We start from the raw sequence: 57671 nt of genomic DNA, 5'->3' as shown, positions 1-57671 counted from the left end.
AACCCCCAATGCACTCTCAGCCGATCAGATTGAACGGATTATGAATGCCATCTATGGCAATTACACCATGGCATCCAACGCAGAAGTTGCCATCGAATGTAATCCGGCGTATCTCACCATTGAATACATCGACCGGCTGCTGAAAATGGGATTCAACCGTATGAGTCTGGGAATTCAGGATTTCGATAAAAAGATTCTGCTTGCTGTCAACCGGGAACCATCAGCCATGCCCGTTAAAGACATCATTCGGATACTTAGAAACCACGGAGTTTCGGTAAATCTCGACTTCATCTACGGACTCCCTTATCAAACACCAGAATCGTTCAATGAGTCCATAAAACAGGCCATAGATGCCCGTCCCGACAGAATTGTAACTTTTTCGTATGCACATGTCCCCTGGGTAAAAAACCATCAGAAAACACTGGAAAAAAATGGCATTCCGGGGCCGGATGAGAAAATGCAAATGTTTAATAATGCCAGAGAGACACTCCTGGACGCAGGGTATATAGCTATCGGGATGGATCATTACGCCCTCCCGGAAGACCCCCTGAGCGTCGCCATCAAAAGCAAAACGCTGCACCGGAACTTCCAGGGATATTGCACCCGCGACACCACCGGACAGGTCTATGCCTTCGGGATGTCGGCTATCAGTCAGCTGCACAATGCCTACGTACAAAACACCAAAAATGTACCTGCATATATCGAAGCCATAAAAAAAGGAGAAGCTCCCGTAGAAAAAGGTTATCGGATGGATGATACCGATATTGCGGTGCGTGAGGTTATCAACGAAATTATGTGCAACAACCGGTTGAACTGGGAAGAAGTGGCCCGACGCATTGATAAAACCCCAGAAGAGCTAAAAAGGCTGACCGATTTTGATGCAGAAAGACTTGTACCCCTGGATGAAGACGGATTGTTAACCTTTGACAAAAACGAAATAACTGTCACAAATACAGGCCGTTTTCTTATCCGAAACATTGCCGCTATTTTTGATCCTAAACTTAATGCAGGGGAAAAACGTTTCTCTAAGACGATTTGAGAAAGGAAGGGCCCCCTAATCCCCCCAAGGGAGACGTAAGGATGGGTGAACGTTGAAGGTTAGGAGCTGGATACTGAGAATTCATCTTAAACTCAACCTCAGTCTTAACCTTAACCTCAGCCTCAATCTTTATTAACACCCAGCCCCCACGTGGGGCCTAAAACATCATCGCATTCTATGAAGAAAGCAACTATCATTGGTGCAGGACTCACCGGACTTACCACGGCTTATTATCTTAAAAAGGCCGGATGGAAAGTTACCATTCTGGAAAAAGATCTCAGAACCGGTGGAGCCATTCACACCCATCGTGAAGAAGGTTTTGTCTTTGAAAGTGGACCAAATACCGGCATGATTTCTCATCCGGAAGTTGCCGAACTGTTCGAAGAACTGGGAGACCAGGCAGAGGTGGAACCGGCCAATGAAGAAGCCAAACGGCGCCTGATCTGGAAAGAAGGGCGCTGGCACGATCTCCCCTCCTGCATGAAAGCAGGTATTAAAACACCCCTTTTCTCCTGGAGAGATAAACTCAGGTTACTGACTGAGCCTTTCAGAAAACCAGGGAAAAATCCGGATGAGACACTTGCCGAAATGGTCAAACGAAGAATGGGTAAATCATTCCTGGAATATGCAGTTGACCCATTCATTCTGGGAATATATGCAGGCGACCCATCACAACTCGTGACACGTTACGCACTCCCCAAACTCTACAACCTGGAGCATAATTACGGAAGCTTTATTAAAGGAACTTTCAAGAAACATGCAGAACTTGCCAGAGAAAAGAAAAGCAATCCGGAATTATACAATTACCATAAAAAAGCCAACAAAAAAATGTTCTCCATGGCCGGAGGACTTGATAATCTGGTCAATGCAATCACAGAGAAGTTTGATAAGGAGGAAATTCTTTTGGGATGTAACAATCTTAGTGTTTGTCCTGCCAATAACGTCTTCACTGCTAAATTTGAGCACCAGGGCGAGACAAAACTAATGGAGAGTGATGCCCTGATTACAACTACTGGCGCACATGAAGTCCCCAACCTCCTGCCATTCCTGCGCGATGATGAGAAACAAAAAATCACCAACCTTGTTTACGCTAAAGTGGTACAGGTGGCCATCGGTTACAAAGAGTGGCGCGGCATTCCTCTGAAAGCTTTTGGAGGTCTTGTTCCCTCCCGCGAACATCGCGATATCCTGGGTGTACTTTTTCTTTCCGCCTTTCTGAAAAACAGAGCCCCCAAAGGCGGGGCACTGCTATCGATTTTTCTGGGAGGAGTAAGAAACCCCGATATGGTTAACCTCACGGATGAAGAGATAGAAAAACTGGTGTTTCCTGAACTGCAGAAAATGATGATGGTTCCGGATAAAAAACCTGAGCTCCTCCGGATTTTCCGCCACACACACGCCATCCCACAATATGGTGTTTCAACCGGAGAACGGATAAAGGCTGTGGAAGGTATTCAAAATCATTTTCCCGGCCTCCTGCTGGGAGGAAATCTTCGCGACGGCATTGGAATGGCCGACCGGATTAAACAAGGAGTGACCATGGCCAAAGAACTGGATGAGATTTTTGAAAAAAAAGCTTCTTCTCAAAATTCTGAGATACAACAAGATTAGCCTCACATTGAAAAATTGTCTGTTTTTTTTACCCAAAAGGTTTTGTGATTTCAATAAAACACCTAATTTTGCAACCGCTTTGACAGAGAAACACACGGTTTCACAAGCTGAATAAGCAAATACGATGTTCGACTGGAGAGATGGCAGAGTGGTCGAATGCGGCGGTCTTGAAAACCGTTGTACCGCGAGGTACCGGGGGTTCGAATCCCTCTCTCTCCGCTGAGAAGAAAAGCAAAAAGAAGTAAAAGCCTGTAAGTCAACACTTACAGGCTTTTTTTTTGGTGCACAACGGTGCATAAAAGGGCAGAAAAACGCAATTTTTTGGTGGACTTACGGAGGACTTTATAAACCGGAATTTTAGTCCACCAGAAATTGCTCCAAATTGCCCCCAATCGCCCTGTATTACTGCGATTCAGAAACTTCAAAAATGAGCTCATAACGATAGTTTTACATCAAAATTAACTATTAAATTAACTGTTATGAGTGGACTAAAAAACGTCAAAATCCTGTTCTTTATTAAAAGAACAAAACTGCTGAAAAATGGAGAAGCTCCAATTTTTGTAAGAATCACTATCAACAAAGAGCGCACAGAGTTTGCAGCCAAAAAGAGTTTAAAGCCCAAATACTGGAGCGACGTCCAGGAAAAGGTAAAAAGGACTGCTCCCAATGCGGAAGAGATCAATGAGGCTTTAAACAAAACCAAAAAGCGCCTCCTCTCTATTATTGACTATCTGTCCTACGAAGAAGAGCCCGTCACTCCCCGATTGGTTCAGGAAAGATTCTTAGGCAAAAAGGAACAAAGACGCACCATCCTGAAGATTTTTAAGGAACACAATGACAATGCCAAAAAACTGGTGGGCATAGACTTTGCACCGGGTACCGTGGAAAGATACGAAACAAGCTACAAGCATACCCGGGATTTTATTCGCTGGCGCTACAAACAAGAAGACCTGGCGCTGGATGATCTCAACCAACAATTTGTAAAGGATTATGAGCTTTATTTTAAAACGGAGCGCAACTGCGGACACAACTCCACCACCAAATATCTGAAAAACTTCAAAAAGATTGTCAGAATTGCCCTGGCAAATGGTTGGATGAAGAAGGATCCGTTTGCTACCATTAAATTCAAGTTAAACCAGGTGGATGCCGTTTACTTAACCGATGAAGAACTGGAAGCAATCCGCAAAAAAGAGTTACATATTGAGCGCATTGACCAGGTGCGCGATATTTTTCTTTTTTGTTGCTACACCGGACTGGCCTTTTCGGATGTAAAAACACTCAAACCGGAACATCTGGCAACAGACAAGGACGGTTTTCTGTGGATTCACAAGAAACGGCAAAAAACCAATCAAATGAGCACCATTTTTGTAATTGATGCGGCCCGCCGGTTGCTTGAAAAATATCAGAACAAACCGGAATTACAGGACAAAGACATATTACTGCCGGTATTGAGCAACCAAAAGATGAACAGCTACCTGAAAGAAATTGCAGACCTCTGCGGCATCGAAAAAGCAATTTCCACCCATACCGCCAGGCACACCTTTGCGACAACTGTGGCATTGGAAAATGATATGCCACTGGAAGTGGTCTCCAAAACGCTGGGCCACTCCAACATCAAAATGACGCAACGGTATGCCCGAACTACGGAAAATCTGATTAAAAAGAATATGCAAAAAATTGCGGGGAGGTATTGATGATTGACTTTTGAATATGAAAAAGCGCAAATCTCAGTTCAAAACCAAGAATTTGCGCTTTTTCATACCCTATTACTTGTTAAGATTCTCGAAGGTTAACTTCAAGAAGGTATTAGTGACCTATTAAAGATTCATCATTTGTCCTACAGCAAAATCACTCAAGTTTTTTCTTCCCTATTTGAAAAAACATTTTCAAAATTTTTGGTAAAAACCACTAATAATCATCTTCATGCCCTGATATGCATTTGGTACAATTTCATTCAAATTAAAAATTGCGTCATTCCCTTCCGTAACCAAAAGCCTAATTCGCCTTATTTCTCCTGAATGAACCCTTTGATTATCGAAAATAATTCTAACATACCCATGGTGAGTATGATGCCGCCGAATATCCATTATTGAGTTCCACGCGTTTCGCTCGTCCTCATTCAAGAAAAGGGTTTGAATTAAATTAAACTCCTCCTTACACTCATTTTTTCTCTCTGGATAATTACTTTTAAACCAACGGCAAAAATAAGTCCATATAAGATTGGCGTTATTCAAAAAAATAAGAAAACATTTTTCATATTGGACTTTATTTAGAGCAAAAGGCATTTCTCTATTAATGGCTTCAGAACTCAACCTAGCAGCTGCCACCATCTCATCTAAAATATCATCTTTGGAAATTAGATCATTCATATTGATCAATAAGTATTTACAAAACAATTTATTAAAACATACAGATATACTATTATCAAAACAAGAATGGTTAATTATTATTGCCTTCACAAAGTAACAGCACTTAACGAACTCAATTACAAAAAAAAGCTAAGATAGCATTAGCGGTTCCAATAAGCCTTATAATCAAAAATCTCTGAATATTCAATAAATTCAAGTGTATTCAGATAATACTGATGGTTGTTATTCTTTTCGGATAATTCTTCAAAAACTGATTTTAAATCATTTAATCGTTTTGTTCTCCAATAAAGAGGCCAGTTCAATGCATATTCTTTTCTAGGTTCTAAGAAATCGGTTTTAAATTGGTTACTGTAAGGAAGAAAAAAATTCCTATGATCGCTTTGTTCCAAATAAGAATTACACACTGAAACTCCTATGCAATTCTGTTTATTTTCTAATCTAGCGGCATCAACTATAGGCAAACCCAAAAAAACACGGTCATTTTCATTAAAAACTGCTTCTCCCATCGCAATAGCCCCTCTTAAAGGCAAGTCAATTTCAATACTTTTGCATACAATCTCTGCGCAAGTAGAAAGAAAAGGCTCCAGAGGCACAGGTCTAAATTGATGTCCATATACAGGATTATTTTGATATTTCTCAATAGTTTTTAATGATTGACCTTGGGCAATTTTCCAGGCAAGGTTGGCCCACACTATAATTGTATCGCTGGCATGTGCTGCTTTTATTTCATAATGTATAGCAGGCCGACCTCCTTTCGTGTGAAGTGGGCCACTAATATTCAATACTTCATGTAGTATTTTGTTCTTTTTTGAATTAGCATTTACAAATTGAACAATCTCATCATACCTTCTTGAAATCTCAGTGAGACCAAATTTTCGTAATCGATATTCAAAACCCAAAACATCAAATAAACCAACAATGTATCCGAAAGGTGCTTTTATATCACTCATAAATATATCATGAAGTTTATTTAAAAATAAAATTTTATACGACTCAAAAAAGCAGATAATATTACAACAAACTCAAATTTAAAAACTTTCGACGATTTTTCAGTTTTAATAAAAAACTCAAGACCCTGACCTCAACAAAAATATTTTGAAGGATAAAAAATTAGTTATCAGAAAAGGCTGGCAGAAACAAAAAAACGGGCTGCCAGCATTCTGACAAACCCGTTTTAACCTTAACCCTAACCCAGCAACAAAAATAGCAAAAAATGAATAAGACCAAAACAATGCGAAAAATTCAAACAAGTATTAAAGGTTTCCGGAAGACCTACCACTAATTCCAGGAGATTCCAGTAGAACTTGGAAAAATCAACTACACAATTTGACAATGAAGCCGAAAAGCTTGAATACGCGCAGAAAAAACATTTTATCGTGTTCTTTCTGCGCGAATTTAAGCCATTAACATTTCGTTGCAGGCTCGTTGCAGGCTCGTTGCACGGTTACTGTGTGTTCATTATCAATTATTTATATCTGTTCCCTCAATACTAATTTTTAATGCTTTGTTGCGGGCTTGTTGATGGCACGACCAACATTTTGTTGGTGGCTTGTTGCAGGTTTGTTGGTGGCATTTGCCTATTTTTTTGCTAATGGCACAATTCAAACCGAAATAACCAAATTAGGGGGTCAATATGGTCCGGAGAAAAGAAATTCCCAATAATTTGCAGGACTTTCATTGCCATCAACAAATCGTTGCAGGCTCGTTGCACGGTTACTGTGCGTTCATTATTAATTATTTACATCTGTTTTTCAACACTACTTTCTTAAGCTTTGTTGCAGGCTTGTTGATGGCTCCGTCAACATTTTATTGGTGGCTTGTGCAGGCTCGATGGTGGCATTTGTACCATTCTTGACAAGTAGCAGATCTCCAAACGAAATATTCAGCACCTTTTTAAACGAAATATCCACATTAGGGGGTCAATATGCTCCGGAGAAAAAAACCGGAAATAAGAATTCATTGTTTGCTGTTGGCAAATAATTCTCTTGCTTTTTTTACATCAATAATAATTTTTCGGCCATTTTGTATTACCGCATCCTTTAAAATACCATTTTTATATTTCTGAGCCGTAGCATGGGATACATTAAACATATCTCTGATACCACCTAACCCATATGCATATTCCACTACTTCTTCACTCTTCTCTTCTTTAAGCTTAAGCTCGCTTTGTTCTATTTCTTGTCTTATTACCTCCTTCAATTGACCAACTGTAAGCATAACGATAGGTGTATTATCTGTAATTTCCATATTGATGTTTTTTATTTAAATAATCCAAAATTGATTTGCTTATTAACTCATTTTCGAATAGCTATTAACTGTTTTAGGATCAAGAACCATCAAACATGAATAAAGCCAATGAAATCGGAATGATTCAAAAAGCGCAGACTGAACAGTTTATCGTATTACTTCTGCTCTTTTTCCGGGCCATCAACATTTCGTTGCTCGTTCGTTGTAGGTTTATTGCACGGTTACTGCACGTTCATTATTAATTACTTACAACTATTTTTCGACACCATTTTTTTAAGCTATGTTGCAGGCTTATTGATGGCACGATCAATATTTTGTTGGTGGCTCGTTGCACGCTTTCTGATGGATGATTGTTTCATAACTAAATCTCTTTTCCTACATTAATTGCATTTTCATCAACAATTAAACGTTCAGGATATTCGTCTTTTTATTCCCACTCATTGAACTTCCAACGCATAGATTCTATAAGATGGAATTTTAGTTTTCATTAATGTTTTTGACGGTTTCTGGTTTTAACTACAAAATAATCATGGTGTTTGGTCAATTATTTTATTGTTTTTTAGTACTTAAGGTTTAATTTTAAAATTGGTTTAACCGCTAATTATTGGTTTGGGGTTTAAGGAGCCATGTGGTTAGAAAATTGTAGCGGTTATCAAAAAAATAGACACAATTGCCAAATGATAAATAAAGCAAATAAAACTGAGACTATTCTTGTTGACTTCTATAAAGTTGACGGTGGCTGGATCTACTTTAAAGTAAAGGTTGGAGAACAATTATTTGACGGGAGATTTTCAGAAGTTTATGATCCAATTATGGATTTTAAGAAATGGTTAGAAGCAATTGCAATAGGAGTGCAACAAACTTCTTTTGAATTTGATCCGGAAGGAAATGATATAAAATTTGATTATGAAAGAGTTTGCTGGAATAGAGAGGTCTTAACCATTTATGAACCAACTGAAGATGGGGAGGTGTTTATAAAAGCAAATGTAAATAGAAAGCAAGTTGTTAAAGAGTTTTATTTGGGGCTAGTTAATTTTTCAAAATCAGATAAATACAAACCTGCAGAATGGGAAGTTGAATATTTCAAAGAAAGACTTTGTGAGATTATGAAAATAAATGAAGATGAATTAATTAGGCAAATGCTTGAGTTGGATAGGAAAGAACTTAATAATTTTTTGTTTAATGTAAACCCAATCAATAAAATTTCATTTTCGGAAGCAAAAGATAAACATGAAGAATTTAAACTATTTGCAAAGTCTGTTATTGAAGGAGAGAAGTCAGTTGATGAATTTGGAAAAGTTGAAACTCCAATGGGGTGGAATATTCCAAAAGACTATGACTACTGGACTTCTGAAAAAAAGAAAGAGTTTATTATTGAGTGCTTAAATGAAGAAACAAATGGATATAGTGGAGTGAAATTGGCTGATTTTCACTCTAATTTAATAGGAAGGTATTTATATGAAGAATAAAGTTCAATCCGCAAATACTATATATACAAAATAGGCGCAATAACAGTTGTTATGCAGGGGGCGGATAATATTTGTTGATGGTTTATTGATGGCTAGTTGCGCGTTGATTATTAGCAATATGCGTTTGGGGGTTGTTGGTTTGTTGCAGGCACGATCAACAATTTGTTGCAGGCTCGTTGCAGGCTCGTTGGTGGCATTTGCCCTTTCTTTGCTAATGGCACAATTCAAACCGAAATAATTGGCACATTTTGAAACGAAATAACCACATCAGGGGGTCAATATGCTTCGGAGAAAATGCTCTCCCAATATTTTCAGAACATTGATAACCATTAACAAAATGTTGATGGCTTATTGCAGGCTTGTTGCACGGTTACTGTACGTTCATTACTAATTATTTACAACTTTTTTCAACATTACTTTTTTAAGCTTTGTTGCAGGTTTGTTGATGGAACGACCAACAATTTGTTGGTGGCTTGTTGCAGGCTCGTTGGTAGCAACTCCCCATTTCTTTGCTTATACCATAATTTAAACAGAGATTATTGGCACATTTTGAACCGAAATATCTGCATCAGGGGTCAATATGCTCCAGAAAAAAGCGATTCCCTATACTTGCAAGATTGTGGCTGTCACTTATAACGCACATTAAGTTGAATCTTATTTTTATACTTCTCTGTGTTGACTGTTTTTAAGTATTCAATTTCCACCAATTTATTGGCAATCGATAAGTGCAAATTATCTTTCGGCCATTTTGGGTGATGTTGCAATTTTGAAGCTTTCTTATAATTACTTCCCAAAGTAATTAATATGGTATCGATTTCCTCAAAATCGAAATCAAAGAAAAATTTATCCAACAACTTAAGAATTAGCTCCTGATTTTCACAATGCAACATCACTTTAATTAGCTTTTCTTTTTCTATTGATTTCTCTTTTGAAAGGTAAAAATTATTTCCAATCAAGTCAGCCAATCTTTCATTGTTAATGTTTTCCAAATGTACAAGTGAAATTAACTGTTTCTTTTGGGCTGAGGATATTTTTTTTGTCTCTAACAGCGCAATGTGTAATTGTAAAGAAAATTCAAAATCTTCATAATCATTAATAAAAGTATCAATGTTTTCTACAGCAAATATCGTCAGTACATCGTATAACTCTCTCTCAATGATTTGGTCATAATGCCCCTTATTGAATTCTATTTTCCCAAAATTTATTAGCACTAGAATCTTATTTCCTGAAATTTCATTAAGATTAATAGAAGAAAAAAAGCATCGAAAAGATTTTATATAGTTTTCATAAATGTTAATTGAAAGATCCTCACACTCGATAATACTTTTTTGAAAAGGTTTAATTAAATCATCCCCAAGTTTGGGATAGTTTTCCGATGACAATTCATTGGGGAATGGCAAAAAAAGTCCTACCACTTTATTGTTAAGCCACTTAATAAGAGTATTATTCAGGACACTTTCCTTTAAAGCAAAATAATAAATTGGGTTAGTCCAATTTATTTTAACGCAATCTACCTCGAATAACAAGCTCCATTTATCCTGATTTCCAAATTCTTTTAAATCGGCAATTTGAGTTGAGACTTTCCCGAGAACACTATATAATAGACTTGATTTTTCTTCATCTTCCCCATCGCCTAGTAATTCAATAAATTTGGCTACGGCAAACTCACTTTCTGCCTGAATAGACTCTAGACTGAGATACACATTCTCAATATATGCACTGAAATTCGAATATACATAATCAGTTAACGAATCTTCCTGTGTTTCAATAATACAAGTAAAGTTTTGGTTATTAAATGTTTGATCAAACTCCGAGGGAGATAAAGAGTACTTATGAAAAAGCATCAATTGCAACATCTCCTTGTTTAATTCATAATGGGTATTTTCGTAGATGTAATTGAAGACTTTATTCTCCTTATAGTTCTTAAAGTACTGTTTTTTTAACTTCAGGTTTAACGCCCTGATAAGTTTTATGACATTATCAATTTCAGCAGGAGTATTAAAAACATCTAAAAAGTCAGATTTTTCAGACAAATATTGTTTTAGTTGATAATCCCCCGATTCAGCATTTAATCTTTTCAAGTTATTCTCTGAAAGAAAAAGAAAAGATTTAATGAGGTTATCTTTCTTTTTGATGTCGTAATTATGATCTTCAATATAATTCCATAGAGATGGGTAGTACCTTTCAACGAGTAGTTCTATAAGATGCTGATATGCAATTTTTGTTTTTGCCCCATTAAGATTATTCATCAACGGCGCTATGTATTTCTCAAAAGCACCTTCAATTTGTAAAAACTGCTCCAGTAAAAGTTTTAACTTCTCATTGTTTTTGTAATCGGCCCCATTTAACAGATAAGCTATAATATCCCTATTTAGAGTAGCCTGATATTCGCATTCACTCTCATCAATTCTTGAAATTACCTCTGCCGGGTTGGTCAACTCCTTTGTGAAGTTGTCCTCTTCGTTAGCTTTGACATTTAGAAGGAATTCATTATCCCCAAAGCTCAATGCACCTGGATAAAAATAGGATATGTAAATTTGAAAGTTCTCTTCAAGGTAACCTTTTCGTAAAAGGAGCGCCAACAATTCCTCATTTTGAGTAAGTGCCCTTTCTTTGTCCGGATTAAAGATTATTTGCTTCCAGTGATTATCCTTGTATTGCTTTATTAGTTGGCTTAGCTTGCTGCGCCTTAATTTCTCAATTAATTTTTTAATGTTGATAATTTCTGAATTAATTTCATTTAGCCCCCCTTTTGCTTTTTGGATTACTAATTCCTGACGTTGATTAAAGGTTTTTTTTGAATTAACCTTTTTTGCTATATTCTCAAAGTCTAAAAATTTCTTAGGCCCATCTATATTACTATTAAAACTAATTGTTGGCCTATCTTCCAATAAAAAATTAAACTTTTCTTGACTTTGAACTATCTCCGCTATACTATAGTTACAAATGCGATGAATACCTGGATGGTTTTTAAATATTTCAAAAACATATTCTTTTCTAAGTGATTCTTCGTCAGTTGCATTTTCTTCTAATATGTATTGTTTTTTAATTTCTAAGGCTTCAATTCTTTCCAATTTAACCTTTAATAATGCCCCGAGAACTTCCTTTTTCCTTGTCTTGAAAACCTCAGAAAGGAACCCCTCCCCAGATTTTTCTGAGCAAAACTCTTGTGGAAAAAGATTCTTATAAACAACAAGACTAAACAGGTTGGTTTTATTTCGTTTTAGGTCATGATTTACAATAGTGTTATAAATATGAAACTCATTCAAAATGTTTTTTAATAACCTTAAATCGTGAATGTACAAACCGATCTCATTGAAATAGCTTTGTTTGATTCCATATTTTTCTATATCCTCCCATAAAAAATCTCCAGAGTTGGTGATGTTAATTACGGGAACAATAGGAAGGATGAAATCAAAGAATTTTGTTCGAATAAGACTGTCAAAAAAGACATCATCTTTAATAGCATAAACAAATTTTATAGACTTGCTAATTTGTGGTGCGTTGTTTAACAGGAAGTTAATCTCTCTTAGGCGCGTGAATAGGGTAATATTTTTAAAGCGATCAAGGTCTTCAATTATTACTATCTCTTTTGAGGTGGCTTCAAAAAAGTAAATTAGCTCATCTATGTATTTGTTAAGTGGATTTTTTTCAGACAACTCAATTTCAGCGGATTTAAATGCTATTTTCTTAAATTGCCTTTTCTGTTTTGAAGCAATTAGCTCCATGAAAAGGTAAAACAATCCTCGGAAGAAAATAAATAAGACTATTAAATTTATTCCGGTTATTATCCAGCTAGTATTTTGCCATAAATATCCTGGTCCATAAACTCCCAATACTTCTAAATTCTCATAAATTAGCTCAAAAATATTGGGAATGAAAAACAAGGATGACAACCAAAGTAATATTTCAAAAACCAGACTTTTTTGTAAAGAATGGGGCTGGTGTAAAATCCGTTTAAACCCCGAAAATGGTATTTCTTTTTGATGTAATTGATAGAACAGTTGTTGTAGAATATGTTCTTCTACCTTATTTTCAACTTCATCTGTTTTAAGAGGATCACGAAATTCACAAAAGTCTGCCAAAGAAACTCTTAAAAACTTCTGCTTTGCATCGGAATCCTCTTGATTAATGAATGAGTCTATTACGGTACTTTTTCCTGAACCATAAGAACCAGTAATTGCTATATTCTTTATCGAAGGATCATTCAGTTGATCTTTAAGTGCCTTGAAATAGACTGGAAAATCCTTTGTTGATAAGGGTGAAAGAGGATAATACTTGTGAGGTTTATTGTCTTTCATAGCTTAAGTGTTGCTGGTTAAAACCGTATTTGTAATATTAAGAGGGTTTGGCACATTATAATACTACATTTTTACTCCTTCACCTCCACTACCCCATTAATAAACGTTTCCACAAAACGCATGATGCGTTTGGTAATTCTTTCGGCAGTGGTGCCACGTTCCTTTAGCTTTGGCCTTTCATGCATGGCGGCAATAATTTCGTCGCGTAGTGGCTTTTTCTCCGTAAAAAGATATTCACCTATGATCTCCTGAATTTTATCGGAGTCAAGGTTTTCTTCTTTGCCCATTTGCTCAATGGCCTGCTGGCGCTCTTTATTCCAGAAAGCATAAAAAGCGTCAGGAATATCGTCCGTTTCTTCAATATGGGGCAGATTTTCCTGTATGAATCGTTCTATCAATTCACGTTTGCTACGGAGTTGGGTATCTCCGGCCACGGTATCAAGAATACTTTTCTTTTGTTTTTCGCGTTCCTCCGGATTAGCATTTTTAAGGTTACCCAGTAATTTCAGAATGTAAGTGACATTGATTTCATCGCGGTGAATGAGCTCCAGTTCAAAATCAATATCGTTAAGAATGGATACCTTCTCCTTTTGGTTTTGATTGCGGGCCTTTTCGTACAAATCCAGGTATTTGCTCTTGTAATCCTCGAAGGACTGCTCTTCCATGGAAATATCGTCGAAAGTGAACTCGGTAAAGGTATTGAGGACATTTTTCAGGCGCATCAACTCCCGGAAAGCCTTGATAAACTCCAGTTCTTTGTCTTCATCCGGTAGGTCATTTACGCTGTTAACGGTAGGCGCGATCTGCAACATTTGAATAAACGCCTCATTGAATTGCTTCACATACTCATTGTATGGTTTTATGATGATTTCGTCCTTTGCATCCTTATCTGAAAACAAAGTAATGGCATCATCGGTGGCTTGTTTCAGGTTACGAAAACACACGATGTTTCCCTGTGATTTCAGTTCGTTGAGAATGCGGTTGGTACGTGAAAAAGCCTGAATGAGTCCGTGATATTTCAGGTTTTTATCAACATAAAGGGTGCTGAGCGTTTTAGAATCAAAGCCGGTGAGGAACATATTCACGACCAGTAACACATCTACCTGGCGGTTTTTCACCTTTCGGGAGATGTCTTTATAATAACGGTAGAATGATTCACTGTCGCGAGTGGTAAAATTGGTCTGGTATTCCTTATTGTAATCACCAATAAACTCTTCCAGTGCATCGCGTGAGTGTTTAGTATCATACTCCATACGAGGTTCAGCAGCGGTGAGGAATTCTTCATCCTCTACAAAGCCCACGGCATCTTTGTCATCCTCGTTGGCCTGATAAGAAAAGATGGTGGCTATGCGCAGATTGTGTTGCCCCTCCTCCTTTTTCTGTTTAAAAATTCTGTAATAATCGATGAGTGTAGGCACGCCTGAAACACAAAGAATGGAGGTAAACTCCCGGCTATGCGTTTTGCGATTGTGATTTTCAATGATGTAGTCGGCCACATTATTAAGCCGCTGAGGTGCTGCCATTACTTCAGCTTCATCAATGGCCTCCACCTCAATATCCAGAATGTGGTCTTTCTTTTTAAAGGTGCGAATATATTCGATGGAAAATTTCAGCACATTCTGATCGCGGATGGCATCTGTAATAACGTATTTGTGCAGGCAGTCGCCAAACAACATGCCCGTGGTGCGTTTTCCGTACTCATTGGTTCCGGCATTTTTCTCAAAAATTGGCGTACCCGTAAACCCAAACATTTGCCCTTGGCGAAAGAAGTTTTTGATGGTTTCGTGGGTTTTACCGAACTGACTGCGGTGACACTCGTCGAAAATAAAAACAATACGTTCATCACGCAGTGGTTCCATTTTTTCCAGAAACCGGTTTTTACTGACGGCCGTGTTGAGTTTCTGAATGGTGGTAACCATTAATTTATTACTGCCACCAAACTGCGTTACCAGGGCATTGGTGTTGTTGGTGCCGTCAATGCTGTCCTCACAAAAACTATTGAACTCCTTTATGGTTTGATAATCCAGGTCTTTGCGGTCCACCACAAACACCACCTTGTGCACTTTGGGAAATGCAGTAAGAATCTGAGCCGTTTTGAACGAAGTAAGTGTTTTACCCGATCCGGTGGTGTGCCAGATGTACCCGAATTTCCGGGTGGTTTTCACCCTTTCGATAATGGCCTCCGTAGCATAATACTGATAAGGCCGGAGCACCATCAGTATCTTTTGTGATTCGTTAAGCACCACATAATTGGTAATCATTTTGGAGATGTGGCAGGGCTCAAGGAAAGCATCTGTAAAATTTGAAAGCTGGGAAACAGGCTGGTTTTTCTCATTGCTCCAGAAGAACGTTTGCTTAAAAGACCGGGCCTTAATGGGACCATTGGCGTAATATTTAGTATTGACACCGTTACTGATGACAAATATCTGAATAAACTGAAACAGTCCCTGCCCCGCCCCATAAGAATGACGCTCATACCGGTTGGTTTGATTGAATGCCTCTTTGAGCTCCAGCCCTCTTCGCTTCAATTCAATCTGAACCAGTGGCAGACCGTTAATCAGGATGGTCACATCGTACCGGTTCTTATATTTCCCCTCCATGGTGATTTGCTGCGTCACCTGAAACTCATTCTGACACCAGTGAATCTGGTTGATTAGCTCCACCGTTTTATTTTCGCCCTGGTCATCGGTGTAAGGCACCCGGTCGCGCAATATTTTGGCCCGTTCAAACACATTCCCCTTGTTGATGTAGTTGAGAACTTGTTTGAAATCGTTTTCGCTAAGGATAATTTCATTGTGAATCTCCAACTGCTTTTTGAAGTTGAGCAGAAGGTCGCCCTCATCTTTAATGAAGACCTTTTCGTAGCCGAGTTCTACCAGTTGTTTAACGAGGTTGTTTTCGAGTATTTGTTCGGGTTGTGCGTTCATCGTTAAAGAAAATTCTTTTTTAATTCATCTACAAAATGGACTATCTTATTTATTAATTCATCTATTTTATACCGTTCTTTCAATCTTAATTTCTGGTGCATTGCCCTGTCCACGTTATCTCTTAATGGAACTTTGCCAGTGAACAAATAATCTTCAATAATACTCTTTAACAATGACGCATTCAAATTTTCGTCGTTAGCAAATTTGTCAACCTGATTTAAAACACCCTCACTCCAGAATTCATCCATATTAATATTATTTGTTGGCTTTTGGGGAGGATTCTTCCGGATAATATTATTAAATTGCTCCTCATACTGTCTTCGTTTTTCTTCACTTATTTCGGGAGGATTTTTCAATAATTCTTGAAAATAATCTTCTAGACTTTTATTTGAATTTGAACTCTCTACCTCTTGATCCACTAAGTCAATTAACGGTTCACTATTCCTTTTATACTTTTGCCCTATATAATTACTTATGTGGCCCAAATCAGGATAAACTGAACCACCGTGAATATTCAATGAATCCAACTGTTCTAGCAATACTTTTTTCGTTGGAGCATCAATAACAATATAAAATGAAGGTAAGTCATGTAGTTTTCTGGAGATATCGCCCCCTTTACCGACAAAAATAAAATCACCACTTTGATTGCTAATTCGAGCATTTTTTGCAACACCTTTTATAAACCAAACCTTTTCTAAAAAATCTTCAGTACCGTTGGATTTTGAATTACCTATAGGATTGGAATAAAGTTCAGACAACCTATTTAACCTATCATCCTCAAAATTTAGAAATTCATTTTTATGTGGAGAAAAAGTGAAAACCACGCCGTCTTTTTCCATTTCTTGCTGATTATTACAAGCAAAAAAGATAGCTACTAAGGGGTTTCTAGTAATATCAAGCAACCTAGTGGGCATCCCAAAATGCTGCATTGTAATTAAGCGTTCATAAACAGAACGATCATTCAAAAATGCATCCGGCTTAATCGACAGGATCTCATAATACATTTCTGCTTCATGGTCTAAATATTTGGGCTCTCTTGTAATACTTGCGTTCAATTTCCAAGAGGCACAAGCCTGCCCTCGGTAGAACTTTCCTGCCTCTTTCCTTCCCATCAAATCTAAAAGTTGTCGTAATTCTTCCTTTTCTTCACCTCCCACTGTTGAAAAAACAAAATGAATTTTTTTTGCTTCTTTTTTGAGAATATAAAGCTCATTGATCTTTTTAATCAATCGATTATTATCATATCCCTTTTTTTCAAGTTCTTTTATTTTACCAATTAGTTTTTTACCGCTTTCAGTCTTTACTAAAGGAAAATAATCGATGAAGAAAGGATTTAATAGAGAGACATTTTGTGTTTTAAGATACTCTATATAAGTATAGATAAAGTTACCTCTCTGCTTTTTTTCTAAGCGAAGAAAATTTTTATTATTATCAGAATTTTTCCTTAGGATGTCCCAAAAAACAAATTCTCTAATAAAATCATATTTAACAACTTGTCCTGACTTTTCTTCACCAGTAAAAAGTTGGTTAATATTTTTTATATGAAGATTATAGCGTTGTGTATTTGTATTTACCTCAAAAACAAGATCTCCATCACCAAAATAGTCCCTACCAAGGTCATTTATTTGCTCTCTTTCAATTTGGGAAAGGCTAAAAAACTTAAAATTTAAGTTATATTCATTTTCAAAAAAATCTAAATTCCAATAGAAATAGAGACTTTTTTGCCCATCAACCTTAAAAATCTCTGTCAAATAATCATCAAATGCCTTTTCTATTTTTTGCTTTAACTGAACATAAAAGACCATACAACTTATTATTAAATAATTCTTTAACCTTCCTAGCCCTATTTTATATTTAGTGCTCTTTTTATTATTTCAACAAGTCTCTCCCGATCGTAAATTGTAAGCCGTCCGTAAGACATTATGCCACTAAGAAAGAAAAATTGGCCATGGGAATTTTTATACATTAAGATTCTTTTATCAAATTTTAGATCCAAGTATTTTTTTAAAATATTTGCCGATATTACATTATTAGTAATGACAACCTTTGGATTTAAATAATTTAAAATCTGAATAAAAACAGACAGATGCATCTGATGTAGTGGCTTAAGATCACCGTTTTTCTCATATAGTTCCTCCTTTACAACTTTAGCGGTTCGATAACTCATATGAAAAAGATCACAATGTTCAAATTTCATTTGAAGTTCATCGGCAATAGAATTTAGAGGCCCATAGTAAGATTTATATTGTCCTTCCCGAGTTTGTCCTTCGCCCCATATTGCTCTTTGTTCTAGCTTTATCTTCTCTTCAATATCCTTTTCTGAAATTTCATTAATTGCCATTTGCTCTTTGGTAATTCCAGAAGGATTCAGCCCCACAAATAAGATTTCTGCATTTTTGTTGAGCTGATGAATGAACGTAGGTTTATTTCCTCGAAGCTTATCGGGCAATTGGTACCACCATTCAAGTATTTGTTTATTTAAAGAGTCTTCCATTACACAAACATCTTTTGCAACAATCCCCGTTTCCATTCTTTCATTTTTTCAATTTCGCCGGTGGTATGTTCTATTTTTTTGTCCAGAGCGGTGAGGAATTGGGCTATCTTTTGTTGTTCGGGGAGAGATGGATAGGGAATAACAAGCCCTCCAAAATTTTCAAAAGTGATTTGTTTTCCATCCCTAATTCCAATGGTAGTTTTACTCAGGCGATTGATAAAGCGTTCTTTTTTTAAATAGAACTTAAAGAACCCTTTATCGATTGGTAATTTATTTTTCAAAACTGTATATGCAGGACTACATATACCATGAAAATCAGAATAGTCAATACCACCTTGAAAGGATCTCAAACTTATAATAAAATCCCCTGGCTCAACAATTTTATATGATTTTACACTTTTCGATGAGGCCTGGATCTTGATTCCACTTTCATTTCTTGGTATCATCCCTTTCTCTTGAGACGATGATAGGATTTGGAGTTCTCCATCATGATTTTTGTTAGTGTGATTATAAAATATCTCACGAGCTTTCTTCTCCTCCCACTCAGGAAAATCCTTCCCATTTTCATCCTTAAAATGGATTTCCCGGTTAAAGATCTTTTGCATGGCGCCTTTTTTGTAAAGCACCAGTTGTTCCTTTTTGCGGGTCAGGAGTTGGATGCGCTTGTCAACGGCGGTAAGGAATTGGGCGATTTTTTGTTGTTCGGGAAGGTAGGGGTATTTAACCTTCAACTTATACAAATCCCTACTATATATTGCTGCAACACTTGTTGTTCCTATTGCAAATCTTCGAAGTGATTTAATTGTTGAATGGGTATTGAACAGGTAATTAATAAACCTGTTAGTACTTTCTATTTCATCATTGAAAGTGATTCGTAACAAATTTGAATTATATAACGCAAGTGGTAATTCATCTTGCCAGATTGCTACTTTACCAACTAACTCTAAGGTATTTCTGGTATTAAACAAAAAATCGCCATTTTTTAAAATATCATTTTCATTGTATTCTTCATTTTCCGGAAGAAAGTATTTTTTATCAAGAATAATTTTCCCTCTTCCTATATTTCCCATTTTTATTAGGGGTAAACCTTTACTAATTTCTAGGTTCCTATAGTTTCCACCTAAGCGAGCATCTGATATAATATTTTTTATTGGTCTCTCTTCCCACTCCCCCTCAAATTCAGAGAATCTCAGTTGCGGTATATTGTTATGTTGTTTCATTTGTTTTCTGTTGGTTGTCCTAACCTTGACAATTGGGATTAATGAGAAATCACTTTCAATACTCCTTACTTTGCATAAAAAAAAGGAACTTCAATACCCAACTCCTTACAATAAGAAGCAATTTCTTCATCCACTTCTTTCATATCCTGATCAATTCCTTTCAGCTCATGAGCCACCTGATCCAGATCTACCGGTTCTTCCTCCTCGAAGGTATCCACATACCGGGGGATGTTAAGATTGTAATGGTTCTCTGAAATTTCATCCAATGAGGCTACATAGCTGAATTTGTCTATGGTTTGACGATTACGGTAAGTATCCACAATCATTTCCACATCCTCATCACGCAGGGTGTTTTGGTTGCCACTTTTGATGTAATGGTCCTCCCCGCTGGCATCAATGAACACAATATTATCGTCCACTTTTCGGCATTTCCTTAACACCAGTATGCAGGTAGGAATGGATGTTCCATAAAAAATATTTGGAGGGAGCCCGATGACAGCATCCAGATAATTGAGTTCCTTTATGAGGTACTGGCGAATAACACCTTCAGCTGCACCCCGAAACAACACACCATGCGGCAACACACAAGCCATTATGCCATTGTCGGCCAAATGATAAATCATGTGTTGTACAAAAGCATAATCGGCCTTGGTTTTAGGGGCCAGTTTCCCGTATTGACTGAAGCGTTCGTCGGTTTCGTTTAGAGGATTGTCTGCCCCCTTCCAATGAGCTGAGAACGGCGGATTGGCCACCACTGCCTCAAAACGCTGCTCAAGGTGTTGCGGATTTTCCAGGGAATCGTCCTGTTGAATGTCGAATTGCCGGAAATGCACATCGTGGAGTATCATGTTCATCCGGGCCAGATTGTAGGTGGTGCGGTTCAGCTCCTGACCGAAAAACTCACCCACAGTGGCTTCCTTGGCCACCCGCAAAAGCAAAGAACCGGAACCACAAGTTGGGTCATAAACCGATTTTATTTTGTCTTTGTCGGTGGTCACCACTTTGGCTAAAATTTTAGAAACCTGTTGAGGGGTATAAAATTCCCCGGCTGATTTTCCAGCTCCGGCAGCAAATTTGGAAATCAGATACTCGTAGGCATCGCCCAGCACATCCGATTCAATCTCTTCCAGTTTGAAATCTATTTTATTGAGATAATCCAGAATCTTTACGATGATTTCGTTTCGCGCTTTTACCGTACGGCCTATTTTGGTTGAATTCAAATCCAGGTCTTCAAACAGGGCATTGAAATCATCCTCCGATTCGGTTCCCATGGTACTTTGCTCCACATGGTTGAGAATGCGCTGAAGATCTTCCAGGATGTAATCGTTCTCAAGTCCCCGACGAGTCACCTCCGAGAAGAGATCCTGAGGCTCGAGAAAATAGCCCAACTTTATCAGCGACTCTTCACGTATGGCATCCAGCAACTCCTCATCGGTCAGTTCCCGGTATTCGGTAACGTCCTCTCCTACCAACAAGTGATTGGCATATAAATGCTGCTTTTCAGACAAATATTTGTAAAAAATAAAACCGAGAATATAATCCCGGTAATCGTCGGGACTGATCTTTCCTCTTAAAAGATTGGCAATTCCCCAAAGTTGGGCTTCCAATTGTTTTTTCTGGTCTTCTGACATATTATATAAGACTATTAGATCTTTAGAATTTAAGTACTAAGAATTTATATGGTTAAAGCTCACCCTTCAAAATAATCCGAATCAATTTCCTTCACCTGGTAGGTCTCTTTAACGGAAACCCCCATTTTAAATTCAATCATCAATTCTGCCAGGCGAATGCCATTAATTAAAACAATGTTCCTGTCAATATCGTGAGCAAAATCATAAGCCGATTTTGGGAAGTCAGAGGTAGTAATAAAAACACCCTTCCTTGCTTTCTGTGCTAACAAAGCTCCCGCAAAGTCGCGAACTTCTTTTATAGGAACGGTATTCTCCCATCGTTTGGCTTGAAGATAAATCTTATCCAACCCCAAACGATCTTCATTTATAATCCCATCTATTCCCCCGTCTCCGGTTCGACCAACTAAATTACCTGCTTCCTGACGTGATCCACCATAACCCATGGAGAGTAAAAGATCAATTACTAACTGCTCAAACTTGGCAGGAGATATTTCTTTTACCTTTTCAAGCAAGTCGGATGCCAGGGTTTTATTCAGACTCTTCCAGGCATTTTCTAATTCCTCTTCAGGTGTTTTGTCGCTTTTAACTTCTAAAGCACCTTTATCTTCCTTTATTGGCTTCTGATCCTTATTGATGAATTGATTAAATGAAGAAAATTTCTTTAAGAAAGCATTATCTATCCTGGAGGGGTTTTTCTTTAAGACCTCAAGTCCTTGCTCTGTAATTTGGACGTGTCCCCGATTTTCAGAATGCAATAAACCCGCTTTTTTAAGATAGGTATTGGCCCAGGCTACCCTGTTATCAAAAAGTGGTTGAGATCCACTTGGCAATAACTCACGCCGGTCGTCAGGTGAAAGATCAAACTCATTAGAAAGCAATTCAATTATTTCTCTGATTCTGTATTCTTTTCCATCAGCAACCATTTTCAACAACGGCAACATGATAGATTGATAGTCGGGTACGGCCATATTTCTTTAATTTGCCCTAAAATTAACAATTCGTTCGAATTTTATGGTAAATTAATCGAAGGGATTTTGCAAAAGTAATTTTGGGGGTTAATCAGGATAGTAAAAAACCGCCTCACTATGTTTAGCAGGACGGTTTTCAAAATTGATTGCTGTTGGAATAAAAATAACAACCAACCAATGATGTAATGCGTTCCATATTTAAGTGTTTGAACGAAAGATAAAGCACTTGTTGAAACGACACCCATTCAAATCGCAAAAGATTGTTTCACACAACCTTCTTCGAAGGCAAATCAATCAAAAAGTTCAATCTTTACCTTCATATTATTAAAATGGGTATAGGGCAATACTTTCTCATGTTGAAGTTGACCAACAATAATACCCGGATGGCATTTGAATTTCTTAGCATATTCAACAATTATTGTTTGGTCTATGGGACTAATCATTAATTGTGACAATGCCTTTTGAGGCAATAGCGACTTTTGAGCAAAAAGATTGGCTTCCTTCTCCTTTTCCTCATCCAATACAGAGCCTTTCAGGTCTTCAAGGAAAATTTCTTTTTTGCTGTGCTTCAAAACATGGGCTGCTTCATGATAAAAACCAAACCAGAAATGATCATTAGTCTTGTATCGGCCTGATAATTGAATAATAGGATTCCGTCCCATCCACCATGCAGCCCCGCTCACTGGTGCTTTGGAAAGTCCCGGAGTAAAAGTCAGGGCAACACCAGCTTCAGCACACTTTTTCTGAAGAAGTTCCTTAAATTCCACAGGTTGGGAACTCGCTATTTCTTTGATTTCTTCTAACGCTGTAGCAAATGCTTTGGCATTATATTCGGGTAACTTTAAATTAAGGGCTTTTAGTTCGCCAATACGTAACCATGCTGAAATGGCATACGGTGAATGGGCATGAGCCATAGATACCTTAAACGCTGCTCCCAGTCGGTTTTCCATGTAAGTTTTTTCCCATTGCCTGGGCGTAGCCACTCCAAAAAATCGAAGTAAAGCATCTGTTAATTGTGAATACTTCTTTGTATCAGGAAGAAAACCAAGGCTTTTCAATTGTGGAAGAGGAAAATTTTTGACCCAGTCCACACATGTTTCAAGAAATTCTTCCTGCTCAATTCTCATCAATTCTTCCCGGTATGCATTTTCCCGATTAATCCAGAAGCTAACAGGAATTCCCAGCACCCTTTCAAGCAAAAGCGCCGTATTTCTGGATAGCGGTTCACGGCCCTTTATTAAATCATTCAATTTTTCTTTTGACCTACCCATTCTTTGGGCCAGATCTGCCTGAGACATTCTTATTTCATCAATAGTCTCTTGTATTGTGTCCCCGGGAGGTGACAACATTTCTTTCCGTAAAGTCAGGTTTTCATTCATAGCGATAGTTTTTTCCGTTTGCCACAAAAGACTGTTTAATGATAATCTTCGGTACCTAATATTTGGATATCGGTAATTTTTATGTGGTCAATGCTGTTGTCATCTTTTAAGGGGACCGGATTGTGGTTGGGTTCAAAGATTAATCTATGATTATTCGATATATCTACTGCGAAACTTCCCTTTTTATCTCCGGTCAACGGATGACATCTTGCAGCAGGGATTGACATTAAAACACTCAGATTATCGGAAGCCTTAATTTCTTCCATTCTTTGATTAACCTTCTTTGTTCTGGTTCCAAACGCTTTTTTCATCTGGGGCAGGTTGGTTAATTGCTTTTCTAGTTTCTTGGTTTTAAAGGATAATTTCACTGCAAATATATTAATATTAACGGGAAAGGTTAATAAAAGTTCAAAAAATATTCTTTTAAAATATTTTTAAATTTCAAAATAGAAACAGTTATAGGCAAATAAAATTAACAATTTGTTCGAATTTTATGGTAAATTAATCGAAGGGATTCTCAATTTTGAAAAAGAATACTCCTTTTTTGAAAAATGCAACTAACTTATATCACCTTCTAACAAGCACATTATTATTACTTTGAAAACAATAATAATGACTCCGGGGGTTGAATTCTAGAATTTCCTTCAATAAATTGCCAATGGAATCATAAATACTAAAAAGCCATGGCAATAAGCGACATTTTAAAGTGGGAAAATGAATATGACAATTCCAAGTATCCTTATGAGTTATATAAGGAATTGGTAGTTGAAGGTGGTGAACATCAGCAAAAATTTGAAATAATGGGAGCCTGGAAAACAGGATGCCTTAAAGAATGCTCAACGGGTGGTACCTATTGTGATAAATATGGACAGCACTTTATTTTTTCAGAAAGATGGAAAGAATCTACACCCGTAGGCTACAAGATATGGCAGTACATTTCAAATAATCAAGAAATTTTAAAAGAACAAGTTCCTGCAACATTCCCAAATGAAGAACCAATTTTGCTAACACACCTGAAATCTTTTAATGGGTTCGGATTTATTTGGGGTGTTTTTGCTTTACACTGCTGGTATCCAGAAATATACCCATTATATGATCAACATGTTTATAGAGCCTTTAAATACATAATATCTGGAAATAAAGAACTTTCGGAAAAAGCAGATTTAAGCTGGGATGGCTATGACACCTATCGGAATTTTTTTGTTCAGATGGTTAAAGAGGCCAATATTGATTACTGGCGACTGGATAAAGCGCTTTGGGCTTATGGCAAAAACTTAAAAACTCAAAAATCCTTTTCGCAGAAGTCCAACAAACCTATTAACCCTCAAGTTTTTGATAACACCAGAACTATCAATAAGAAGAATCAGAAAATTTGGTTAAAATCAAAAACATTGGGGCCTAAAGCAAAGTCTTTTGATTGGCGGCTAACAAACACCAATGATATAATCATAAAAAGAAAATTTAAAGGTGATCAATTAGAAGAGACAACCATAACTAAGAAAGAATTAGATGAAATAGACCAATTTGTTAGGAAAATCGATTGGATGGATTTAGCTAACAATGTAGAAAAACTAAGAAATGGTACTGAGAAAGAGGGATTCGGGTGGTTTTTGTTTAACAAATTAGGAAAGAGCACAACGGAATCTCAACTTTCCAGTCATCTAGGGGCTATATTGGTTGATTCTGAAGTTTGGGGATATAACGGGAAAAAAGTAGGCCTGAAGTTTAGGAAGACTCCTGGAGATTGGTTGCCCCAACTCCGGAAATTTTATGAATCAGAAATATCGTAAAAAATAAAAACCGCCCCCACTACGTTTAGAAGGACGGTTTTAAAAATTGGTTGCTGTTAACGTTAAAATTAAAGCTGACAGCTTATACTACTAGCATATTCACCAAAGTATTAAAATGTCAAAGAAAGAAACTCACTCTTTACTTTCCGCATAAGAATTCATTAAAGTCTTTGTGATTGGGGTAAAGCTTCTCAGAGTGATTAATAACGCATCGGTGGCTATCTTCTATTTGAGCAACAACACGCTTCCCTGCTTCATCATTGTCCAGGTAAAGATGCACCTTATGAAATGTCGGCAATAAAGCCATTAAATTTTTTGTCTGGCCTGTGCCATTCAGAATAATTGAAGTATGCCTGGGAAAAGCAGTCTTAAAAAAAGTCAAAGCCGACAAATAATCCATGAATCCCTCAAAAACATTCACTATCCCTGGATTGCCAGGAACTGTCGTAATGCTTTTAGGACTGGAAGATCCCTTCCAAAAGGAATTTCTTATTTCATACCCTCCCCTGTCATTTTGAAATCCGATGGCATAATACCGCTTATCCTCTATGGCATAATAGAGTTCTTTAAGTGGCTTACAATTTCTAATGGCATTGTCGTCAATCTTTCTTTGGTTCAGATAATCAATAAGTGCCGGTCTTTGAATGGACGAATTGGCCTTAATAATCTTTAAGGCAGAATTCCCTGGTGTTTTCTCTGTTTTACAAATAATGTGACGTGGTTTAGGAAACTCTTTTCCTGAAATAATCTGGAATGCTTCTTTTGCACTGACGTTATTTAACTTGCAGATTAGCGTAATAGCATTCCCTCCTTCACCAAGGCCAAAGTCATACCAAAGGTTCTTTTCCGTATCTACTATAAAAGATGGTTTGGTTTCGTTTCGTAATGGAGAGTTAAACCAGAATTTATGGTTTCGGTTTTTCACTGGCTGAATGCCATAGCTACTCAAAATGGCAAGGATATCAACTTGAGATATGTTTATTTCATTCACGATCTATTCAGTTTTAATTATTCGACATCAATAAAAAATGAAATTCTATTGGCAAAGCGGTTATTAAATTATCTATCAGCATTTAAAAGCGGTCAGCAAATCGGTACTCTTTCGGTTTCTCCCCTCCTCTATCATTAAACCAGCAAGACTCTTCACCGGAAAACATCCGCTATTGCAACCTATTTTGATTGTTTATTTTCAAATGGTTAACCGCATTACCGCGTAGTTTTAAAAGAAAAAGGGGATCGCATCATTCAATTTTTCGAGAGATACGAAATCCTCTGGGGCGCATATTTGATAAAGCCACATATTCATAGCCATATATTTGGCAATAGGCTTTCACGTAATTGGTAAATTTCCGATCCGATAAAGAAGTAAACCTTTGATTGGTTGCATCCAGAAAAGAATCACGCGCCTGAATTGTCCCCACACCCTCAGAAGCTGTCAATAATTCCAGGTTATCCTCAATCCATTCAGCAAAAGATTGATTGGTCTCCCGGATAAGTTCTTTTTGTTGCGGGTCTTTTTCATGATATTCGGTAACACCATGCATCAAAAACATCATCACGCAATTAAGCATGAAAACATCAAACCGACGCCACTCCATTTCATCCCAGTCACTAAAGAAGGTGCTTTCATAATAATCCAGCGGTGTAAGCTTATTGCTAAAAAACTGGAAAACCTCAATTTGGTGCTGGCGACGCAGAAAAGAACCGCTGTTCCCTTTCAGAATATTGTTGGTAGTAATAACAATTGTGGGAGATTCCTCAACAGACAACTCAATTTCATCCCTATTTTTCTTATTGATATTTCTAAAACCGGAAGTTATGATTGAAAACAGATCTTCAAAATTGAATCCCCGCTTAACATCATCAATCCCCACAATTCTGACACTTTCATCAATCTTCTGCCAAACAAAATCCGCTTTCGCATCAAATTTCTTCCCATCAAACAAAGCAGTCTTTCTAAGTTTTGACAAGGCATCAACAATCAGGCTTTTTCCACTTCCTCCTTCCGGAGCAGAACTCACCTTTTCATCATTAATAATAACCGCCCGTGATGTTGCAGATGTCTTGTAATCGAACAAGCAATAACCCATTACAGAGCAAATTCTCTTAAAGCGCTCTTCATTACCTTCACTAAGCTTGGAAATAAAATCCTGAAACATCGGTGGTGTTATTTCAATATCTGTTTCGGCATTGAAAGTGCGGGAGATAATATGATCTTTCCAGATTAAGCGTTTAAACTGATGATAAGGAATCGGTTGTTGAATGCCCTTCGCAGTAACTTTCACAACTCCATTCTGAAAATAAAAGAATGATTCACCTGGTTTATCTCTGTGCATTTTAGGTTTTATAGTCTCCACAGCATCCAGATATTTCAAAGAGAATAGAACCGTTTTATTGAGTATGTAATCTGTTAATCGGTCATTTTCCAGGGTCTTGACAAAGTTTAAAACAATTTCTTTCACCTCTGAGGTAGAAATCTTGGAGACAATATAGTCCTGAACAAGGACTAAGTCGAAATCCGCACCCTGTCTGATCTTTCGGATTCCTTTTCCATGAATAAACCTGAAAAATCTTGAAGACGAAAACCTTATCTTCTTATCTTCAGTTTCTTTAATAAAATCACTCCCGTCAACATGCGAGTGATTGAGCTTACCATCAGACATACCAGTGGCCATCTGAGTATTATCAGTTATTTTCATCCGAATAAAAGTTTGTTTGATTTACCGGTTATTATCCGGTTAAAGTGAATAGAAAAGGCAGGTTAAGACACAACCTGCCTGGTTATTGCTAGATCTTATTCAAGTACTCCTCTATATCAGAAGCTTTGTAATAGATCTTTTTACCGGACTTCCTAAACTTAATGGTCTGATTGTCGCGCATGTTTTGCAGAGTGCGCTTACTTACTTTGAGGATTTTACACACCTCGTCGCTTACATACCATTTTTCTTTAAAGCCGTCATTGCTTTTTAAATCAAGATTTTCAAGTTTATCAGATATTCTATCAATCTTGCGCATTAATTTCCCGAACTCATGTTCGTCTATTATCATTATTTGACTTGCCATTGCAATAATTTTAAGAATTAACACTGCACCGTTGACGTCAGTTGGTGTTTTAATTACGTTGGCAAATCAAAGCAATATGGAGTTTAAAAGGAAATGCGCAATTATGCACATGTATTTGTAATCACCTATCCTACTAACGATTAACATCCTCTTTTATTAATAAACTAACCATTTTCTGAAACTTTTTAAGAACAGTTTTAACAGCAGCCTCATCCCTTTCATAAGACAAATTTCGAAGTTGGTTGGCCTCAATAGGCCCTTTCCCTTTAAGAGAAATAATTTCACTTATTATTTTTGTATCCTTGGTTCTATTCCGGTAGAGAATTCCCGTCTCATAAAGAGCCCCAATCATTATACCCAGTTGCTTTTCATCCAAATCAACAAAAATTTTATTTTTAGGATCTTGATAAGTATTGGAAAGATTAGGCTCATTATTATTTTCAAATTCAGAATGGTCAATCAAATCCGTAAATAACTCATCCAATTGACTAATCAATGTTGGTTTAGAATCGTCTTTATATAAAATCTGACGATATCGTTTAATGGTTTCTGATTGCGCAATATTTACTAATCTATCCTTTTGCTTTTTTAAAAACGCATGCAACTCCTTTCCTTCTTTATATATAGCAATCTTATATATTTTAGATTTGAAATAGGGTATGATTAGATCTTCACACAAATTGTTAAATATAAGAGTGTCAACCACGAATTCCTCAATCTCATCTTGTTTTTTAATAGTTTTAGTTTTTGCCTTTAAATCCTGAGCAATTTGAAGGTAAAAAAACCTTCTAAATGATAGGTTTTCATACACATATACCCCTATAAAGTCTTGCACATGATCTTCAAAGGTCATATCTATTGCGTCAATATTTAGATCTACATCCAAAATAAAATTATAGGGAAGTCTATAGATATGCGGATATAGATTTTTTATGTTTTTTCTGGTATTATCTATATCATCTTCTGTGAATTTTACTCTATATTTTTTTTGCAATTCCTCTGATACCTTATTTTCCTTAAAGATTTGCATTTTTAACATTGAATGATCTCTATAAATCTCATTTGAATCCCGCTTTTCAATTTTATATTCCAGTTTCTCTTTATCCAAACCATTATTTTCAACATCCAACCCTATCTCGTTAACTACTATATTAATAAGAAATAAAATCTCATCGTATAGTTGATAATAATTCTCTAATTTGACATGAAAATTCTGTGGATGATTAATTCGAAATAATGTAAACTGAGATTGATAAACCCGTTTTTCAATCTCTTTCTTGTAAAACATTAAACGCTTTAATATCCGAGAAAAGAAGACCTCCATTTCATCAGGTTCGATTTTACTGTAATATACTTCTCGAAAGGCTGTTCTGGCTTTAAGAGCTTCTTCCTTTATTTCTTCAATTAAACCCGGTGCATAGATTTTTTTATTATCCCAATGAGTAAAGACTTTATAATCATATTCATCTACGAGGGAATCAAAATACCTTAAAATATAACTCATTTGTAAAATCAATATTGAAAATAAGACAAAAAATAAGTTTCCTAAAATACTTTATTTTGCCCAAACAATACGTCATTAAAAAATATGAAAAATTTGAATCAAATTGTTTAATAAAATGTGGCCCATTTTTTTCAATTTAGGTTCGAATCCTTTTCATTAAAAATATTACCTTTGAAGTGAAATAGAGTTCATTTTGAAGTGAGCTAAAACACCCTAATTAACATAACGTGGGTGGACTTGCAGAGGACTAAGCTTAACGCCTCAGTTAAAATATTGAAAGAGTGGTATTTGAAGGCAAAAATTCATTTCCCTCTCTCTCCGCAAAAACCATCCTTTTTTTAAGGGTGGTTTTTTTTTGCCTGGACTTAAAGGTCTCAAACAATTTTTTTGTAAAAAACTTCCGCAAGCCCTCCTGTAATAGCTGCAATGGTATCACTGCCCCCTCCTATGGAAACAGCCAATCGTATGGTATCTTCAAAGTCCCGACTCTCCAAAAATGCAATAACAGCCTTAGGAACGATAACCTGACAAGTTTCATCAAATTGATTATGCGCCCGAATGGTATCACAGCTAGCAGTGAGATCACAACCACATGTCCTTTCTATTGTCGATTTTATCTCTTTATTTCGAGCTCCCTTTCCAGCTAAAAACATAGCCTCAACAGCCGATCTGGCCCCTTTCAATCCTTCAGGATGGTTGTGGGTTACTCCGGTAACCATATCAGAATATTGTAAGGCATCCTCAAGACAGGTAAAGTAATTCCCCACCTGACTAATGCGCATGGCTGCCACGTTCCCAAAACTATTGTATGGCTCAGGCATGGATTCGAGTGATGAAATCCATTGGGGAAACCGGATCCCATAACTCTCATCCGGATACTTATTACACCACTCTTTTAGCGTTGTTGTAAAACGCTCAGCGCTGGTTAACCCACACTCACTCGAAACCAATATCCAATGAACCACAGCCATGGTGTAAACTGTATCATCGGTAAAGGTGCTATCTTCTGTAAAGAATTCGAAATCTGTTGCACATAATAATTAAATTCAAAACGCGCCCCCCACAAAGTCACCAATTATTGCTCTTATCATTTTATTCCAATTTGTATATCTTGTTAACCAAAAATCTTAATTAAACACCAAATAAATGCATTTCCAATATATTTACGCTAAAGAATTAAAACAAAAAATAACTCATAAACAAACAATTAATATTTGTATTATTTTTCTAATTTTGCTTTACAAAAAAGATGATATTACTAAACAGATATCTTTAATTCACAACGTAATGATTACAAACATCACTTTTTTAATGTCCAATGTAATGTCACAATAGAATCACTAAATCAAAAACACCATAAATAAACCATACCACCACTAATCCACGAAAAACAGCACTTATGCGATCATTCCTTCTTTGCAGCTTTCTAACCTTTTTTGTTTTAAATATTTCTGCCCAATCTGATTTCCGGCCTGGTTTTATCATAACCAATTCTTTAGACACTCTCCATGGGTTTGTGGACTATAGAGGTGAGATCCGAAATATGAAGGTTTGTAATTTTAAAGAACACAAAGCAGCTCCGGCACGGGAATTCAATCCCGGTGACATATACGGATACAGATACAATTCGGGCAAATTTTACATCACAAAACAAATCAAAACTGAAGCATTCAGTGATACTGTCTTTGTAGAGTTTCTTCTTAAAGGAATTTCAAACCTGTTCTTTTATAGAAGTTTAAATTATACAGCCTACTTCATTGAATCAGAAAAAGGCGAATTACTGGAATTAAAGGCTGAAGATATAGAAATAGAAAAAGACGGGGCAATTTATTACCGGGAGTCCAAAAAATACATTGGTCTTCTAAATTATGCTTTTTCTGACATACCGGAAATCAGACAAAATATTGCTGACGCAGAACTAAACCACAAATCCATGATACAAATTACCCGGAAGTATCATGATTATAAATGCAGCGACGATGCTTGCATTGTTTATGAAAAGAAGATACCCGTCTTAAAGGTTGAACTTAAACCACTGCTGGGGTTTTCTTTAAGCTCCATTTCTTTTGACAACTCTAATCTGGAAGAAATAAATTTTCAAACAAGCACCAGTCCAACTGCGGGAATTGGAATGAACTTTATTGTGCCACGCTGGAATGAAAAAATCACATTCCAAATCAATCTATCTTTAAATAAAGACTATTTCTATGGATCTCAATCCTTTTCAACTCCAGCAATTCCCAATAACTTATACTATCATATTCATAAAACTAGTTTAATAGCTTGTTATGCCTTCAAATACACCTACCCTACCGGCAAGATCAGACCTCAGATGTTATTAGGTCTCTATACCGATTTAATCATTAACCAGAAGACAAGTTTTTATTCAGAAAGATATGTTTTAAATACTGTATATACCTCCGAAGGAAATCCCGACTTATTCAATTCCATTAACAAAGGTATTACTGCAGGCCTTGGGATTGAATACAAATTCCTTAAAAAATTAAGAGCCTTTAGTAGTTTATCAATCTTATATGGCAGCAATACTCAAAATAATGATCTCAAAACCATTGCCACTTCCCTCAGATTTTCAACAGGATTAACCTTTTAACCTGCATTCAAATGAAAAGATTACTTTTTGCTCTTATAATTCTTATTCTGATATCTTTAACCACTTGTCAGAAAGAGGTAATTGAATCGCAAGATTACCCACGCATAAAAACGCTGGAAGTAACAAATATCTCCAATATGGGAGCCACTTTTAATGCAAAAATACTATCAGAAGGAAACAGTCCGAACATTGAATATGGCTTTACCTGGGATACCATTCCAGACCCTCATCCTTTTAGTTCTGAAAAAATTGAAAAGCAACAAACCATCGGTAAAGGCAAGTTTGAATTTACCATTAATTCATCTCTGCTAAAAGAGAGAAGATATTTCGTTAAAGCTTATGTAAAAACCAAAAACCATTTTGTTTTAGGGCAAGCCGTTCAATTTCTGAGCAGAGGAAGTTTACCACCGGTGATTTCATCAATTGAGCCTCAGGTTGCCAGCTGGGGAGATACAATAAATCTTAAAGGAGAAGGATTCAGTTCAAGAAGTAACGAAGTATTCTTTGGTACCCTCCCGGGAGAAGTCATCTATCATTCAGACTCATTAGTAAAAGCAATTGTCCCTTCTGAAGAAAATGAATTGGCCGTAAAAATCATAGTCAATTCTGGCACCAGTGAAGTTAGCTCTTCAGGTGTATTCACTTACATAAGCCCAACAATAAATGAATTTACTCCTAAATCCGGTAGTTTTGGTGATGAGATTTCCATTTCCGGAGCAAATTTCATGAAAAACAAAGGGTTAAAGGTTACTTTTAATGGAAAAACAGCCAACATCACCGAAGCTTCAAATGCTGAGCTAATTGTTCAGGTTCCACCTGAAGCCAATCAAAAAGAACTGGAAATATGTGTCTCGGTAAATGGTATCACCGACTGCTACCCGCATAAATTTACCGTGAATGCCCCTTTCGGAGAACGCATTTCTCACAGAAAAGCAGAGACAGGACAATCCATTTTCATAGAAGGCCGAAATTTCAATCCGATTAACACCAACAACACTGTTTATTTTGATGATTTAGCTGCTATCCCTCAAAATGCTTCAAATAGCCGCCTGGAAGTAAAGGTACCTGAAGGCATATATATCACAAGAGACATCAAGATACGCATTGAAACTGCAGAACAGAAGCAAGTCATGAATTCGGGTTTATATATCTCAGATGTGTGGCTAAATAAAGGTAAGATTCCTGACAATGATTATCCACAATCAGCTGTTTACAGTTTTAGCCATGAACAGTATGGATATTGTGCCTTCGGCACCAATAATACAATTTATTGCTATAGATACGATCCCGCTACCAACCAATGGAGTGAGATGGGAAAATTCCCAGGATCTTACAGATTCCATATGACTGTTTTTGTGATTGAGGACTTCGCATATATAGGTGGATTTAATAACAATAAAGATTTCTGGAAGTACGATATACTAAATAATTCCTGGGAGCAAATAGCTGATTTTCCAGAGAATAATGAAGGGTTAACCGCATTTGCTTTAAACGGAAAAGGATATGCCATTTCTACTGAGTCCAGAGAAAATAATTTTTGGATGTACGATCCGAATAGTGATACATGGCAACAAATTGATGATTTCACAACAGATAATTGGTGGCATGCGTATGCAGATATAAATTTTGTTCATAACAACAAAGCCTATATCTTAACATCTGATGGGACTACCGCAAAAGATGAGTTATGGGAATACAATCCGGTGTCCGATACATGGACTCGTCTGGCAGATCAGATTGATAATCTATTCTATAGCAAGAGATGTGTATTTGTGTTGGGAAACAATGCCTACCTTATGTCTGATGGTCACTACCCCTATTTATGCAAATATGACATTCTGAACAATAAATGGACTATTATTGACAACGCTAATGGGGTAAGAAATGGCGTATGCTTCACAATCAACGATGTGGCATACATCCAGGGCGATCCGGATAAGAATAATTCTTCTAATAATTTCTGGGAGTATAATCCAAATCCCTGATCTTCTCGAATCCAAAAGCCGGATTTACCCTTTTCTGTTCATGAAATTCCAAATTTCCCTATATTTAAAAATCAAACATTGCTAACAAAACAAAAACATGAAACAAAAACTACTTGGAATCTTTTTATTAGGGATATTCACCCTTGCAGGAGTTGGATGCAACACAGAAATATGGAAGGACAACAGCTATTCACCCGAAGAACGGGCAGATGATTTGCTGAAGGAACTGACACTGGAAGAAAAAGTGTCACTCATGGTAGATCGCAATACCGCTATTGAACGACTGGGAATTGAAGAATACAACTGGTGGAATGAAGCCTTACATGGAGTAGCCCGCGCCGGGCAGGCAACCGTATTCCCACAACCGGTGGGAATGGCAGCAGCATTTGACCGCGATATGGTGTTGGATGTTTTTTCCGCCGCATCGGATGAAGCGCGTGCCAAACACCACTTTTTCAAGGAACGCGGAGAACGAGGTCGCTATCAGGGGCTGACCATGTGGACACCCAACATCAATGTTTTTCGTGATCCGCGATGGGGCCGTGGCATGGAAGCCTACGGTGAAGATCCTTTTATGAACGGCGTCCTGGGAACGGCAGTGGTAAAGGGTTTGCAGGGCGATCGCTCCGGCAAATATGACAAACTGCATGCCTGCGCCAAGCATTATGCAGTCCACTCTGGCCCAGAGTGGAACCGTCACTCCTTTAATGCCGAAAACATCAGGCCAAGAGATTTACATGAAACCTATTTACCGGCATTTAAAAAACTGGTGATAGATGGTGATGTACGTATGGTGATGTGTGCCTACAATCGTTTTGAAGGCGAACCCTGCTGCGGCAACAATCAATTATTAAGAGATATTCTGCGCAATGAGTGGGGATTCGACGGAGTAGTGGTTTCTGATTGCTGGGCAATCAATGATTTTTTCAATAAGGATGCGCATGCCATGTATCCTGATGCAAAAACTGCTTCTACGGATGCTGTGCTGGCAGGTACCGATCTGAATTGCGGAGACAGCTACCCATCTCTGGTAGAAGCAGTTGAACAAGGATTGATTACAGAAGAACAACTGGATATTTCCCTGCGACGGTTGCTGATTGCCCGTTTTGAGCTGGGCGAGATGGATCCGGACGAAGAGGTGGAATGGTCAAAAATTCCTCATTCCGTAGTATCATCCCCGACACATTCCGAGATGGCACTTGAAGCCGCCCGAAAATCCATGACACTGCTGATGAACAAAAACGGAGCCCTTCCACTGAAAAAAGAAGGACTCACAGTTGCAGTAATGGGCCCCAACGCCAATGATTCACTCATGCAGTGGGGCAACTACAATGGAACCCCGGCCACAACAACTACCATTTTACAGGGAATCCGCAATGCCCTGGGAAATGATGACCAGGTAATCTATGAGCAGGGAACCCAATGGGTGGACGATCGCATTTTCAAAAGTGTATTCGACCAGTGCATCAGCGAAAATGGCCAGGGTTTTACGGCACAATATTGGAACAATCCTGATCGAGAAGGAGAGCCGGATGTAGAAACAATCGTAAATACTCCATTCAATTTCCATACCGGTGGAGCTACCGTTTTTGCACCCGGAGTTAACCTGACCGATTTCTCAGCCCGCTACAAAAGTGTGTTCACGCCGGAACAATCGGGCGAGGTGTTCTTCAATTTTTACGTCAATGGCATTATCCGTTTACTGATAGACGGAGAACCTGTATTCGAACACAGGGCAGAGCATGGCGGACGCAAACAGGAATACAAAATGGAGGCCGAGGCAGGCAAATCCTACGAAATTGAGCTGGAATATGCCCACTTTATGTCCGAAGCTGAACTGGTCTTTAATATGGGCTACATGGCTAAAGTAGACATTCCGTCTTCCGTGGCCAAAGTGGCTGATGCGGATGTGGTTGTTTTTGCCAGTGGTATCTCGCCTTTTCTCGAAGGAGAAGAGATGGGCGTAGATCTTCCGGGCTTCAAGGGAGGTGATCGCACAGATATCGCCCTGCCTGCGATTCAGAAAGAGATGCTCAAAGCATTACACAAAGCCGGAAAAGAAATAATCCTGGTCAACTGTTCCGGCTCTGCCATTGGATTTGAGGAGGCTACAGATTACTCCTCAGCCATTTTGCAGGCATGGTATCCTGGTCAGGCCGGCGGACAAGCCGTTGCCGAGGTTTTGTTTGGTGACTACAATCCTGCTGGTCGATTACCGGTAACTTTTTACAAAAGCGTAGATCAGCTCCCCGATTTCCAGGATTACAACATGACCAACCGTACTTACCGCTATTTCGAGGGAGAGCCCTTGTATCCGTTTGGTTATGGCTTGAGCTATACAACCTTCAGCTATGATCAACCTGAATTAAGCCAAACATCTATCTCAACAGAGGAAGAAGCCTCTTTAAAGGTTTCCGTTGCCAATACCGGTGATTATGATGGAGAAGAAGTGGTTCAGCTTTACCTTCAGAAACCCGATGACACTGAAGGACCATCATTAACCTTGCGCGGCTTTCAGCGGGTATTTATTCCTAAAGGAGAAACTGTGGAGGTGGAATTTCAACTTACTGAAGAAGTTCTGGAATGGTGGAATGCCGATGCTCAGCGCATGACTCCCCTGGCCGGCGATTATCGTCTGTTGGTTGGCGGCTCTTCGCGTATGCAGGATTTACAAGAAGTTGCACTCACGGTAGTTCAGTAAATCACTGACTTTCTTAAATATTCAGCCATCTGCATTCCGTGCAGGTGGCTTTTTTTTATTCTCTAAATTCTAAAACCATTTCTATAAAATAATTGTTAGTTTTAAGTCAATCAACCACATAAGGCATATAAAAAATGGAGATTCTTCACCCTTCCTTTTCCTTAAAACAAACAGGATGAAAACCTGGAAGCAAGAGCCCTTGGAGGTTGCCCTAGGGTTTAGTTAACCCGCGGGGTTGTCAAAAAAGCACAATTTTGATGTCATTCTGAGCTTGTCGAAGAATCTGTTCGTTCGAAAGACAGATATTTAGACTAAGCTCAACATGACACTTTTTTAGTGCTTTGCACTTCTTGGACAGCCTCAGGTATTTCAATTTAAGTACCGTTCAAATTAAATCCAACACCATGCGAAACAAAAAACCATCCAAAGACACTGATCGCAGAACATTCCTAAAAAATATTGGGATGCTAAGTGCTGCAGGATTTTTAGGTACCGGAATTTTAAATACTGCATGTGGGACCAACACATCCGGCAACACAAATAATAAAGTCCCCGGCATTGCACTGGTTGGATTGGGTGGATATGCCACCGGGCAACTGGCACCTGCTCTTCAGGAAACAAAACACTGCAAACTTACCGGAATTGTTACCGTAACTCCTGCAAAAGAGAAGGAATGGATGAAAAAATACAACATCCCCAGAGAGAATGTGTATAATTATGACAATTTCGACAGCATAGCCGACAATAAGGACATCGACATCATCTATATTGTGCTTCCCAACAGCATGCATGCCGAATATTCTATCCGTGCCGCCAAAGCCGGGAAACATGTGATCTGCGAAAAGCCGATGACCACAACCGTAGAAGATGCCCAAGCCATCATCCGGGCCTGTAACGAAAACAATGTCAAACTATCTGTGGGTTACCGGCTTCACTTCGAACCTCATCATTTGCGGGCAATGGAACTGGGGCAGACAGAAGAAATGGGCAAAGTGCTCAACACCGATGCCGCATTTAGCTTTGTTCTCAACAATAAGAGCTGGAGGCTGGACAAGGAAATGGCAGGTGGCGGCCCACTAATGGATATAGGCATTTACACCATTCAGGGTGCCTGTTACACCAAAGGGCAATGGCCGGTGGAAGTGGAAGCCCGGTATGGTGAGGTAACCAAACCAGAACTCTTCGATTCGGTGGAGCAGTCCATCTCTTTTACACTTAAGTTTCCTGATGGCACCACTTCCAAACACAATACGAGTTATGCGGACAACGCAAATTACCTGAAGACAACAGCCGAAAACGGGTGGTGGGAGCTAAACCCGGCATATAGTTATGGTCACCTCAGGGGAAAAACCAGCAATGGACAGATGGACCTTCCCAATGTTAACCAGCAGGCGCGACAGATGGATGCCTTTGCCCTCAGCATTATCAGGGATACCCCCATCCTTGCAACGGGTGATATGGGATTAAGAGATATGATGATAATGGAGGCCATTTATCAATCTGCTGATACGGGAAAACCGGTGCCACTTCACCTGAACGGACTGGACATACCCCAATTCAGGCTCCATAAGGAGGTGAATGCATTAATTTAATCACCGTTTAAATTTCAACTCTCTCTCCACTGCTTCAATCATGCTACCGGCGATGTCTTTGTTGGAAGCCCCTTCGATCCCCTGTAACCCTAGGGAAGAATTGACTTCCAGTAGCATGGGGCCATTTTTGCCTCGGATAATATCAACTCCCGCCACCTTCAGATGCAGGGTTTTGGCAGCTAAAAGTGCCATACGTCGCTCCTCTTGCGTTATTTTAGTGAGGGATGCCACCCCACCCATGTGAATGTTGGCACGGAATTCACCAGGCGCGGCAGTCCTCATAATGCTGGCCACCACTTTACCATTCACTACAAAACAACGAATATCTTTCCCCCCGGCCTCTTTTACAAACTCCTGAACCAGGATATTGGCCCGTAAACTTTTAAAGGCATTGATGAGACTCTCGGCAGCCTTCTTGGTTTCGGCCAGCACCACCCCTTTGCCCTGTGTTCCTTCCAACAGTTTAACGATAAGCGGGGCACCACCCACCATTCTGATCAGCTCATTGGTATCAAGCGGTGAATTGGCAAATCCCGTGGTGGGGATAGTTAATCCATTGTTGATCAGCAACTGCAGAGAGTAAAGTTTATCTCTGGACTGTGTAATTGCCCTTGCGGAGTTTAGCGTATAAACGCCCATGGCCTCAAAATGCCTTGTCAGGGCGCAACCATAAAATGTAGCACTGGGCCTGATGCGGGGAATAATAGCATCAAAATCATTAAGGATACGTCCGCCACGGTAGTGCATTTCCGGATTACGTCCATCAAGTTTAATGTAACAGTCCTTAATATTCAAAAACTCCATTTCATGTCCCCGCTCCTGTCCTGCCTCCATGATACGTTTATTGCTGTAAAGAGAAGGATCACTGGCCAAAAGACCTATTTTTAAGCCGGTTGGACGGGCAACATGTGAATTGTAAAAACCATCCAGCATTTGGGGAGTCATTTCCCCAAGCAGGAAAGAGGCTTCAGGGTCAACGACAATCCTTCCAGCCATCGCCTGCCTTCCCAGAAGCATCCTGTACCCCATAGAATCCCGGTTGGTCAGCGTAATTTCTATCGTCCACGCTTCATCAGCAACAGCCAAAACGGATTCTATCACAAACCGGGTCTCACTGACACCACTGGAACTTTTCACCCTTCTTTTACCCAACACCGGAGCTTCGCAATTTATGGTCGTCCGGCCGTCATCCTGCAACGGGTGTACGTCAAAGCTAATCCAGGATTCTCCGTTTTTGGTAAATGGAGTAATATTTACGGCATGCAAAGCCGACGTTCTTGCTCCTGAGTCAATTCGGGCCTTGATGGCTGGAATATTCAATTGAGGCAGATTGCACCACTCCTCACTACCAACTATTATTTTATTCAGGTTCATTCGTTTATATTCATAAATATGTTTTTGTACCTCTAAACTTCGTTGTTAGAATTAATCCACCGAAAATTAGTTGTTTTCACACTGGAATCCGCACCTCAACAAACAAAACTTTCTGAAAAAATGTTTTTAACCTAACCTATACATAAAATTTCCCTGGGGCAACGCCCCAGGCTATTGCTTAAAGACCTTCGGCCTTTTAAAAACACAACATCATTATGTATTCCTTTAAACGGATAAACCCTCGCTTTTTGGAGGCCTGAATGTTAACACGCGCCACAACAATGGTCTATCCTTACTTTTCATACAAGTTACTTTGGTAAAAGAGCCAATGAATAAAAAACAATAGAAACTTATCTTATCCCCAAAAAATACTTTCACAATTCAAAATTCTTAGTTAACTTTAAATTGCTTTATTACCGACACTTAACTTCATCTTATGAATTATCAATATCAGCTATTCAAACATCAAAAAATACAATCGACCGTCAATAAGACGGTGGTATTTTACAGATGGTTCGAAGATTGAAATGGAGCGTTTTTGACCAGAGCCAATTAGACTCTTTAAAACCCAAAACTTATGGACCTGCTTCAATTACTCCCCGACAACCTTCCTTTCCGGAATATTGCACTCAAAGATGCTCCGCTGACAGTATATGACCAATTGAAGTTGAGTGAATCTTCAACAGCGAAGCTGCCTGCCCTTGGAAGTGAAATAATATTCCAACTTGACCAGGATGCAGGTTTTTCTCTTAAGGTATTAAACCATCCAGAGGATCTGCAAGAAACATCCATGTCAGATTATTTTGAAGAGGATGAAGCTGCTGCTTTTTTTGCAAATCATTCCCTCCTCTCCTACAACCTTTGGGGGAAACTTCAAAGTGAAGGCAACTTGCAGGGCGGGGATATAGGAGGACTTAACATTTCCGCCGGTCAAACAGCAGAAATATCCAAAATCACCCCCCACCCCAACAATATTTCCATAAACCAGGCACTGATTAAAGATCTTCACCACTTCACCGCTCTTTTTTCCGGTTCGGAACAAGCCTCACTACTGAATTCTCTCAAACCACATGCAACAGTGGCTTACGCCTTTACCGGCAATCTGGATTTTGAAATATCCGTTAATCTGGTAAAAATACTATCGGTAGCCTTTGCGCCTGTCTTTTCATTAACACCCGGCCCCAAAGTCCCCCTTTCAATCGACTCATCCATCCAAATAGGTTTTGACGCAGTCAAAAACGACTCCTTTCGAGTTCAAATTGGCAAACAAACAGACGGCAAATTCAAACTTTTGCTCCAAAAAGATAATCTAAAGGACAAAACATTTAGCATTTCGGCCGGACTGAACATCAGCATTCGTGAAAAAGATGCAGAAATCATAACACGAATCATAGATGATTATTTGGAAAAATATCTGGGTAAACCATTAAATGAAATAGAAAGTATTCTGGAACAGGCCGAAGAGATCAGGGCAAACAGCTTTTTAGTGAGTCTTGCTGATAAAATTGCTTTCAATGGCACAGGAGTGCAGCAACTCAGAGAACAATTCAATATTTACAAAAATAAGATTTACGAAGCCAGAAAAAAGGTACAGGAAACAATAACTGCTAGCTTACAAGCCGGAATAGAATACAAGTACCGAAAAGCCAAAAATCAAAGCATCCTGCTTGAAGCAACCCTTTCAAAAGATTTTCTGATTCAGCAAACAGGTAACATCCTCAAACTGAACATCGCTCAACTCATCTCTGAAGCCCGCAAAAATTCACCGGGCATAGAGGTACAAAACTATCTGCTGGAGAAAAATCTGACCGTTGAAGAGCACTTCTCATTTGGGGTCTCTCTGGGAAATATGGCGCTAAAATCTGCCTCGAAGAAAATTTTTGTTTACGACGAAAAGCTTGCAGGACTGGAAAATGAACGAGATATTCAAATGGCTTTTCTGGATGAAAGAAAAGTTACTGTTTGGGGAGAAGAAGCTACTGTAAGAGCATCTCTTGATACCGAAACACCTACTCCAAAACCCTCCCTTACTTACAATGAAGTTGATTGCAACTTTACCCTGACTGCCGAAAAAAGTGACCGTAGAATCCGGCCATGGGACAAAAAAGATCTTCAGCGATTTCTGCAGACAGCCCTTATCTGGAATATCTTTGAAGAAGAGGAATCAGAAGATTTTTTTACATTCATCTGGGAAAACCTTCTAAAAAACAGAGACGTGGAATATGAATGTAAGCTCCACATTCCTCACAACATTTTCCGACAAACCATTGAATCTCTTTCTAAAAATGCTTCGGTTGAGGCCATCAGTGAGGCAATAGCTGCCTCCATTCTGCCCAATAAGTCAGACCAAAGAAGCTTGCTCATTTCAGCGCGAAAAGAATTCTACACACCACTGATTTTAAACTCTTTTGAGGGGAAAGACCTTCTTGCCGGTCTCAATCAGCCTCTCTTTACCAGAAAATATCCGCAATGGAGACAATACGAAATAACGCAGATCAACAATCAGGATTTTTCTGGCACCGACAGCTTTATGGGTATTTCCAACAACCGGACATTCAAACATTTTCAGAAATTGATTTCTGCAATTAATTTACTAAACCATCATATTCAAATCAATAAAGTTGTTGAAGCAAATCTTGAAGGGTCGGTGCTAAAGTTCTTTTTTGAAGCTTTCCATGCAATTGTGAAGGACCCGTCAGGTTTCGCCCAGCGATGGATGGGATATTATCTGCTGACAAGTATTGCCAAAGAATATCCGGAATTCACAACTGCTGTTGTAAATACATTAACCATACAATATCCCGACCAGAACAATAAAAAAACAGCCATTCTGATTGGAGGAAAATAAAATCAAACCACTCAAAAACAAAAATTATGATTGACAATCCGGCTCTTGATATCGCCATCGGCCTGGCTTTTACTTATGGTATTTACAGCCTTATCGCCACTGTAGCCACCGAAATTATTTCCACCTTCCTAAAATTGCGGGGGAAAAATCTTAAAACCACAATAATAAGAATGCTGGACAACGGCTCAGACAAGAAGCAGGTCTCCAAAGAACCGAAAACCTCAGCAAACGGAAAGCTGGATAATGACCTTAGTCAAAAATTTCTTAATCAGCCGGAGATCCGCTTTCTGGGCCGAATCTCCCGCAGCGGAAAAGAACGTTGTCCATCCTACATAAAACCGGCAACATTTGCCAGAGCACTGCTGAACACCATTGATTATCCCTGGTCGGAAAATACCGATCTCTCTACCTTGAAGGAGAAACTAACTCCGGACAACCCCACGCACAAACTCATCATCAATATGCTTGATGAAGCCAATGGCGACATTGCAAAGTTTAAAGATTTATCTGCCCAGTGGTTCAGTGACACCATGGACAGAGCCAGCGGATGGTACAAAAGAAAGACACAGATGATTACCCTTATTGCAGCAGCCATCATCGTTTTCCCGTTAAACCTGAACACCATAGAAATAAGTCGCAAACTCAGTTCTGATAAAGTAGCCAGAATGGAAATGGTAGAAGCTGCAGGTACCTACATTCAAACCTACAGCCTTGTAAACAGAACCAACCAGGACAATCTTGCAAAACTCGACAGTCTGAATGACCAAATGCAAATCCTGCTGGCCGAAGCCGGAAAAACAGAGTCAATTTTGAATATGGATATTCAACCAAAAACACCATCTGATTGGTTTGTCTATATCTTCGGTTGTTTACTGACAGTCATCGCCCTTTCCCTGGGAGCTCCCTTTTGGTTCGATCTGCTCAGCCGGTTTATTAAATTACGAAATACCGGTGTTCCGGAAAAATCAGAAACAAAGAATAACCGGCAAGTTCGAAAGGTTTCGGTAAAAATTTAACCGCTGCATATCAGCTTAGTAGTGCCTTCCTAAAATAGTATTTTTTGATCGCACTACTATGCCCATAATTTATACAAACCAATATTGAGAGGAGGGTGATGACACCTCTAAACCCAGGGCGTTGGCCTGGGCTATTGCTCTCAGGCTTGCAGCCTGTTTACACCTTACCTGTCTTATGTATAAGGTAGGTTAAATATTTCGCCAAAAAAGAAAGGCACTTCTAATAATCATAAAACAATACGACACCTTCAGCGTCGGCATTTCGTATTTTACAAACAAAAAAGGCTGTCTCAAACAAATCATTGAGACAGCCTTTAATATCTGATAGGTACTCTTTATTTCTCTTCTTCCGTCAACAGATGCTCTTCCAGGAATTTCTCCATGGCACCATAAAAGTCAAAGCGGTTTTCTTCGTTTCGGAAACCATGGCCCTCATTGTCTTTCACCATGTATTGTACTTCTACACCCCGTTCTTTTAATGCTTCCACCATCTGATCCGACTCATCTTTGTTTACTCTGGGATCATTAGCTCCCTGAGCAATAAAGAGTGGTGCCTGGATTTTATCAGCATGAAATACCGGTGAAGTCTGACGCAATTGAACACTGTCTTTTTCGGGGTGTCCAACCATTTCGTGCATCATGTCCAAGAGTGGCTCCCAGTAGGGAGGGATGGTATTCAGGAAAGTAAAGAGATTGGAAACACCAACATAATCCACTCCTGCAGCATACAATTCGGGTGTGAAGGTCATTCCGGCAAGAGTCGCGTATCCGCCATAACTACCACCATAAATGGCAACACGGTCAGGATCAGCAATACCCTTTTCTATCAACCAGTTCACACCATCTGTAATATCATCCTGCATAGAGAGGCCCCATTGTTTAAAAGAAGATTCCCAAAATTTCTTTCCATAACCTACCGAACCACGGAAATTCATTTGCAACACCGCAAAACCACGATTGGCCAAAAATTGAATTTCAGGGTTGAAGCCCCAGCTATCACGCGCCCATGGTCCTCCGTGAGGATTCACTACTACCGGAAGATCTTTGGCTTTTTCCATGGTATAACCTTTTGGTAAAGTCAGATAACCATGAATTGTTAATCCATCACGTGACTGATACTTTATGGGCAGTGTCTTGGCCATAATATTTTCATCCAGCCACGGGCTCACATCAGATATCTTTTTAAGCTCATCGGTAGTGGAATCATAGAAATAATAAGCACCCATTGATCGATCGCTGTAAGTACGAACCATTACTTTTTCTTCCTCACGGTCAGTTCCTACAATGCCAATCTCATAGTCACCCAGTTCCTGCTCAAGGCGATTAAACAACTTCCGGGTCTCCTCATCAAAGAAGTGACGTTCACGCTTCCATGAGGTGTAAGAGGCAGTGGTCAACACCTTTCTCTTACGAGAATAACTGAGTCCCGAAACATCGTACTCGTCATTCTCATAAAGTACTTCCTCTACCTCACCTGTCTTTGGATTAAATATTACAGGCACTTCCTTATCCCTATCCAGATTGGAAACCGCATACAACTTCTCATTATCGAAAGTAAAGAAATAAGGATTCAGGGTGTTTTTAAAGTTGGTTTTCAGTACCACTTCAAAAGCATCCTCCTCTGTATCCCGGAAAAGAATCGTTGAATTAACACCATCTTCAATGCCTATAGCTGCGCGAAGTTTACCATCATGGTCAGTTACCCAACCCTGGATATTTCCAGGATTCTCAGCCAGAATGGTAAGCTCACCGGTTACAATATTCAGTCTGTAAGGATCAAAAACACGGGCATCCCGTTGATTGAGGCCAACAATCACCTCATTTTCAATGTCACGAAGTTCATCAATTAAGCGGGTCCGGACACCATCAAACTGTGTGAGTGCCTTCATATCTGCCCCATCACGATTCACAGCGTGCAGAGAGTAATTTTCATCCCCGCCGGTATCTTTCAGAAAGAGAATACGGTTATCGTTGGCCCACATATAACCGGCCACGTCACGTGCAGTTTCAGAAGTCACACGAACAGCAGAATCGCCATCCAACTCCTGAACAAAAATATTCATGCGATCCTCAAATGGAGCCATGTAAGAAAGATAAGTCCCATCCGGAGATATCTGATAAGCTGTTTTATCAGGGTTCTTAAAAAAATCCTCCATTGGTATCTTCGGGGCTTTTTCGATGGTGCCACCGCAACCGGTCATTGTTAATCCTGCCATAAAAGCAACAATAATTAAAGATTTAAAATTCTTCATAAACGTAAAGGTTAAATGGGTAAACAAAATCAGCCCGCTTTATTTCCAGGTTTTCCTAACAGAGTGTTCAAATATCAAGAAATACAAGTAACCTCAATCAAACTTGATGAGGATGCTGGTATTTTACAGATATTTGGTCATTTGAACAGATAGTTTGTGAATAAAACAGGTTAATAAATATCAACCAATAAAATTAACAAAATCCAATTGATATTTACTATATTAGACCATCAAATTAATTAATCATAAATTTAAAAGTGTTGCTTATGTTTACTTCAGGAGAAAAACCAGGAAATGGAACCTACAAATGTCAAAAATGCGGCAAAGAAATTACTCTTGAAAACGATTCGCAGGAGCTGCCGGTTTGCCCGGTTTGCGGACATGAGAAATGGGACAAGATAGGTTAGTCAACCAAACAATTCAGAAAAACAATCCTGCATTCCTTATTCTTAAAGTAGTGCAGGTTTTTTTTCGAAAATTCAGGACTTGCCTGAGTCACAACTGACACAGAAAGCAATTAAAATTTAAGCGACTACTCATCGTACCGGTAACCAGAAGTGGAAGAAAGACCCTTTGCCCGGTTCCGATTCCACACCTATTTTTCCTCCCATCATCTCCACCAGTCGCTGCGAAATAGAAAGTCCCAACCCTGTTCCTTTGGGATTTTCGCTGTCATCTTGAGAAACCTGAAAAAAGCGGTAAAAAATACGCTCGTAATCGGCATTGGAAATACCGATACCCGTGTCCTTCACAAAAAAACACATCTGGCCTTCCTTCAGATAAACCCCGAATTTCACTTCTCCGTCGTGGGTGAACTTTAATGCATTATTAATAAGATTGATAAGCACCTGTTTCACTTTCATTTCATCACATTCAAATGAATGACATGCCGGATGATCCTCCACTTCATAAGATAACTGATTACGGGTATCTGAAGCAAACGGAACAAAAAAACGACGAATTTCTTCAAATGTTGACATCAGATCAACCCGTGAAAATAAAACCGGCATCTGGCCCGTTTCTATTTTTGAGATTGCCAGTACATCATTGATGATATGCAACAATTGTTGCCCGCTGCTAATGATGATATCCAGATAAGTATCCCGGCTGTCCACGTTTAAATCAGGGTCTTTAAGCAATTCTGCAAATCCAAGAACACCATTCATTGGCGTTCGGATTTCGTGACTCATATTGGCCAGAAAAGCAGACTTTAAACGATCACTCTCCTCTGCTTTTTCTTTGGCCTCTATCAATTCCCGATTGATTCCTCTCAGATTCTCTTCTGCCTTACGTCGTTCTCTGAGATCACGAATAACCGCAAGGTAATTTTCAATACTGGTACGTTTAGAATTCATCTCAATTGGGATGGGTTCACCGGTTTTACTAATAATTTCTCTTTCAACAATAACCGATTGTCCCAGATCCAACAAATCAAATCGTAAAGGATTCTCTTTTAACTCCTCAGGATCAAACAAAATGCTTATGTGATGATGAAGAATATCGTGTGCTCCAAAACCAGTCATATTCAGAAAACTACCGTTCACATCCACAATATACCCCCGGGCATCACCAATTAGGATTCCATCGGCAGCATTTTCAACCACCGACCGATATTTATTTTCGCTCTCCAATAATTTTTGTTCAGCAGTTTTTCGGGCAGTTATATCAACGACTGTGGACACTCTGAAAGTTCTATTCTCGTATTCAAAAGTACGTCCCCTGATCTCGGCACTGAAAAGTGTACCGTCTTTTCGAAGTCCTATGGCTTCATATGCCTCCGAATCCCTGCTCTCTATCTTCTTTCGGATTATATCCCGGTGTTCGGGAATAAAAACAGAAGAAGCAGCTTTTCCGATTATTTCCTGATAGGAATACCCAAACATCTCACATCCACTGTGATTGGCCTCAATGCAAAAACCGTTTTCGAGAATAAAAATCCCTTCGTAGGCGGCTTCAGCCAGAATTCTGAATCTATGATCCATAGACCAAAAGGAACTCTTTGAGTTTTCATCGATAAAATAGCCAAGCTTTTCTTCAAGGTATTTTACGCGAACCTCAAGTTCCCTGTTGGAAAGATATTCTGTCATCGTCAAAAAAAAGTAGTTGTCTGAAAAATATAGAAAGATTACTCCTCCGTATAATGGTCAAGAAAAAAGAAGCATCCCCAATGGAAATATACGTATTTTTCGTGACGATGAACAGATTCGGCTGATTTTAACCTGTAAAATCAAAAACTTAAAACTTTCCAATCCTCCTTCAGATACCCTGTTAATGGTTCTCCCATCGGAACAACTTCTATTCCCAATTGCTCAAGATCTTCAGCCACTCCATACTCTCCGGCACAAACACTGCAAGCCTGAACTTTTATCCCGGATTTCATAAGACCTTTGACTTTTTCCTGAAGCCCGGCATCTTCGGCCAGCAATTTGGTGGATGGCCCCCACACAATCAGCACAACATCAGTGAACCAACCTTTCATTTTGGCACCCTGCGTGTACATTAGAACAACTTTTTCAGCTACATCTTTGTCTCTGCTTGACCAGATTACAGCTAGTTTTTCTGAGTTTTTCATGAACAATTTATTTTAAATTCAAAACTTAACAATACTACTAAACATCTAAATTTATTCATTTGTTCTTAAGACATCCCAAAACTGAGAATCATTCGTATAGATTTTTTTTATTATGCTCGAATGGAACTCACAATCCTTTTATACATATACTTTCCCCGACGTATCGGGGCAGGAAGTGGCAAATTTCTTACCAAACAAAGCGGCATGGCCGTGGAAGGAATTAAACTTCCATGCTCATTACATTTCGCATAAATGGAATATTCAAACATTGCTATTACACTTAATTGCTTTCACAGATTTATTTCTTTTCACAACAAAACAAAGAACCTTATTCTTTTGAAAAAACAGTATGTAGTTTCTGTCCATAAAGTACCACTTGCGTCGTTACGCTTGCCGCCAAAATACTCATTTACGATTAGTAAACTCCGTTTTTGGCGACTTGCGCCACCCATCGGTCGCCAAAGGCTTGCCGACGGCACGGCGCTAAAGCTTTAGGTGGCACGCGGTCGCAAGCCTAGCAATTGGCACTTTTTGACCAGAAACAGGACTAAAAACAAATTTTGCTTAGTTTATGAGCAGACTCTATGTATATTTGTAGTGTTACGATTTTTTAATTTCGTGTCACTTTTTTTTCATAAAAGCTCAATAAATAAATTGATAATGCATTCTTTTTTCTATGCCACCTGCTTCTTCTCAAGGCAGAAGAAACATTCTGTAATCATTTTAATATTTTCCTTGTTGTTAAGTTCATCCGCATATTCCCAAACAATATTCGGTAAGGTAACGGATCAGAGGACATCAGAACCTCTTGTGGGGGCAGTACTGCAGTTATTGCCACAGAAAACAGGAACCATTACCTCCGAAAGAGGGCACTTTAGCTTTGAAAATCTTAAGCCCGGGGAATACACTCTTCAATGCTCTTATATGGGATATCAAACTGTGGAAAAACATATCACTCTGGCCAACAAAGAAGAAAAGATAAATTTTGAATTACCACGAAGCATCAGACAGATTGATGAAATTACAGTGCAGGGAAACATCACCGGTCCTGTAAAACAAACCGGCGACGTGTTGTTTACCGGAACAGCCATTACCCAAAAAGGCATCAAAGCAATGGGAGTCGGAGCCAATAACAGCGTGTACCTGTCATTGGATATTATTCCCGGCATTGCAGTTGAAACCAATGATCCATACGGACTATCCGAAAAAACTGTCAGAATCAGAGGCGTAAAAAGTAATTTCAGTGGAATGACCATTGAAGGTTTTCCAAACTATGGAATCATGCCAATAGGAGCACGTGACGACATTTACGACATGGAAAACATGGAAAGTATTTCAATTTACAAAGGTGCCACCCCGGCCGATTTGGGAACAGCAACCGGCAGCAAAGGCGGAGTCATTGAATTAAAATATGAGCGACCAGCTGATTCTTTAAAATTCAAGATCAAACAATTAGCCGGCAACAAGTCCTATTTGCGCTCTTTTGCCCGGATTGACTTAGGTAGGCTGACAGAAGTCACTTCAGCCTTTGTGTCCATTTCGCGTTCAGGTTCCGACAAGTGGAAAGGCAACGGAGAACTGGGCCCCCGATACAATACAACACTTGGAATCGAACAGAAATTTGGAGCATCTACGAACCTTAACCTTTTTGCCAATTACAATACCATTGACAGACACCATTTCAGAAAACTGAATTTTGAGCAGGCATCGGACATTGAGAATACTTACATGATAAGCTACAATACAGGGTTAAAAAATAATCCTGCAGAAGATCAATTCTATTTCGATTTCAATCGGGGAACTTATACCAATCAGGATGTAATGGTTCTTCTCTCCCATTCGCTCTCCCCGGCTACACATTTGCTCTTAAGAACCTATTACTCCAACGAAGATGCGCTCTACAAAGAGACATTAATACGCGGCCCCGGTTATTTTCTATTAGACCGGAAAAGGGATACAGAACGAACAGGGGTCATTCCTGAAATAGAAAGCTCATTTTGGAAATTTGAATACACTTTGGGATATTGGTTTGAATCTGCCTCCAACAGTGCCAATGTTTACAATAACAGAATTACTTCAGATGGTGTTATTCCTGCAGGATATGGATTTTTCACGATTACCGAAGACAACAGCCAAATACATAGTCCTTATGCAAAAATAGCATGGTCAACAGGTCGATTCAAGCTACAGGGAGGAATTAAGTATTTCAGTTATACTGAACCGGCTGCACAGCGCTTTACATCTGAGACTCCGGAACGTTTGTCAGCAGAACCCAATCCTAATCTTTATACAGAAACAATGACCTATCAGGCGTTACTCCCTTCCTTCGGAATAGGATACAAAATCAACACGCATCTGAACATCTACCTAAACTATGGCAAAAACTATATGCGCCCCTATATGTACAGTCCCATCATCAGCCTGTACACTAATAACATGGAAACATTCAACCAACAAAACATGACACTTCAGGACATCTTTGATGAATGGAAAATGGAAACCTCCGATAACATTGATTTAGGCATCCGTTTCTCCTCTGATTATTTTTCATTGTCGTCTTCACTCTTTTGGGCAAAACACAAGAACGTATTGGCATCAACATTCAACCCTGCTGTACAACTCGATTATTTTCAAAACTCAGGAATGCTAACCGGTTATGGAATAGACCTTGAATTGTATGTGAAGCCAATGAAGTCTGTTCTGATATTCCTGAACCCTGCATGGAACTCGATGAGTTATGATGAAAACCTTGAGCAAGGCAACGAAACAATAAGAACAAAAGGAAATCAAATACCGGCGACACCCATATTTAGCATAAAATCAGGCATCACCCAAACCACTGGAAGACTCAATACTTCTTTATTTGTTAAACACACCGGAACCCGCTTCGGGAATGCTACCAACACAGAAAAGATAGCCGCTTATGCCATTAGTGATTTCAGGGCTGATTATGCCATTGGAAACATCTTAAAACACATAGATCTGAAAGTTAACCTGGAAGTTTCCAATATTCTAAATCAAAAATATGTGGGAGCCATTGATGTTTCGGATGATACCCGTGGCGGGAGTGCCTCCTACTTCGCCGGTACACCACGCAGCATTGTGGCAGGAGTGGAATTGGAATTCTGATAAACAAAAAGAGCGAATAAGTGTTTAGATAGTGCCCGTCTATAAAGTCGGGAAAGTTTGTAAAAAGTCATGTGTCTGGTCAGAAAGTGCCAGTTGCAAGGCTTGCGAAGCCGCCAAAAACGGAGTTTACTTGGGTAAATGAGTATTTTGGCGGCAAGCGTAACGACGCAAATGGTACTTTATGGACAGACACTAGATAATAGCTTTCTGACAAACACTGACGAACAACATTTCCACTTCTAAAACCTAAATCGTCATGCTCGAAAAAAAACACATTACTTTTACCGGGATTTTTACAGCTGTTGCTGTTTTATTGTGGATATTTCTTTCCTCCACAACCTCTACCGGATGTGCATCTCCATCCACTCAACAGGAAAACAGTCAGCCCCGACCAGCTGCTGAGTTGTATGAAAATTACTGTGCCAGTTGCCATGGTATGTACATGGAGCGATTTGCAGGAGCAGACAGACAAGCTATGTTTGCCATGCCTCAAAACGAAATGGAACGCATTATACGCGAAGGGGAATATGAGACTGGGATGCCTGCCTTTGGTGATGTTTTCTCTGACGAGGAGACAAAGGCCGTTGCCGAATATATTCTTACCGATATTAAAGAAGAGGCAAATGCTCATGAATATCGTCCCGGATTTCCCAAAATTGTCCAAAGCGATGCACTATCGTTCCGGATTGACACTGTTGCATCTGGCTTAGGTATTCCCTGGGGAATGACATGGCTACCCAACGGAGAATTATTGGTTACAGAAAGAGGCGGTCAACTCTTTCGCTTCAAGGACAAGACATTTCAGGGACTGATAGAAGACGTGCCGGAGATATATGCCAACGGGCAGGGAGGGTTGCTTGACATTACCCTGCACCCTGATTACGAAGAAAACGGATGGATTTACATTGCCTACTCCAAACCGGAAGGTAAAGGCGGCAACACAGCCATTATGAGAGCGCGATTATATGGCAACCGCCTCATCGACAAGGAGGAGATCTTCAAGGCACAGCCCAACACCCGCAGTGGTGTACACTTTGGTTGCCAGCTGGCCTTTGACAAGGACAACTATCTGTTTTTCTCTGTCGGGGAGCGTGGAAATCCGCCAAATGCACAGGATTTAACCAACCATTGCGGAAAAATTCACCGCATCCATGACGATGGAAATATTCCGGAGGATAATCCTTTTGTGGACACCAAAGATGCCATGCCCAGCATCTGGTCATACGGGCACCGAAACCCTCAAGGACTTGCATTTCATCCCGAAACAGGCCTTTTGTGGGAAACAGAACATGGTCCCAAAGGTGGGGATGAAATCAACATCATTCAAAAAGGGAAGAATTACGGATGGCCGGAAATCACCTATGGCATCAACTACGATGGCACCATTATCACCGAAGACACTGTTAAGGCAGGCATGCAACAACCCGTAATGCAATGGACTCCTTCCATCGCACCTTGTGGAATGGCCTTTGCTGATGCTGAAACATATCCGCAATGGGCCAACGATATATTCTCCGGTTCTTTAAGTTTCAGATACGTAGTGCGAACCTCACTCAACGATCAGGAAGCCGTTAAGGATGAAATTCTGCTTAGAGAAGCAGGCAGAGTGCGCTCCATAGAAACCGGTCCGGATGGATACCTTTACATTGGGGTGGAAAATCCGGGATATGTATTCAGCCTGATACCTGTTGAATGATTTTTGCCCCTTAAACAACACGAAGGGAGGACTTGATAAAGATTAGCGAAGAAGAATTAAGAGCTGATTGAAATCTCTTAAACAGGACAACAACACTTAATGAATCAATATCTCAAAACTTTTTTCATGCTCGTACTGCTGGCTTATTCTGCCAGTAGTTACGGGCAGTTTTTTGGTCGGATAGTTGATGCTCAGACCGGACAGCCTGTTGAGGGAGCAAAACTGCTAAAAGATAAATCAACATTAGCGGTCAGTTCTCACTCCGGGCACTTTTCTTTTTCGGGTGATGCATCTATGCAGGTTACCGTAAGCCATCCCGATTACAAAACCATGCAAGAATCAATAGAGCCTGACAGAGAACTGTTTTTTTTGCTTATCCCGTCAGAACTAAAAATTGATGAGATCACCATTTCAGCCCCACTGCTCAATTACCGTAACAAAGAGGTACCAGCCGGTTTTTCTCTTATTACTGCTGATTCCATTCACCCCAGCCTTTCTGCCATCGAAGTACTGGAACGATCACCGGGGATAGTCATGCAAAAAGGAGCCTTAAACACAGGACGTGTCATGATTCGGGGAATTGGCAGCCGATCACCTTATGCCACCACAAGAGTCAGAGCCTACCTGGATGACATCCCCCTGACCTCAGGGGATGGTAATACCACCATTGAAGACCTGGAAATGCAAAACATTGCACGTACAGAAATTGTCAGAGGCCCTTCCTCTGCTCTTTACGGCAGCGGGCTGGGGGGTGTTATCATTTTTCATCCCGATCACACACAATCACATCCCCTCACCACAGAGGCATTGATGCAATACGGCCCGTTTGGTCAAACAAAAACGCTTCTGAATGCCGGTTTTCGCCACAACAAATCCGTTGTAAAAACCAATGTTGCTCATACACAAACAGACGGTTTTCGCCAAAACAGCAACTATGAAAGATGGAACGGTCAACTACTCTTTCGCCATCATTTCGGGAATCATGCTTTGTTCTTTCTGTCCAACTACACTCATTTGAATGCACAAATCCCCAGTTCTCTCGATGAACCCACTTATCAGAAAACGCCAGACAAGGCAGCAACAAACTGGCTGGCTGTGAAAGGATCTGAGCAATACGACAAATGGTTGAGCGGAGTGACCCTGAAATCAGATCTTACAAACAAAATCACCAACAAAGCCGCTCTTTTTCTGAATCACATCAATGCCTTTGAAAGCAGACCATTCAACATTCTGGATGATCAGATGCTCACTTATGGGTTGCGAAATGAACTCTCCATAAATCTTAGCATGTTAAACATTATCGGAGGAGCGGAAATCTTTAATGAGCGTTATGACTGGCAATTGATGGAAACCAATAATGGTGTACCCGGATCAAAGTTCAGCGACAACCATGAAACTCGTTTCTTTGCCAATTTTTTTGCCAAGGGTGATATAGACCTTTCCGAAAAATGGAGACTTTCTGCCGGGGCCAACCTTAATTTCCTGTCATTTGAGCTTGAAGACAACTTCAATGATCAGCAGGATTTATCAGGAAGCTATCAATATGACCCGGTTTTATCTCCCCGGATAGGAATCACCGGAACCATAAATCCTAAGATGACAATGTACGCCTCCGCAGGCCATGGTTTTTCTCCACCAAGTGTTGAGGAAACCTTACTTCCCGAAGGAAACATCAACCCGGATCTGCAACCGGAAGAGGGATGGAATTACGATCTGGGGGTGCGCGGAAACCTCTTCAACAATCATCTTTACTTCGACATTACCGGATATTTTGTAAGTTTAAAAAACCTGCTGGTAACCAAGCGGGAAACGGAAGAGATTTTCTATGGTATCAATGCAGGAACCACCAGCCATTATGGATTGGAATCCGCATTTAAACTAAAAATGTTTAATTCCTCCGGGGTATGGTCAGGATCTTTGAACCTCAACCACACCTGGATGAAAAATCGATTTGAAAATTTTATCGACAACGATGAAGACTATTCAGGAAATCAACTACCGGGAATTCCGGATCAGCATTTACAAACCATCGCCAACCTTGGATTCAAAAACAAAACATTCCTGCAATTTATCTGGCGATACTCGGGAAAGATGTATCTGGATGATGCAAACATAAAAACCTACAGCGGGCATCACATCTTTGACGTTTCCCTTTCAAAACGAATACAAACAGGAGGAAACACCGCTTTAAACATCCAGGGAGGGATCAATAATATATTTGACCGGCATTATGCGGGCATGGTACTGGTCAATGCGCCTTCTTTTGGGAACAATCTGCCCCGATACTATTATCCCGGTGCCCCTGCCAATGGTTATATTCGAATCATTTTCAGGTTTACAAAACAATAGTTCCCTCAAGATATGTCCTGGCACTTCCGGCTATTTCACAACGTTCCCCCAAATATTTACAAACAAGCTCTCCTCCTCTTTTAGACACCTGATGAGCTAAAAATTCCTTTTTCTGAAGTCGTTCTGCCCAGTAGGGAACCAATACCGTATGTGCCGAACCGGTTACAGGGTCTTCCGGGATTCCCAGTTGAGGTGCAAAAAAACGGGAGACAAAGTCAATACCATCGGTACCCGGGGCAGTAATAATGACTCCTTCGGCATCCAACTTTTTAATGACATCAAGGTTGGGAATTGCATTCCGGACAAACTGCTCATCCTCGAAAACAAACAAATAATCAGCACGGCCCTTGAATACAGCCACCGGTTCACGTTCAAAGCAGCCTGAAATCTTTACAATAGATCTCTGCTCCACCGGTTTATCAGAAGGAAAATTAAGCACATATTTATCATCCGCTTTTCGCACAGTCAACTGTCCACTTCGGGATTTGAACTGCAGTTGACTACCGGTATATCCCAAATGCTTGAATAACACATGAGACGTGGCAAGAGTAGCATGACCACAAAGGTCCACCTCCACATCAGGAGTAAACCATCGAATGTGGTAAGAATTACCTTCAGGGATGAAGAAGGCAGTCTCTGACAGATTGTTTTCCATCGCAATGTTCTGCAGTTCCGTATCCGGAAGCCATTGGTCCATGGGGACAACTGCAGCTGGGTTGCCTCCGAAAACCTGATCGGTGAAGGCATCTACCTGAAATACGTTATAGGTCATGAGTGTTCGTAAATAAAATTCATGAATTTTATTTACTGCCGTAGCAGTAAGGGGCTGAGACTAAGGTCGAGGTTGAGGTCGAGACTAAGGCTGAGGTTGAGCTTGAGAGTAAGACACCACTACTCCCAGATACTCCAACTTGTCTGATCCAGCCATGCCGTTAGGATTGCAGCCGGGAAGTCCTTCAGGAATTTCCACACCCAGCTTTCCGTAGTGCTCAACCCATCCTTCATGAAACGCTCCGCTCTCAGGGTCTTTGAATGTCATTGGATCAAGCGCAAAAACGGAATCGGTGGCAAAAGCATACCACACCAATTCACTGCAATAATAGCCACTATCTTCAATGATATAAGTATAATTATAGGGTTCCCCAATAAGAGCGGTTGCCCGTTCCATAGCTTCCGGAATAGCATCCCGAAAATCACTTTTCAGGCGATAGGCCTCAACATATAAAGTATCTCCACCTCCATCATTCATAAAATCTTTAAGTGTTTCTCTATCTACCCCCTTACTGCCATCTGAATGGATTACAAATATATTGTTATCCACTACTTCCGCAAGTCCCACATGAGAAAAATGCTTCCCTGCTTCGGTTTGAGTAACTTCATCAATGGCTGTGGAAAGAGCAGAAGGCGTTTTTCCTCTGAAAAGCAAATCACCGGTTCTGATACTCATTTCATCTTTATTGTCACAACCTGAAACAAACATCGCCGTGATCATAAACAACACAATATATTTATCCAACATATCTTAATTCAAAAA

Annotated in this window: 38 protein-coding genes, 1 tRNA gene and 1 pseudogene (1 of these 40 only partly in view); 17 read left to right on the top strand and 23 right to left on the bottom strand. The window is 39.3% G+C overall.

Annotated features, from left to right (window positions below):
* From hemN to W7W_RS0100410, 4 genes are all read left to right on the top strand, one after another.
* A protein-coding gene (hemN, locus tag W7W_RS0100430) for an oxygen-independent coproporphyrinogen III oxidase (RefSeq protein ID WP_010661906.1) crosses the window boundary here: on the top strand, nt 1-1039 show its 3' portion. The gene continues 332 nt to the left of window position 1, outside the view; only the last 1039 of its 1371 coding nucleotides appear in the window; its start codon lies off the left edge, out of view; the stop codon is at nt 1037-1039.
* Nucleotides 1040-1216: 177 nt separating this feature from the next.
* Nucleotides 1217-2650 (top strand): protoporphyrinogen oxidase, encoded by a 1434-nt coding sequence (hemG, locus tag W7W_RS0100425; RefSeq protein WP_010661905.1) that lies wholly within the window; start codon nt 1217-1219, stop codon nt 2648-2650.
* 134 nt (nt 2651-2784) lie between these two features.
* Nucleotides 2785-2869, top strand: a tRNA-Ser gene (locus tag W7W_RS0100420).
* 260 nt (nt 2870-3129) lie between these two features.
* Nucleotides 3130-4344, top strand: a complete 1215-nt coding sequence (locus tag W7W_RS0100410; protein ID WP_010661904.1) for a site-specific integrase — start codon at nt 3130-3132, stop codon at nt 4342-4344.
* 192 nt (nt 4345-4536) lie between these two features.
* Here W7W_RS0100410 and W7W_RS0100405 read toward each other — a convergent pair whose 3' ends face one another.
* The 3 genes from W7W_RS0100405 to W7W_RS0100390 all read right to left on the bottom strand — a co-directional run bounded on the left by W7W_RS0100405 (nt 4537) and on the right by W7W_RS0100390 (nt 7266).
* Entirely contained in the window at nt 4537-5019 is a 483-nt protein-coding gene (locus W7W_RS0100405; RefSeq protein WP_010661903.1) for a hypothetical protein, read from the bottom strand.
* A 140-nt stretch (nt 5020-5159) separates the two neighbouring features.
* Nucleotides 5160-5969, bottom strand: coding sequence for a hypothetical protein (locus W7W_RS0100400; RefSeq protein ID WP_010661902.1), 810 nt, complete (start codon nt 5967-5969; stop codon nt 5160-5162).
* A 1006-nt stretch (nt 5970-6975) separates the two neighbouring features.
* Complete coding sequence (locus W7W_RS0100390; protein WP_010661901.1) at nt 6976-7266, bottom strand: DUF3853 family protein; 291 nt, start codon at nt 7264-7266, stop codon at nt 6976-6978.
* Nucleotides 7267-7361: 95 nt separating this feature from the next.
* On the opposite strand from W7W_RS0100390, the gene W7W_RS23385 reads away from it, so the two are divergent.
* Nucleotides 7362-7508 (top strand): hypothetical protein, encoded by a 147-nt coding sequence (locus W7W_RS23385; RefSeq protein ID WP_157202420.1) that lies wholly within the window; start codon nt 7362-7364, stop codon nt 7506-7508.
* Nucleotides 7509-7943: 435 nt separating this feature from the next.
* Entirely contained in the window at nt 7944-8735 is a 792-nt protein-coding gene (locus tag W7W_RS0100385) for a hypothetical protein (RefSeq protein ID WP_010661900.1), read from the top strand.
* Nucleotides 8736-9361: 626 nt separating this feature from the next.
* Here the strand turns inward: W7W_RS0100385 and W7W_RS0100380 are convergent.
* The 9 genes from W7W_RS0100380 to W7W_RS0100340 form a co-directional block, all read right to left on the bottom strand.
* Entirely contained in the window at nt 9362-13036 is a 3675-nt protein-coding gene (locus W7W_RS0100380) for a YobI family P-loop NTPase (RefSeq protein ID WP_010661899.1), read from the bottom strand.
* A 71-nt stretch (nt 13037-13107) separates the two neighbouring features.
* Nucleotides 13108-15963 (bottom strand): type I restriction endonuclease subunit R, encoded by a 2856-nt coding sequence (locus tag W7W_RS0100375; RefSeq protein ID WP_010661898.1) that lies wholly within the window; start codon nt 15961-15963, stop codon nt 13108-13110.
* Nucleotides 15964-15965: 2 nt separating this feature from the next.
* The gene (locus tag W7W_RS23380; protein ID WP_010661897.1) at nt 15966-17768 is read right to left on the bottom strand and encodes an FRG domain-containing protein; all 1803 of its coding nucleotides are present in this window, start codon (nt 17766-17768) and stop codon (nt 15966-15968) included.
* A gap of 38 nt (nt 17769-17806) precedes the next feature.
* Nucleotides 17807-18493 (bottom strand): hypothetical protein, encoded by a 687-nt coding sequence (locus W7W_RS0100365; protein ID WP_010661896.1) that lies wholly within the window; start codon nt 18491-18493, stop codon nt 17807-17809.
* On the bottom strand, nt 18457-19677 hold the full coding sequence (locus W7W_RS0100360) for a restriction endonuclease subunit S (protein ID WP_010661895.1): 1221 nt from the start codon (nt 19675-19677) through the stop codon (nt 18457-18459). The genes W7W_RS0100365 and W7W_RS0100360 overlap by 37 nt, the downstream gene beginning before the upstream one ends.
* Nucleotides 19678-19742: 65 nt before the next feature.
* Entirely contained in the window at nt 19743-21308 is a 1566-nt protein-coding gene (locus tag W7W_RS0100355) for a type I restriction-modification system subunit M (protein ID WP_010661894.1), read from the bottom strand.
* A 59-nt stretch (nt 21309-21367) separates the two neighbouring features.
* The gene (locus W7W_RS0100350; RefSeq protein ID WP_010661893.1) at nt 21368-22276 is read right to left on the bottom strand and encodes a restriction endonuclease; all 909 of its coding nucleotides are present in this window, start codon (nt 22274-22276) and stop codon (nt 21368-21370) included.
* A gap of 290 nt (nt 22277-22566) precedes the next feature.
* Nucleotides 22567-23655 (bottom strand): ImmA/IrrE family metallo-endopeptidase, encoded by a 1089-nt coding sequence (locus W7W_RS0100345; RefSeq protein WP_010661892.1) that lies wholly within the window; start codon nt 23653-23655, stop codon nt 22567-22569.
* A 35-nt stretch (nt 23656-23690) separates the two neighbouring features.
* Nucleotides 23691-23966: a toxin protein of toxin/antitoxin module, HigA family gene (locus tag W7W_RS0100340; protein WP_010661891.1), complete on the bottom strand. Its 276-nt coding sequence runs from the start codon at nt 23964-23966 to the stop codon at nt 23691-23693.
* Between the two features lie 372 nt (nt 23967-24338).
* Between W7W_RS0100340 and W7W_RS22685 the strand changes: the two genes are divergently transcribed.
* Nucleotides 24339-25445: a hypothetical protein gene (locus tag W7W_RS22685; RefSeq protein ID WP_010661890.1), complete on the top strand. Its 1107-nt coding sequence runs from the start codon at nt 24339-24341 to the stop codon at nt 25443-25445.
* A gap of 139 nt (nt 25446-25584) precedes the next feature.
* Here the strand turns inward: W7W_RS22685 and W7W_RS0100330 are convergent, their stop codons facing one another.
* From W7W_RS0100330 to W7W_RS21460, 5 genes and pseudogenes are all read right to left on the bottom strand, one after another.
* Nucleotides 25585-26436: a toprim domain-containing protein gene (locus tag W7W_RS0100330; RefSeq protein WP_010661889.1), complete on the bottom strand. Its 852-nt coding sequence runs from the start codon at nt 26434-26436 to the stop codon at nt 25585-25587.
* 250 nt (nt 26437-26686) lie between these two features.
* A complete protein-coding gene (locus W7W_RS0100325; RefSeq protein WP_010661888.1) occupies nt 26687-28144 on the bottom strand; it encodes a DNA primase in 1458 nt (485 codons plus the stop codon).
* Between the two features lie 88 nt (nt 28145-28232).
* Entirely contained in the window at nt 28233-28508 is a 276-nt protein-coding gene (locus tag W7W_RS0100320) for a helix-turn-helix domain-containing protein (RefSeq protein WP_025006982.1), read from the bottom strand.
* A 133-nt stretch (nt 28509-28641) separates the two neighbouring features.
* The gene (locus W7W_RS0100315) at nt 28642-30012 is read right to left on the bottom strand and encodes a hypothetical protein (RefSeq protein WP_010661886.1); all 1371 of its coding nucleotides are present in this window, start codon (nt 30010-30012) and stop codon (nt 28642-28644) included.
* A 374-nt stretch (nt 30013-30386) separates the two neighbouring features.
* A pseudogene (locus W7W_RS21460) lies at nt 30387-31010 on the bottom strand (ADP-ribosylglycohydrolase family protein); the annotation flags it as partial.
* A gap of 401 nt (nt 31011-31411) precedes the next feature.
* Between W7W_RS21460 and W7W_RS0100295 the strand changes: the two are divergent.
* From W7W_RS0100295 to W7W_RS0100280, 4 genes are all read left to right on the top strand, one after another.
* Nucleotides 31412-32623 carry an outer membrane beta-barrel protein gene (locus tag W7W_RS0100295; RefSeq protein WP_010661883.1) on the top strand — a complete coding sequence of 404 codons (1212 nt, stop codon included), beginning with the start codon at nt 31412-31414 and terminating at the stop codon, nt 32621-32623.
* An 11-nt stretch (nt 32624-32634) separates the two neighbouring features.
* Nucleotides 32635-34608, top strand: coding sequence for an IPT/TIG domain-containing protein (locus tag W7W_RS0100290; RefSeq protein WP_010661882.1), 1974 nt, complete (start codon nt 32635-32637; stop codon nt 34606-34608).
* A gap of 97 nt (nt 34609-34705) precedes the next feature.
* Nucleotides 34706-37309 carry a xylan 1,4-beta-xylosidase gene (gene xyl3A / locus W7W_RS0100285; RefSeq protein ID WP_010661881.1) on the top strand — a complete coding sequence of 868 codons (2604 nt, stop codon included), beginning with the start codon at nt 34706-34708 and terminating at the stop codon, nt 37307-37309.
* A gap of 404 nt (nt 37310-37713) precedes the next feature.
* Nucleotides 37714-38901: a Gfo/Idh/MocA family protein gene (locus W7W_RS0100280; RefSeq protein WP_010661880.1), complete on the top strand. Its 1188-nt coding sequence runs from the start codon at nt 37714-37716 to the stop codon at nt 38899-38901.
* Here the strand turns inward: W7W_RS0100280 and rimK are convergent, their stop codons facing one another.
* The gene (rimK, locus tag W7W_RS0100275; protein WP_010661879.1) at nt 38902-40275 is read right to left on the bottom strand and encodes a 30S ribosomal protein S6--L-glutamate ligase; all 1374 of its coding nucleotides are present in this window, start codon (nt 40273-40275) and stop codon (nt 38902-38904) included.
* A gap of 577 nt (nt 40276-40852) precedes the next feature.
* Between rimK and W7W_RS0100270 the strand changes: the two genes are divergently transcribed.
* Entirely contained in the window at nt 40853-43123 is a 2271-nt protein-coding gene (locus W7W_RS0100270) for a hypothetical protein (RefSeq protein WP_010661878.1), read from the top strand.
* A gap of 26 nt (nt 43124-43149) precedes the next feature.
* Nucleotides 43150-44139, top strand: a complete 990-nt coding sequence (locus W7W_RS0100265; RefSeq protein WP_010661877.1) for a hypothetical protein — start codon at nt 43150-43152, stop codon at nt 44137-44139.
* 335 nt (nt 44140-44474) lie between these two features.
* Here W7W_RS0100265 and W7W_RS0100260 read toward each other — a convergent pair whose 3' ends face one another.
* Complete coding sequence (locus tag W7W_RS0100260) at nt 44475-46391, bottom strand: S9 family peptidase (RefSeq protein WP_010661876.1); 1917 nt, start codon at nt 46389-46391, stop codon at nt 44475-44477.
* A 266-nt stretch (nt 46392-46657) separates the two neighbouring features.
* On the opposite strand from W7W_RS0100260, the gene W7W_RS0100250 reads away from it, so the two are divergent.
* Nucleotides 46658-46798: a zinc ribbon-containing protein gene (locus tag W7W_RS0100250; protein WP_010661875.1), complete on the top strand. Its 141-nt coding sequence runs from the start codon at nt 46658-46660 to the stop codon at nt 46796-46798.
* Nucleotides 46799-46927: 129 nt separating this feature from the next.
* Here W7W_RS0100250 and W7W_RS21455 read toward each other — a convergent pair whose 3' ends face one another.
* Both W7W_RS21455 and W7W_RS0100240 read right to left on the bottom strand, forming a co-directional pair.
* Nucleotides 46928-48478, bottom strand: coding sequence for a PAS domain-containing hybrid sensor histidine kinase/response regulator (locus W7W_RS21455; protein ID WP_010661874.1), 1551 nt, complete (start codon nt 48476-48478; stop codon nt 46928-46930).
* A gap of 140 nt (nt 48479-48618) precedes the next feature.
* Nucleotides 48619-48963, bottom strand: a complete 345-nt coding sequence (locus W7W_RS0100240; RefSeq protein WP_010661873.1) for a DsrE family protein — start codon at nt 48961-48963, stop codon at nt 48619-48621.
* Between the two features lie 660 nt (nt 48964-49623).
* Here W7W_RS0100240 and W7W_RS0100230 point away from each other — a divergent pair.
* The 3 genes from W7W_RS0100230 to W7W_RS0100220 all read left to right on the top strand — a co-directional run bounded on the left by W7W_RS0100230 (nt 49624) and on the right by W7W_RS0100220 (nt 56137).
* Complete coding sequence (locus tag W7W_RS0100230; RefSeq protein WP_010661872.1) at nt 49624-52092, top strand: TonB-dependent receptor; 2469 nt, start codon at nt 49624-49626, stop codon at nt 52090-52092.
* A 256-nt stretch (nt 52093-52348) separates the two neighbouring features.
* Nucleotides 52349-53788: a PQQ-dependent sugar dehydrogenase gene (locus tag W7W_RS0100225; protein ID WP_010661871.1), complete on the top strand. Its 1440-nt coding sequence runs from the start codon at nt 52349-52351 to the stop codon at nt 53786-53788.
* Nucleotides 53789-53914: 126 nt separating this feature from the next.
* On the top strand, nt 53915-56137 hold the full coding sequence (locus tag W7W_RS0100220) for a TonB-dependent receptor (RefSeq protein WP_157202418.1): 2223 nt from the start codon (nt 53915-53917) through the stop codon (nt 56135-56137).
* Here W7W_RS0100220 and W7W_RS0100215 read toward each other — a convergent pair.
* Together W7W_RS0100215 and W7W_RS0100210 are read right to left on the bottom strand one after the other, a co-directional pair.
* Nucleotides 56124-56909 (bottom strand): PhzF family phenazine biosynthesis protein, encoded by a 786-nt coding sequence (locus W7W_RS0100215; protein WP_010661869.1) that lies wholly within the window; start codon nt 56907-56909, stop codon nt 56124-56126. The two genes, W7W_RS0100220 and W7W_RS0100215, sit on opposite strands and share 14 nt — an antisense overlap.
* 84 nt (nt 56910-56993) lie before the next feature.
* Complete coding sequence (locus tag W7W_RS0100210; protein ID WP_036163420.1) at nt 56994-57584, bottom strand: YiiX/YebB-like N1pC/P60 family cysteine hydrolase; 591 nt, start codon at nt 57582-57584, stop codon at nt 56994-56996.
* Nucleotides 57585-57671: the final 87 nt, after the last annotated feature.

The organism is Marinilabilia salmonicolor JCM 21150, from assembly GCF_000259075.1.
In the GTDB taxonomy this organism is placed as follows: Bacteria; Bacteroidota; Bacteroidia; order Bacteroidales; family Marinilabiliaceae; genus Marinilabilia; species Marinilabilia salmonicolor.
This window is presented reverse-complemented; position numbering and strand designations above follow the sequence as displayed.

Excerpts from the sequence above, each read along its gene's own strand:
- hemG (WP_010661905.1), top strand. The coding sequence starts at position 1,217 with ATGAAGAAAGCAACTATCATTGGTGCAGGACTCACCGGACTTACCACG.
- W7W_RS0100410 (WP_010661904.1), top strand. The coding sequence starts at position 3,130 with ATGAGTGGACTAAAAAACGTCAAAATCCTGTTCTTTATTAAAAGAACA.
- W7W_RS0100405 (WP_010661903.1), bottom strand. The coding sequence starts at position 5,019 with ATGAATGATCTAATTTCCAAAGATGATATTTTAGATGAGATGGTGGCA.
- W7W_RS0100400 (WP_010661902.1), bottom strand. The coding sequence starts at position 5,969 with ATGAGTGATATAAAAGCACCTTTCGGATACATTGTTGGTTTATTTGAT.
- W7W_RS0100390 (WP_010661901.1), bottom strand. The coding sequence starts at position 7,266 with ATGGAAATTACAGATAATACACCTATCGTTATGCTTACAGTTGGTCAA.
- W7W_RS23385 (WP_157202420.1), top strand. The coding sequence starts at position 7,362 with ATGAATAAAGCCAATGAAATCGGAATGATTCAAAAAGCGCAGACTGAA.
- W7W_RS0100385 (WP_010661900.1), top strand. The coding sequence starts at position 7,944 with ATGATAAATAAAGCAAATAAAACTGAGACTATTCTTGTTGACTTCTAT.
- W7W_RS0100380 (WP_010661899.1), bottom strand. The coding sequence starts at position 13,036 with ATGAAAGACAATAAACCTCACAAGTATTATCCTCTTTCACCCTTATCA.
- W7W_RS0100375 (WP_010661898.1), bottom strand. The coding sequence starts at position 15,963 with ATGAACGCACAACCCGAACAAATACTCGAAAACAACCTCGTTAAACAA.
- W7W_RS23380 (WP_010661897.1), bottom strand. The coding sequence starts at position 17,768 with ATGGTCTTTTATGTTCAGTTAAAGCAAAAAATAGAAAAGGCATTTGAT.
- W7W_RS0100365 (WP_010661896.1), bottom strand. The coding sequence starts at position 18,493 with ATGGAAACGGGGATTGTTGCAAAAGATGTTTGTGTAATGGAAGACTCT.
- W7W_RS0100360 (WP_010661895.1), bottom strand. The coding sequence starts at position 19,677 with ATGAAACAACATAACAATATACCGCAACTGAGATTCTCTGAATTTGAG.
- W7W_RS0100355 (WP_010661894.1), bottom strand. The coding sequence starts at position 21,308 with ATGTCAGAAGACCAGAAAAAACAATTGGAAGCCCAACTTTGGGGAATT.
- W7W_RS0100350 (WP_010661893.1), bottom strand. The coding sequence starts at position 22,276 with ATGGCCGTACCCGACTATCAATCTATCATGTTGCCGTTGTTGAAAATG.
- W7W_RS0100345 (WP_010661892.1), bottom strand. The coding sequence starts at position 23,655 with ATGAATGAAAACCTGACTTTACGGAAAGAAATGTTGTCACCTCCCGGG.
- W7W_RS0100340 (WP_010661891.1), bottom strand. The coding sequence starts at position 23,966 with ATGAAAAAAGCGTTTGGAACCAGAACAAAGAAGGTTAATCAAAGAATG.
- W7W_RS22685 (WP_010661890.1), top strand. The coding sequence starts at position 24,339 with ATGGCAATAAGCGACATTTTAAAGTGGGAAAATGAATATGACAATTCC.
- W7W_RS0100325 (WP_010661888.1), bottom strand. The coding sequence starts at position 28,144 with ATGAAAATAACTGATAATACTCAGATGGCCACTGGTATGTCTGATGGT.
- W7W_RS0100320 (WP_025006982.1), bottom strand. The coding sequence starts at position 28,508 with ATGGCAAGTCAAATAATGATAATAGACGAACATGAGTTCGGGAAATTA.
- W7W_RS0100315 (WP_010661886.1), bottom strand. The coding sequence starts at position 30,012 with ATGAGTTATATTTTAAGGTATTTTGATTCCCTCGTAGATGAATATGAT.
- W7W_RS0100295 (WP_010661883.1), top strand. The coding sequence starts at position 31,412 with ATGCGATCATTCCTTCTTTGCAGCTTTCTAACCTTTTTTGTTTTAAAT.
- W7W_RS0100290 (WP_010661882.1), top strand. The coding sequence starts at position 32,635 with ATGAAAAGATTACTTTTTGCTCTTATAATTCTTATTCTGATATCTTTA.
- xyl3A (WP_010661881.1), top strand. The coding sequence starts at position 34,706 with ATGAAACAAAAACTACTTGGAATCTTTTTATTAGGGATATTCACCCTT.
- W7W_RS0100280 (WP_010661880.1), top strand. The coding sequence starts at position 37,714 with ATGCGAAACAAAAAACCATCCAAAGACACTGATCGCAGAACATTCCTA.
- rimK (WP_010661879.1), bottom strand. The coding sequence starts at position 40,275 with ATGAACCTGAATAAAATAATAGTTGGTAGTGAGGAGTGGTGCAATCTG.
- W7W_RS0100270 (WP_010661878.1), top strand. The coding sequence starts at position 40,853 with ATGGACCTGCTTCAATTACTCCCCGACAACCTTCCTTTCCGGAATATT.
- W7W_RS0100265 (WP_010661877.1), top strand. The coding sequence starts at position 43,150 with ATGATTGACAATCCGGCTCTTGATATCGCCATCGGCCTGGCTTTTACT.
- W7W_RS0100260 (WP_010661876.1), bottom strand. The coding sequence starts at position 46,391 with ATGAAGAATTTTAAATCTTTAATTATTGTTGCTTTTATGGCAGGATTA.
- W7W_RS0100250 (WP_010661875.1), top strand. The coding sequence starts at position 46,658 with ATGTTTACTTCAGGAGAAAAACCAGGAAATGGAACCTACAAATGTCAA.
- W7W_RS21455 (WP_010661874.1), bottom strand. The coding sequence starts at position 48,478 with ATGACAGAATATCTTTCCAACAGGGAACTTGAGGTTCGCGTAAAATAC.
- W7W_RS0100240 (WP_010661873.1), bottom strand. The coding sequence starts at position 48,963 with ATGAAAAACTCAGAAAAACTAGCTGTAATCTGGTCAAGCAGAGACAAA.
- W7W_RS0100230 (WP_010661872.1), top strand. The coding sequence starts at position 49,624 with ATGCATTCTTTTTTCTATGCCACCTGCTTCTTCTCAAGGCAGAAGAAA.
- W7W_RS0100225 (WP_010661871.1), top strand. The coding sequence starts at position 52,349 with ATGCTCGAAAAAAAACACATTACTTTTACCGGGATTTTTACAGCTGTT.
- W7W_RS0100220 (WP_157202418.1), top strand. The coding sequence starts at position 53,915 with ATGCTCGTACTGCTGGCTTATTCTGCCAGTAGTTACGGGCAGTTTTTT.
- W7W_RS0100215 (WP_010661869.1), bottom strand. The coding sequence starts at position 56,909 with ATGACCTATAACGTATTTCAGGTAGATGCCTTCACCGATCAGGTTTTC.
- W7W_RS0100210 (WP_036163420.1), bottom strand. The coding sequence starts at position 57,584 with ATGAGTATCAGAACCGGTGATTTGCTTTTCAGAGGAAAAACGCCTTCT.